The sequence below is a fragment of the Prosthecomicrobium pneumaticum genome, from assembly GCF_014199915.1.
Lineage (GTDB): Bacteria > Pseudomonadota > Alphaproteobacteria > Rhizobiales > Kaistiaceae > Prosthecomicrobium > Prosthecomicrobium pneumaticum.
In genome coordinates, this window is record NZ_JACHOO010000007.1 from 1 (window position 1) to 57218 (window position 57218).

The following is a 57218-nucleotide window of genomic DNA, read 5'->3' on the forward strand; positions in this document are numbered from 1 at the left end:
GAGGGTGCGCCTCTCTTCATCGATGAAGCGAAGAGCCCTCACCCTACCCTCTCCCGCGCGGCGGGAGAGGGGAACCCCGGCGGCCGCGTTCGTCGGCCCCGGCCATCCTCGGGCGAAGGTCGGCACCGTCGGTTCCGCCCCCTCTCCCGCTCGCGGGAGAGGGCTTCGCATTGGCGAGCGAAGCGAGCCTGGATGCGAAGGGTGAGGGTGCACTTCTCTTCCTCGATGAAGGGAAGAGCCCTCACCCTACCCTCTCCCGCGGGGCGGGAGAGGGGAACCCCGGCGGCCGCGTTCGTCGCCCCGGCCATCCTCGGGCGAAGGTCGGTACAGTCGGCTCCGCCCCCTTCCGTCATCCGCCCCCGCGACGGCTGGCGTCGGCCGCGTCCTGCGCTATAAGCCGGGCGGGTGCCGGGTTCGGGAGGAGACGGAGCGGACATGGCGGATCAGGGGGAGACGCGCGCCTGCCGCGTCGTTGTGATGGGTGTGTCGGGCTCCGGCAAGTCGACCGTCGGCGAGGCGCTCGGCGCCGCGGCGGGCGTCGCCTTCGTCGATGGCGACGGGCTGCATCCCGACGCCAATGTCGCCAAGATGTCGGCCGGCATCCCGCTCACCGACGCGGATCGCTGGCCCTGGCTCGACATCGTCGCCGCGACGCTCGCCGATCATCCGCAGGGCGCCGTCGTCGCCTGCTCGGCGCTGCGCAAGGTCTACCGCGACCGCATCCGGGCCGGCGCGCCGGGCGTCCGCTTCGTCTTCCTCGACGGCGGGCAGGACGTGATCGGCGGCCGGCAGGCGAGCCGCAAGGGCCATTTCATGCCGCCGAGCCTCCTCGCCAGCCAGTTCGCGACGCTCGAGCGGCCCGGTGCCGACGAGCCGGACGTCGTGCGCGTCTCCGTCGACCAGCCGGTCGAGGCGGTCGTCGCCGCCGCGGTCGAAGGGCTCGGCCTTGCCGCGCTCACTCGTCCCTGAGGCCGGCAGCGAGCAGATCCTCCGGATCGAGCGGATCCTCGTCATCGGCGAGCTGATCGGGCGCGCGCGGCTCGGGCAGGGTGAAGCCCGGCGGGATCCGCCCGTCGAGCAGGCCGGCGCCCTTCAGCTCGTCGAGTCCCGGCAGGTCGCCGATCGAATCGAGCCCGAAATGGACGAGGAAGGCCTCGGTCGTGCCATAGGTCACGGGCCGGCCCGGCGCGCGGCGCCGGCCGCGCATCCGGACCCAGCCGGTCTCGAGCAGCACATCGAGTGTGCCCTTCGAGGTCGAGACGCCGCGCACCTCCTCGATCTCCGCCCGCGTCGCCGGCTGGTGATAGGCGACGATGGCGAGCGTCTCGAGAGCGGCGCGCGACAGCCGCTTCTGGTCGGCGGCGTCGCGCCGCAGCAGGAAGGCGAGATCGGGCGCCGTGCGGAACATCCATTTGCCGGCGACCCGCACGAGATTGACCCCGCGCGTCCGATAGACGGCGCGCAGCTCCGCGAGCAGCGCCGCGACGTCGGCGCCCGAGGGCAGCCGGGCCGCGATCTCGGCCGCGGCGAGCGGCTCGGCGGCGGCGAACAGCATCGCCTCGACCATGCGGAGCGCCAGCCCCTGCTCCTCCGGCGCGAGCGGCGCGGCGACGCCGTCGTCGTCCTCCTCCTCAGCCATCGCCGCCCTCCCCCGCCGCCGGCACCGGCCGGATCCGGTCGCGCAGCTCGAGCGGCGCGAAGGCCTCCTCCTGACGCAATTCGAGCTTGCCCTCGCGCACCAGTTCGAGGCTGGCGCTGAAGGCGCTGGCGAGCACGGTGGTGCGGATCTCGTCGCGGGCGAGATAGGGCGACAGGAACACCTCCATCGGCGTCCACTCCGCCATCCGGCCGATCATCCGGGTGAGGATCTCGCGCGCCTCGGCGAGCGACCAGACCTGCCGGCGCCGGACATGGACGACGGAGACCATCTGGCGCTGGCGCTGTGCCGCATAGGCGGTCAGGAGATCATAGAGGGTCGCGGCATAGGCGCTCCGCCGGACGAGCTCGACCGGCTCCGGCGCGCCGCGTGAAAACACCTCGCGACCGAGCCGGTCGCGGTTGACGAGCCGCGCCGCGGCGTCGCGCATCGCCTCGAGCCGGCGCAGCCGGAAGGCGAGCGCCGCCGCCATCTCCTCGCCCGAGGGCTCCTCGCCCTTCTCGGGCTCCGGCAGCAGCAGGCGCGATTTGAGATAGGCGAGCCATGCCGCCATGACGAGATAGTCGGCCGCGAGCTCGAGCCGCAGCCGCCGCAATTCCTCGATGAAGACGAGATATTGCTCGGCGAGCGCGAGGATCGAGATGCGCGCGAGATCGACCTTCTGGGTGCGGGCGAGCGCGAGCAGAAGGTCGAGCGGACCTTCGAAGCCGTCGACATCGACGATCAGCGCCCGCTCAGCGGGCGTTGCATCGGCGCGCGCCGGCGTCTCCCAGAGATCGGTCTGGCCCCGCTCGTCCGCCATCGCAGCGCCCCTCAGACCGCGCGGATGAAGCCGCCGCGCTCCGCCAGCACCGCATACTCCGCCTCGTCGGCCTGCCTGTCGAGCGGCTGCGCCGGCCCGCGCGCCGCGCGCGCGTCGGCGGCCCGCTCCGCCGAACGGCCGGCGAGCTCCGGCACGGCGGCGGCGACGGCGCGCATCTCCTCCATCACGCCGTTGCAGTGGAGCACGAGGTCGCAGCCGGCGGCGAGCACGGCCGCCGCACGGCTCTCATAATCGCCGCCGAGCGCCTTCATCGACAGATCGTCGCTCATCAGCAGGCCGTCAAAGCCGATCGCGCCGCGAATCACCTCCTCGATCACCACCGCCGATGTGGTCGCCGGGCGCTCCGGGTCGATCGCCCGGAAGACGATGTGCGCGGTCATCGCCATCGGCAGGTCGGCGAGCTCGCGGAAGGGCACGAAATCGGCCACCGCGAGCACATCGCGCGGCGCCGCGACGACCGGCAGGTCGAGATGGCTGTCGACGGTGGCGCGGCCATGACCCGGCATGTGCTTGACGACCGGCAGCACGCCGCCGGCCGCGAGCCCCTCGGCGACCGCGCGGCCGAGAAAGGCGACAGCGGCCGCATCCTCCGAGAACGCCCGGTCGCCGATCGCCCGGTGGGTTTCGGGCGTCGCGACGTCGAGCACCGGCAGGCAGTCGACCGTGATGCCGAGATCGTGCAGATCGGCGGCGATCAGCCGGCCGTGCAGCCAGGCGAAACGCCGCGCCGCGGCGGGGTCCTCGGCATGCAGCCGTCCGATCGCCCGGGCGGCGGGCCGGTTCGGCCAGAGGGGCGGGCCGAGCCGCTGGACGCGGCCGCCCTCCTGGTCGATCAGCACCGGCGCGTCGGGATCGTCGACCGCCTCGCGGAACCGCGCGACGAGTTCGCAGACCTCCTCCGCCGTGCCGATGTTGCGCTTGAAGAGGATCAGCCCCCAGGGCCGCTCGGCGGCGAAGAACGCCGCCTCGGCCTCGCTGAGCGCCGTGCCGGCGCAGCCGGAGATGAACGCCTTGGCCAAGGCGGTCAGTTCCGCGGGATCAGGCAGTCGCCGCCGGCCGAGCGCAGCGTCTCGCAGAAAGCGGCCGCCTCGTCGCGCGTCGCCCAGGGGCCGACCCGGGCGCGGTAATAGACGCCGCGGTCGCCGAGATCGACGCGGCTGATGTCGACCGGCCGGTTGCCCATCACATTCGGATAGCGGCGCTGCACGTTGCGATAGGCGGCGCGGGCCTGTTCCTCGGTGCGCTGCGAGCTGATCTGGACGAAGAAGCCGCCCGACAGGGCCGCCGGTGCCGGTTCGGCAGCCGGCGCGCGGGAGGGCTCCGGCGCGCGCGCCGTCGAAGCCGCGGGCTGCGGCGGCGGGGCGAGCGGCACGGGTGCCTCGTCGGCGGCAGCGGGCGGCGGCGCCAGCGGCGTCGCCTGCGCGGTCTGTGCGGGCGCCGTCGCCGCTTCGGCCACGGTGTCCTCGACCGGCGCCGAGCCGTCGGCCGGCCGGGCGTCGCTCGAAATGATCGTGCCGTCCGGCTTGACGATCACCGTGCGGACCTTGCGCGGGCCGAGCGCGGCGGGCTCGGCCGGATCCTGGCGCGGCGCCGCGGTCGAGGGCGCGACCGAATCGTCGCCCGGCGCGCCGGGCAGGATGATGCGGGAAATCTCGCGGCTCGCCTCGGACTCGCCCTCGGCCGCCGCCGTGCCCCCCTCGTCGACGCCCTCGTCGGGCGGCACGACCAGCCGCTCGCTCGACGGTTCGTCGGCCGAGACGCGATCGTAGATCAGCTTGTTCTGCGGGTCCTCGGTGGTGGCGACCGCGGCCGGCCGCTCCTTGGTCGGGGTCTCGTCCGCGGCGATGATCGGCGGGCCGCTCGTCGAGCTTCCGCCAGCGCCGCCGCTGAGGGCATAGGCGACCACCCCGCCGACGATCACCACCGTGGCGACGACACCGCCGATGACCATGGCGCGGCGGCCGCGACGGGGAGGCTGGTAGTCCTCCTCGTCATAGCCGTAATCGTCCTCATATTCGGGCGCCGCGGCGTCGGCCTCGTAGCCCTCGCCATAGCCCACCTCGTCATAGGCCTCGGCGGCCGGCGCCTCGGCGCGGCGTCCGGCGGCGGCCCCGCGCGCCGCGCCGAACCCTTGCGCGGCTGCGGCGGGCGCGGCCGGCTGGTCCCAGTCTCTCGGATCCGACGCCTGCGGCTGCGGCTCACCGCCGCGCAGGCGCAGATTGGGAAGATTTTCCACCCGCGGCGGCTGCGGCTGGGGCGGCGCGACGCGCGCCTGGACCGGCGGCGGCGGCACGTCATAGCCGCCGGAGATCTCGTTCAGCAGCTCCGATTCGAGGTCGAGCGACACGTCGCGCGGCCGCGGCTGCGCCACGGGCGGCTGCTGCGGGGCCGGACGCCCCGAAACGATGTCGTCGAAGTTCGACTGGCTCGACACGATCCGCGCCAGTTCGACCAGCGGATCGTCCTCGACGGACGGACGGCCCGCCGGGCGGCGCTGCGGCGGCGCGACCGGACGTTCGGCCGCGCGCCGGCCGAAGCCGTCGTCGTCTCGCTCAGCCATGGTGTTCTACTCCCGAGCCCGCCGGACGAGCCGGCCGGCGCCGCATCCACGAAAGCCGGTCCACCTTAGCGCATCTCGTCCGGTGCGTTGACCCCCAGAAGTCCCAATCCGGATGACAGCACGCATTTTGTGGCATGAACAAGGGCGAGCCGCGCCGAAGTGGCGGCGGGATCGTCGGCGATCACGAATCTGAGCCGGGACAGTTCCTTGCCGCGGTTCCAGTGGACGTGAAATTCGGAGGCGAGATCGTAGAGGTAGAAGGCGATTCGGTGCGGCTCGTGGCTCTCCGCCGCCGCCTCGACGAGCCGGGGATATTCCGCGATCCGCCGCATCAGGGCGATCTCGCCCTCGTCGGCGAGGAGCGTCAGGTCGGCGGCGGCGAGCGCCTGCGGCGACCGGTCGACCGCCGGCGCCTCGGCCTCCGCCTGGCGGAAGATCGAGGCGGTGCGGGCGTGCGCGTACTGCACGTAGAAGACCGGATTGTCCTTCGACTGCTCGGTCACCTTCTGGAAGTCGAAATCGAGCGGTGCGTCCGACTTGCGGAACAGCATCATGAAGCGCACCGCGTCGCGGCCGACCTCCTCGACGACGTCGCGCAGCGTGACGAAATCGCCGGAGCGCTTCGACATGCGCACCGGCTCGCCGGCGCGGAAGAGCTTGACCAGCTGGCAGAGCAGCACGTCGACCGAAGCGGTGCCGCCGGAGATCGCCCGGCCGACCGCCTGCAGGCGCTTCACATAGCCGCCGTGATCGGCGCCGAGCACGAAGATCATCTGCTTGAAGCCGCGCTCGAACTTGTCGCGGAAATAGGCGACGTCTCCGGCGAAATAGGTGTAGCTGCCATCCGATTTCTGCAGCGGCCGGTCGATGTCGTCGCCCGCCTCGGTCGCCCGGAAGAGCAGCTGCTCGCGGTCCTCCCAGTCGTCGGGCAGCTGGCCCTTCGGCGGCGGGATCTTGCCGTGATAGACGAAGCCCTTCGCCTCGAGATCGGCGATCGTCGCGGCGATCTTGCCGCCGTCGGCGCCCCCGAGCGTGCGCTCCGAGAAGAACACGTCGTGATGGACGTTGAGGAGGGCTAGGTCGTCGCGGATCATCGCCATCATCGCGTCGATCGCCGCGTCGCGGACGATCGGCAGCCATTCGCTTTCCGGCCGGTCGCGCAGCGTCGCGCCGTGCAGCGCGGCGAGCCCCTCGCCGACCGGCTTCAGATAGTCGCCCGGATAAAGCCCCTCGGGGATCGCGCCGATCTCTTCGCCGAGCGCCTCGCGGTAGCGCAGGAAGGCCGAGCGGGCGAGCACGTCGACCTGCGCTCCGGCATCGTTGATGTAATACTCCCGCGTCACGTCATAGCCCGCGGCGGCGAGCACGCCGGCGAGCGCGTCGCCCACCACCGCGCCGCGGCAATGGCCGACATGCATCGGCCCGGTCGGGTTGGCCGAGACATATTCGACGTTCACCTTGACGCCCGCGCCCTTGCCGCTGCGGCCATAACCGGCGCCGTCGGCGACCACCGCGGCGAGGAAGCGCGCCCGGTAGGCGGAGGACAGCGTGATGTTGATGAAGCCCGGCCCGGCGACCTCGACGGCCGCGACGTCGGCGTCGGCGCGCAGCCGCTCGGCGATCGCCTCGGCGAGATCGCGCGGCCTGGCGCCGAGCGGCTTTGCGAGCACCATCGCCGCATTGGTGGCGAGATCGCCATGCGCCGCATCGCGCGGCGGCTCGACGAGGATGCGCGACAGGTCGGCCGCGCTCTCCCGCTCGGCGAGAAGCGCCGCGACGGCGCGAAGAACCCGGTCGGTGAAGTCGGCGAAGATGTTCATCGGCAGCACTCGGCGTCGGACGCGCGGTGATCGGCCGGATGACCGGACACCGGAAGGGTGGCCGCTAGCCCAATTCGGGCACCACGTCAAACAGGCGCTGATATTCGCGCAGCGCATAGCGGTCCGTCATGCCGGCGAGGAAGTCGGCGATGCGGCGCGCCCGGCGCTCCTCGTCGGCGCCTTCGAGACCGCGGCGCCATTCCTCCGGCAGCGCGGCGGCGTCGTGCCAGTAGCGGCCGTGCAACCGGCGCACCACGTCCTCGGCACGGTGCATCACCTCCATCACCCGGGGGTGGCGATAGACGTGCACCTTGAGATGCGCCTTGATCGCCCGGTCGGCCTCGGCGATCGCCGGCGAGAAGGCGAAGAGCGGCCGGTCGGCGGCCCGGATCGCCTCGGCCGAGGATGCGCCGAGCGCATCGAGCCGGTGCACCGCCTCGCCGATCACGTCCTCGATCATCGCGGTGATGACGTGGCGGACGATCTCGTTGATGAAGCGCGGCCGCTCGAGCCCCGGCCAGCGCGCCTCGACCCGCTCGATCAGCGCGGCGAGGAAGGGCACGTCCCGCAGGCCCTCGACGGTGAGCAGACCGGCCCTGAGGCCGTCGTCGATGTCGTGCGCGTCATAGGCGATGTCGTCGGCGAGCGCGGCGGCCTGCGCCTCCGGCCCGGCGAATGTCGCAAGCTCGAGGTCGTGCTCGGCGGCATAGGCGCGGACGGCATAGGGAAGCGGCCGGTCCGGCGCCACGAGCGGCCGGCCGGCGGCGTCGACGAGCGGACCGTTGTGCTTGACGAGGCCCTCGAGCGTCTCCCAGGAAAGGTTCAGCCCGTCGAACTCCGGATAGCGCCGCTCGAGCCGGGTGACGACGCGCAGGCTCTGCGCGTTGTGGTCGAAGCCGCCATGGCCGGCCATCGCCGCGGCGAGCGCCCGTTCCCCCGCGTGACCGAAGGGCGTGTGGCCGAGATCGTGCGCGAGCGCGATCGCCTCGGCGAGATCGTCGTCGAGGGCGAGCGCGCGGGCGATGGCGCGGGCGATCTGAGCCACCTCGATCGTATGGGTGAGCCGGGTGCGGTAGTGGTCGCCCTCGTCGAAGAGGAAGACCTGCGTCTTGTCCTTCAGGCGCCGGAAGGCGGTCGAATGGATGATGCGGTCGCGGTCGCGCTGGAAGGCGGTGCGGGTCGGGCTGTCCGGCTCGGGATTGAGCCGGCCGCGGCTCGCCGCCGGGTCGGTCGCGAAGGGCGCGCGCGGGCCGTAACCGAAACCGATCGTGAAGCCTGCCACCGCGCCTCCCTGCTGCCCCTCGCCCCGCCGGATCGGCCGGCGGTCGGCCGGGCTCGGTTGACTCCCCGCCAACCGTTCTTAACTATCGTGTCTCAGCCGACGCAAGCCGGCAGGCTATCAGGGCCGGACGACCATCCCATGACCGACATCGCCACTCTGCCGCCCGTGACGCTTTCCGAGCGCGCCGCCCGCCGCGTCGCGCGCATTCTGTCGAAGGAACCGGCCGGCGCGGCGCTCCGCGTCAGCGTCGCCGGCGGCGGCTGTTCCGGCTTCCAATACGTGTTCGACATCGACCGCGACCGTGCCGAGGACGATTTCGTCATCGAGGCGCCGGGCGCCACCGTGCTGATCGATTCGGTCTCGCTCCCCTATATGGAGGGCTCCGAGATCGACTTCGTCGACGATCTGATCGGCCAGTCCTTCCAGATCAGGAACCCGCTCGCCACCGCCTCCTGCGGCTGCGGCACGAGCTTCGCGCTTTAGTCCGATGGTTCCCAGGGATTGATCACGGCGACGCCCATCGGTTGGAAGTCGCGGACATTGCGCGTCGCGATCTTCATGCCGTGAACGAGGGCGGTCGCCGCAATGAAGGCGTCTCGTTCGGCTCGCCTTGTCGGAACATGCAGTTCCGCGCACCGCATCGCGACCGCCCGGTCGATGCTCAGCACCCGTCCGCCGAAATGCGGCAGAACGACCCGGTCGATCCAGTCGCGCAAGATCGAGCCGAACGCCTTGTCTTCTCGGGCCACCGTCAACGCGCCCTGCTCAAGCTCCAGAATGGTGATCGCGGACACGAAGAAGCATTCGACGGGCAACGATTCGGCCCAGGAAAGCACCGCCCGATCGGACCGTTCCGGACGACGAAGCTCCGAGATTACGTTGGTGTCGAGAACGAACATCACTCGAAATCAACGGCGTGGAAGAGCTTTCTCTCGAGCCTCGGGGGATCGAAATCGATATCGGCGCTTTCCGGATGGGCAAGGGCTTCCGCCAGGCTCATCGGCCGTTCCGTAATCCGCCGGTATTCCTCGATTGTCATCAGAACATGGGAAGGTCTGCCGCGATCCGTAATGATCACGGGTCCATCCTTTGCGGCCTTCCGCGCCTGACTGACATTCTGATTGAAGGCCCGGCTCGACATCGTCACGCTCATTGGCCCCTCCTATGTAGCATCATATCTACATAGATCGGCGCCACGACGGCGTCCAGCCGGTCGGCCCCTCCCCTATCGCCCCACCGCCCGCCGCAGGAAACGGCCCGCCCTGTCCAGGCGCCGTCGGGCCGAGCGCAGCAGCGGCCGTCCCGGCACCAAGGTGGCGTCCCGCAGCGGGTTGCGCAGGCTGGGAGTCGAGAGGAGCTCTTCGACCCGATCGGCGAAGAACTCCGGCCGGAACTGATAGGGGATGCCGTCCGGAAAGAGCGGCGCCTCGACGAGACGGCGCTGCGCTTCCTCGTCGTCGTCGAGCGCCAGAATGTGCGCGACGAGCGCGTCGACATCGCCGAAGGCGCGGGCGTCGACGAACGCCTCGGGATTGAAGTCGCTCGCCGCCTCGTCGCCGCCCCAATAGATCGGGATCGAGCCGGCGAGCAGCGGTTCGAGCAGTTTCTCCGTGACGTAGCCCGGCGAATAGGCATTCTCGAAGGCGAGCGTGAACCGATAGTCGCCAAGCGCCTTCATCTTGTCGCGCACCCGCACTCCCGCATTGTTCAGCACGCTGCCCAGCCGGTCGACCGGACGCCGACGGTCGAGACGGTGGCAGACTTCGGCCCGGAAGGTGGTGGGGTTCGAATAGACGAAATTGCAGAAGTGCGGCCGCGGCCGGAATTGACGGGGCGCCAGCGCGCGGTCGACCGAATGGGCGGCGGAGCCGTCCCACCAGTCGAGATAGACCGCCCAGAGCGGCAGGCGGAACGAGCGGCCGGGCAACATCGGATTGGCCCAGAAGCCGAACTCCATGTCGCAGGCGACGTGCCGCGCCATGCCGACCTCGCCGGAAAACCAGATGCGGGCGGCCGGGCTTTCGAGAACCCGCGCCGGCACCCTTCGGCCGAAATAGCTGAAGAACTGGAGATCCCGGCCGACCGGCTCCACCCGAACGTCGAAGCGGGATTCGAGCGCCCGCACGAAATAGGAGCTCTTCGGCTCGAAGCCGCCCCAGAACAGGTGAAAGCTGACCGAAAGGGGCGGCTTCGGCCCCTGCGACGCCGGGCCGCTCACTGGAACGCCGGCTCCGAGAAGCTGCGGAGCTTGCGCGAATGCAGCCGGGCCGGCGGCATGGCGCGCAGCTTCTCCATCGCCCGGATGCCGATCTCGAGATGCTGGCCGACCTGCTTGCGGTAGAACTCGGACGCCATGCCCGGCAGCTTCAGTTCGCCGTGCAGCGGCTTGTCGGAGACGCAGAGCAGCGTGCCGTAGGGTACGCGGAAGCGGAAGCCGTTCGCCGCGACCGTCGCCGATTCCATGTCGAGCGCGATGGCGCGCGATTGCGAGAAGCGCTGCACCGGCTCGCGATGGTCGCGCAGCTCCCAGTTCCGGTTGTCGATCGTCGCGACCGTACCGGTCCGCATGATCCGCTTCAGGTCATAGCCCTCGAGCCCGGTCACCTCGGCGACCGCCTCCTCGAGCGCCACCTGCACCTCGGCGAGCGGCGGGATCGGCACCCAGGTCGGCAGGTCGGCGTCGAGCACATGGTCCTCGCGGACATAGCCGTGCGCGAGCACATAATCGCCGAGCGCCTGCGTGTTCCTGAGCCCCGCGCAATGGCCGAGCATCAGCCAGGCGTGCGGCCGAAGCACCGCGATATGGTCGGTGATCGTCTTCGCGTTCGACGGTCCGACGCCGATGTTCACCATGGTGAGGCCGGCATGGCCGGCGAATTTCAGGTGATAGGCCGGCATCTGCGGCAGGCGCGGCACGGGCCGGCCGGTGACCGGCTCGGCGTGGCCGGCAGGCGTCACGAGATTGCCGGGCTCGACGAAGGCCTCGTAGCCGCCGCCGCCCTCCGCCATCAGCCGGCGGGCACGGGCGCAGAACTCGTCGATGTAGAAGGCGTAATTGGTGAAGAGCACGAAGTTCTGGAAATGCTCGGGATGCGTCGCGGTGTAGTGCGCCAGCCGGTGCAGCGAATAGTCGACACGCGGCGCGGTGAAGGAGGCGAGCGGCCGCGGCATGCCCGCCGCCGCCTCATAGGTGCCGTTGACGATCGCATCGTCGGTGACGGCGAGATCGGGCACGTCGAACACGTCGCGCAGCGGCCGGTCGAGCCGCTCGGCGAGCTCCGCCTCGACATGGATGCCGTCCGGAAAGGCGAAATGCAGCGGGATCGGAGAATCCGACGGGCCGATCGTCACCGGCACGCCGTGATTGCGGATCAGCAGCTCGATCTGCTCGATGAGATAGCGCCGGAACAGCGTCGGCCGGGTGATCGTCGCGGCATAGACGCCGGGGCCGGCGACATGGCCATAGGCGAGGCGGGAATCGATCTGCGCATAGCTCGTCGTGGCGAGCCGCACTTCCGGATAGGTCGCGCGGAAGCGTTCCCCGCGGCCGCCGCCGCGCAGCACCTGGTCGAAGGCGGCGCGCAGATGGCCGGTCGCGGCCTCATAGAGCGCGATCAGGCGATCGACCGCCGCCTCGGCGTCGGTGAACTCCTCGGCCGATGCCGGCGGCGGCATGCGGAACGGGCGGGGATCGGCGGTCATGGCGGCTCCGTGCTCGGGCCGCGACTTTCGATCCGCCCGCAGCGCGGGTCAAGCGCCCGGTGCGCCGCTCAGACGAGCTTGGCGTTGAGCGTGATCGGCACCGCCTTCAGCGCCTTCGAGACCGGACAGCCCTCCTTGGTCGCCTCGGCGATCTTCTGGAAGGCGCCGTCCTCGAGGCCCGGAACAGCCGCTTCGGTGACGAGGGTGATGCCGGTGATCTCGAAACCGCCGGGGATCGCGTCGATCTTCACCTTGGCGATCGTCTTGACGCTGTCCGGCTTGTGGCCGGCGCCCGACAGCCCCGCGGCGAGGGCCATCGAGAAACAGGCGGCGTGCGCCGCCGCGATCATCTCTTCGGGATTGGTGCCCGTGCCGTCCTCGAAGCGGGACGAGAAATTGTACTGGCCTTCGAAGGCGCCGCTCTCGAACTTGACGCGGCCGCTGCCGCTCTTCAGATCGCCGTTCCACTCGGCCTGAGATTTCCTGACGGGCATTCGATCCTCCTTCGCGTGTCGGCTGGCGCGTCTCGGCCGCCCGGGGAGGAGATTAGGTCACCGCGGCCGGATCGCAATGGCGGCCGGCATCGTGCCGCCTTCCTTCCGCCGCCGGATCGGCTACTCTCCGGCCCTATGAAGATCGCGACCTGGAACATCAACGGCGTCCGCGCCCGGATCGACACCGCCCTCGCCTGGGCGAAGGAGGCGACGCCCGACGTCGTCTGCCTGCAGGAGATCAAGACCGTCGACGAGGGCTTTCCCGCCGAAGCCTTCGAGGCGCTCGGCTACAATGTCGCCACGCACGGCCAGAAGGGCTTCAACGGCGTCGCCATCCTGTCGAAGCGGCGGCCGGACGAGATCCACCGCCGCCTGCCCGGCGACGAGACGGACGAGCAGTCGCGCTTCATCGAGGCGGTCATCTCGACCGACCGCGGCGCGGTGCGCATCGTCTCCCTCTATCTGCCGAACGGCAATCCGGTGGGCACGGAGAAATTCGCCTACAAGCTCGCCTGGATGCGGCGCCTGACGCGCTGGACGGAGGATCGCCTCGCGCTCGAGGAGCCGCTCGTGCTCGCCGGCGATTTCAACGTGATCCCGGAGCCCCGCGACGCGAAGGACCCCTCCGCCTGGGTCGACGATGCGCTCTATCAGCCGGAGAGCCGCCAGGCCTGGCGCGGGCTCGCCCATCTCGGCCTGACGGATGCCGTGCGGGCGAGTTCCGACGCGCCCAACTACACCTTCTGGGACTATCAGGCCGGCGCCTATCAGCGCGATCACGGCATCCGCATCGACCATCTGATGCTGTCGCCGCAGGCTGCCGACCGGCTCGTCGCGACCGGCGTCGACCGCCACGTCCGCGGCTGGGAGAAGCCGTCCGACCATGTGCCGGTCTGGGCGGAGCTCGACCTTTGAGCGCTTTCCCCATCACCGGCGGCTGCCTCTGCGGGCGCATCCATTACCGGATCGAGCGGGCGCCGCGCCTCGTCTGCCACTGCCATTGCCGGCTCTGTCAGCTCGCCGGCGGCGCGCTGTTCCTGACCTGGGCCACCTTCGATGCCGCCGCCTTCACGCTCACCGCCGGCGCCACCGCCGTGCACGAGAGCTCGCCGACCGGCCGGCGCCATTTCTGCGCCGATTGCGGCACGCCGCTCTTCATGGTGATGACCGACGATCCGGATCGCGTCGACGTGACCCTCGCCTCGCTCGACGAGCCGGACGCCTTCCCCGCCGAGCACAATATCTGGGTCGGCAGCCGGCGCCGGGCCGCGAAGGGCTTCGATCCCGATCTGCCCGATCACCTCGACGAGCCGGACGCCTGACGGGCGCCTTGCGAGCCGCCGCCCCCTCGCGCCGGCTACTGGGTCGGGAACTCGAAGATCTTGCGGAACATGCCGGGCGTGATCGCCGACAGCGGATTGATCATCATGCGCGGCTGTTCCATCGGCCCCTCGACCTTGAAGGTGACGCCGAAGAGGCCGCCCTCCGGCCCGCCACCGAGGGCGAGGCCGAGGATCGGCACGCGGCCGAACAGGTTGTTGACGCCATAAGCCGGCAGATAGGTGCCCGACAGCGAGACCCGCTGCCGTGCGAGGTCGAGCGTGCCGGACATCGTCGCGCCGACCGCCGGCCCTTTGAGGATCGCGTCGTCGATGACGATGGTCGAGCCGCGCTTCGTATAATCGAGCCGCATGCGCGAGAACGGCACATTGGCCGCGTTGAGGCCCGTCTTCACCGCCCCTTGCGGACTGTTCACCGTCGCCTCGACGAGCCGGTCCATCGCTTTCTCGTCGATGATCGAGAAGTTCGACACATCGAACGTGCCGACGAAGGGCGCATCGGCGGCGCGGCGGCGGCCCGAAATGGTGAGCCGGCCGCCGGAGAGGCGCGGATAGAGGTCGACGAAACGCAACAGACTGCCCGCGTCGCCGACCTGCACGTCGACGCCCGCCGCCTCCCCACCATCCTCATAGATCGCCGAAATGCCGCCGCGCGGCAGCTGGCCCTCGACCGAGAGCTTGCGGACGACGCCCTCGCGCGCTGTCAGCGTCACGGCCGCGTCGTCGAGCGCGGTGTCGCTGAAGCCGGTGATCCGGCCGATCTTCGCATCGAGAGAAAGGTCGGGCGCCGCGCCCTCGGCGCCGCCGCCGGTCTGCTTATAGCGCGCGACGAGGCCGCGCGCGTCGAAACTGTCGCCACGCGCAACGATCGAATAGCCGCTCGACTTGCGGCTCAACTTGATCGAGATGTCGTCGCCCTTGCGCAAGGACAGATGATCGAGATCGGCGCCGACGAGGCCGAAGCGCTGGTCGAGCACCGCCGAGCCCGAAAGCCCGAAGCCGTCGCCCTCGAGCTTCATGTTGTCGAGCCGGTGCCCGCCATCGGCCGGCAGCAGGTCGAAAGCGAGCGTCGCCGGGACGCCGACGCCCTTCGACCAGCCGAGCGCGGCGATCGACACCCGCGCCTGCTTGAGATCGACGTCGTAATGCTGCCCCTTGCCGTCCTGGCGGTCGGAGACGAGCACGCCCACCGTGCCGCCGAGTATGTCGTCGAGGCCGATGCCCAGGCGCTTCCTCGCCTTCTCGTCGAGGCTGACGCGGACCGAGCGGCGCCCCCCTTCGAGGGTGCCGTCGCCGTCGAGATCGGCGAGCGGCTTCACCATGTCGAGCGCTGCGACGACGCCGTCGATCGTCGCCTTGCCCCGCACGGCGAGTTCCGCCGGGGTCGCGACGAGGTTGATCGTGCCGTCGGCGACCTTGCGGCCCTCGAGCGGCACGCTGCTCGCGAAATCGGTCGCGTCGACCGCCACGCGCCAGTCGATGTCGGCCGGCGTCAGTTCGGGACGCAGCGGCAGCTTGACCGAGACGGTCGCCTTGCCCTTGCCGGAGAAGGAATCGGGCGAAAGCTTCTGCTTCGACAACGCGTTGAGCGGCGCAGCGTCGGCGATCTCGGCGAGCGCGTCGACGTCGCCTTCGAGCTGCAACTCGATCTGGCCGTCCGGAAAGCGCGGCGCGGTGTTCGAGACGGCGAAGGCGCCGGCGGTCAGCTGCACCACCTTGCCGGAGGGGGCGACGATCTTGCCCTTCTCCACGTCGAGCCCGAAGGTCGAGCCGACGAGCACGGCATTGCCGCTCGCCTCGGTGACGCGCGGCAGGTCGCCGATCGTCGTGAAGGCGACATTCTCGAGCCGCATGTCGAGACGCATCGCGTCCTCGGGCACCTGCGGCCGGTCCTCGTTGAACAGATAGCCGGCGGGAACGGCCGCCTCGAACCGGCCCGCAGCCAGAAAGCCGTCCTCGACGTGCTCGACCACCCAGCGCCGCGCCCCGCCCGCGACGAAGGGCGGCCACATCTGTTTCAGCGCGTTGAGCGGCATCGGCGAGAAGGAGGCGGCCATGGCGAGCGAGGGCGTCGGCCCGTCGAAGCCGACCGAGCCCGCCGCGGCGATGCTGCCGGCTACGGTCGTGATCACCGCATTCTGGAACTCGAGCGAGCGCGCGGCGAGATCGAGGGAGCCCGACACGGCGATCCGGTCGGCGACGAGCGGCGGCGCGGTCGAATCGCGCGGCGCGAGGACCGTGCCGAGGCTCTCGAAATCGAAGGCGTAGACCCCCGCCGGCGTCCGGCTGATCCGGCCCGAGACCGAGCCGCGCGTGTCGCCGAAGAAGAAGGTCGACGGCTCGAGGATCATCGCCTTCGAGGCCGGATCCCAGTGCAGCCGGATCGTCGCCTCGTCGAGCAGGGCGACATCCTTGCCGGTCGGCCCGAAGATCAGATTGCCGGCGCCGAGATCGAAGCGCAGATTGGCGTCCTCGATCGCGCCGCCGGCGCCGATGCGCAGGCTCGCCCGGCCGAACAGCGGCACGTCGGAGCGGAACGGGCTCGTCGCCCGCCCGAGATCGGGGTCGAGATCGGCAACGGTGAGTTGGGAGAACAGCGTCGAATAGGTCCGCGCGCCGGTCTTCGGATCCTTGATCCGGTCGCCCGTCACCGTCCAGCGGCCGGAATAGCCAGACGTCGTGAAGGCGACGTGCAGGCCGGCCGATTCCGGATCGACGGTGATGGCGAGGTCGGAATGGGCGAAGGTGCGCTGCTGCAGCGCCTTCGCATCCCATACATTGATCGTCGCGCCGGAGAGCGCCAGCCGCTCGAAGCCCATCCGCGTCGCGGCCTCGATGCCGGGCTGCAGCCCGCTGTCGACGATGCCGAGCGCCTCGACGAGGTCGGGGAAGCGGCCCGGCTCGGCCGGCTCGGCGCGCACGGAACCGGGCGGCTCGGGCGTATCGGCCGTGCCGAGGAACACCTGGCCGGAGCGGCCGCGCACGAGCGAGATCTCCGGCTTGTCGATCTCCACCGTGCGGACATCGAGCCGGGCGAGGAAGAGCGAAAGCGGATTGATCGCCACCCGGATCGCCGGCACGCTGCCGACCACGTCGTCGTCCTCGTCGCGTACCGACAGTTCGTCGATCGCCACGACGAGCCCGAGCACCGGGTCGACGTCCACCGTCGCGCGGCCGACCGTCACGTCGTATTGCGGGCCGACCGTCTGCGAGACGAGCGCGACGATGCGGTTGCGCACCGCGCCGAGCTCGATCGGCCCGGACAGAATAAAGGCGATCGAGACACCGAGCGAGACGACCATGGCGAGGAAGAGCACCGCGACCAGACGCAGAAGGATCCGCGCCGCCCCGCGACCGCGCGCTCGCTCCCGCACGAGCGGGCGCCGCACGCGGGCCGACGGATAGAGGTCGAGATTGGTGCTCAGCGTCCGGCGTCCCTTACAAGGCCTCTCGGCCGGCCGTGGCTCGATTCGCGCGCGACGCCGCGGCGCCCGCGAGGCGAAGCGGATCGTTCCGCCCCTGGAGAGAATGCCCGATCCGGTAGCGGATGATCAGCGTAAATACGACGCATCCGCCCTTTGAAGCCAAAGAAAGACGACGAAAGGAAGGCGCCATGGCTGTCCTCGCTCCCGGCACCCCCGCCCCCGACTTCGAACTGCCTGCCGATGACGGCGGCACGACCCGCCTCGCCGATTTTCGCGGCAGGAAGCTCGTCCTCTATTTCTATCCGAAGGACAACACGGAGGGCTGCACGCTCGAGGCGATCGACTTTTCGCGCCGGCACGACGAATTCGCCGCCGCCGGGGCGGCCGTGCTCGGGGTTTCCCCGGATCCGGTCAAGTCGCACGCCAGGTTCCGCGCCAAGCACGATCTCACCATCCCGCTCGCCTCCGACGAGGAGAAAGCGATGCTGGAAGCCTATGGCGTCTGGGCGGAAAAGTCGATGTACGGACGCAAGTTCATGGGCGTCCTGCGGACCACCTACCTGATCGACGAGGCGGGTCGGATCGCCCGGGTATGGGAGAACGTCAAGGTCGCCGGCCACGCCGACGCGGTGCTCGAGGCCGTCCGCGGCGGTTGAGTCGGTTCCGTCAACGCTCGGTTAACCTTGACCCGCTCTGATCGGGCCGGGCGCCGCCCCGTTGCGAGGGGCGGCCGATGGCGATTGGAGGTCAGGTCGAGCATGCCGAGGCACCGCCGGGAACCCGCTGCGAAGGTCGGAGCACACCGCCGATCCGGCATGGCCTCCGCCGGCCGGCGGATCGCGCCGCACCGTCTCGTCCTCGGCCAGGGCGGCGCGATTCGTGGATTCAGCGTCCGCTCCTGGGTGCCCGTCGCGCTCGCCGGCGCCGGTCTCGCCATCGCCGTCCTCTATCTCGGCGCCACCTCCTATCTCGTCTTCCACGGCGATCTCGCGGCGACGCGGGTGACGGAGGAAAGCCGGCTGCGCTCCGCCTATGAGCGCAAGCTCGCGGCGATGAAGACCGAGATCGACCATACGAAGAACCGGGCGGCGACCAGCCAGGCGGCGCTCGACGAGAAGATGGACCGGCTGCTCGGCCGGCAGGACGCGCTCGGCGAGCGCCAGCGGCTGCTCTCCTCGCTCACCGGCGCGGCGAAGAAGGCCGGCATCGAGATTCCGCCCACCCCGACGCCGCGCCCTGTCGCGAAGGGCGACCGAATGAGCAAGACGCTCGACGCCGAGGCGCTCCGCATCCGCACCGCGAGCGCGGCGGGCGACGATGCCGAGGGCGCGATGGCCGCCCGGCTCGAGGCGCTCGACGGCGATCTCGACCGGATGGAGGGCGAGCAGCTCGCCCTCGTCGAGGCGCTCACCAAGCGCGTCGCCGGCCGTGCCACCCGCATCGCCAGCGCGCTGTCCGGCCTCGGCGTCAAACTGCCGCGCGAAGAAGGCGTCGGCGGCCCGTTCGTGCCGCTCGACGAGAACGCCCTGCCCTTTCATGAGAGTGTCGACATCCTCTCCGACCAGTTGGAGCGTTTCGCGGCGCTGCGCCGGCTGGCGCTCGCCCTGCCGCTCCGCCGTCCGCTCGGTAATGCCGAGATGACGAGTCGCTTCGGCGCCCGGCTCGACCCGTTCCTCGGCCGCCCGGCCTTCCATGCCGGGGTCGATTTCCGTGCTCCGTCGGGCACGCCCGTTCGGGCGGTCGCGGCCGGCAAAGTGGTGAAGGCGGAGTGGGAAGGCGGCTATGGCCGCATGGTCGAGATCGACCACGGCCGCGGCATCAGCACCCGCTACGGCCATATGAGCAGCATCTCCGTCTCGGTCGGAGACCGTGTCGAAGCCGGTGCCGCCGTCGGCGCGGTGGGCTCCACCGGCCGCTCGACCGGCCCCCACCTCCATTATGAAGTGCGCGTCGGCGGCGAGGCGGTCGACCCGGTGCGCTATCTCGATGCCGCGCAGAAGGTCGCCGGCCTGCTCTGAGGCGCACCGAGCCGACGGCCGCCGGTGGGCGGCCGCCGTCCTTCGGTCGGATCAGTCGATGTCGGCGATATCGCCCTTCGGCCCGCCGCCGAGCCGCTGCGCCAGCGCCGCTTCCATATAGGGGTCGAGCTCGCCGTTCAGCACATCCTGCGGGCTCGTCGATTCGACACCGGTGCGCAGGTCCTTCACCAGCTGATAGGGCTGCAGCACATAGGAGCGGATCTGGTGGCCCCAGCCGATGTCGGTCTTCGACGCGGCCTGGGCGTTCGCCGCCGCCTCCCGCTTCTCGAGCTCGAGTTCGTAGAGCCGCGCCTTCAGCATCGACCAGGCGGTCGCCCGGTTCTTGTGCTGCGAACGCTCGCTCTGGCACTGCACGACGATGCCGGTCGGGTTGTGCGTGATGCGCACCGCCGAATCGGTCGTGTTGATGTGCTGGCCGCCGGCGCCCTGGGCGCGATAGGTGTCGATGCGGCAGTCGCTCTCGTTGATCTGGATGTCGATCGACTCGTCGACCACCGGATAGACCCAGACGCTCGCAAAGCTCGTGTGCCGGCGTGCCTGGCTGTCATAGGGCGAGATCCGCACGAGGCGGTGGACGCCCGATTCGGTCTTCAGCCAGCCATAACTCTTCTCGCCCTTGACGAGCATGGTGGCGGACTTGATGCCCGCCTCTTCGCCGTCGTGCACTTCGAGCAGCTCGACCTTGCGGCCGCTCTTCTCGGCCCAGCGGGTGTACATGCGCAGCAGCATGTTCGCCCAGTCCTGGCTCTCTGTGCCGCCGGCGCCGGCATGCACTTCGACATAGGTGTCGTTGTCGTCCGCCTCGCCGGACAGCATCGAGGCGATCTGCCGCTTGCGGACATCCTCGGCGAGCACGCGCAGCGCGGCTTCGGCGTCGGCGACGATGCCGTCGTCGCCCTCGGCTTCACCCATCTCGATCAGTTCGATGTTGTCGGCGAGTTCGCGCTCGCTCGCGCGCACCGCGGCGATGCTCTCGTCGAGCGTCTGGCGCTCGCGCATCAGCTTCTGGGCACGCTGCGGATCGTCCCAGAGGGTCGGCGTTTCGGAAAGGGCGTTCAGTTCGTCGAGACGGCGGAGGGCACGATCCCAGTCAAAGATGCCTCCTCAGCAGGGTGATGCCCTGCTTGATTTCGTCGACGACGCTTTCGGTCTCTGTGCGCATGCTCGCTGTCCGGAAAAGGGGGCCGGCCGGGCCGGGCCGCGAAGGCGCGCACCATAGGGAGGACGGGCGGCACTGTAAACCGGATCGGGCCGACGGCGCGGCGGCCGGTTATATGGTCGAAAGGACGAGCGCAACGTCTGAGCCCCCTCTCCCGCGCCGCGGGAGAGGGCCGGGGTGAGGGTCTTCGCTTGGTCGGTTCTCGGCCGATGAAGAAGAGCCCACCCTCACCCTTCCGGCCTACGCGTCTCGGTCGCTCGCGCTCCCTGCGACGCCAAGGCCGGAAGCCCTCTCCCGCGAGCGGGAGAGGGAGGCGGTGCCGGCGGTGCGACACTGCGACCGCAATGGGCTCGAAGGCACGAGCGCAACGGCCGAGCCCCCCTCTCCCGCGGAGCGGGAGAGGGCCGGGGTGAGGGTCTTCTCTTGGCCGATGAAGGCCTACGCGTCTCGGTCGCTGACGCTCCCTGCGACGCCGAGGCCGGAAGCCCTCTCCCGCGAGCGGGAGAGGGACACGCGGTCAGTAGAGACCGCCGGTGCCCGACATCACCGCGCGGTCGGCCTCGGGCGAGACGGTGAGCGGCTGGCCGTTCTGGTCGGTGTAGCCGATGATCGAATAGCTGTCCGGCGGGCCGGTGCCGGGCTTGAAGGCCTCGAGGATGACGCCGTCCTTGCCGGCCTCGGCGCGCAGGCCCGTGCGGCGGTCGATCGGGATCAGCTGGATGCCGGGCGGCACGCGGAACTCGACCGGCGGCTTGTCGGAGAGCGCCATCTTCATGAACTCGGTGAAGATCGGCGCCGAGACCTCGCCGCCCGTCATGCCGCGCCCCATCGGCTTCGGCTGGTCGTAGCCGATGAAGACGCCGACGACGAGATCCGGCGAATAGCCGACGAACCAGGCGTCCTTCTCGTCGTTCGAGGTGCCGGTCTTGCCGGCGATCGGCTTGCCGACGGCCTTGACCGCCGTGCCCGTGCCGCGCTGGACGACGCCTTCGAGCATCGAGGTGATCTGGTATGCCGTCATCGGGTCGAGCACCTGCTCGCGATGATCGGCGATCTCCGGCTCGTCCTGGTTCTCCCAGCGATCCGCGTTGCACGCCTCGCAGATCCGCTCCTCGTGCTTGAAGATCGTCTTGCCGAACCGGTCCTGGATGCGGTCGATCAGCGTCGGGCGGACCTGGCGACCCTCATTCGCGAACACCGAATACGCCGAGACGAGGCGCAGCACCGTCGTCTCCTGCGCGCCGAGCGCGTTCGGCAGATAGGGGCCGAGATTGTCGTAGATGCCGAAGCGCCGGGCATATTCCGCGACGAGCGGCATGCCCATGTCCTGCGCCAGCCGGACGGTCATGACGTTTCGCGACAGTTCGATGCCGGTCCGCAGCGTCGAGGGGCCATAGAATTTCTGCGAATAGTTCTCCGGCCGCCAGATCGGCTGGCCGAAGCCGGGATCGTATTCGAACGGCGCGTCCATCACCACCGAGGACGGGGTGTAGCCGTTGTCGAGCGCCGCAGCGTAGACGAAGGGCTTGAAGGAGGAGCCGGGCTGCCGCATCGCCTGGGTGGCGCGGTTGAACTGGCTCTCCGAGAAGGAGAAGCCGCCGACCAGCGCCAGCACGCGGCCGGTATGCGGGTCCATCGCGACGAGGGCGCCCTCGATGTCCGGCACCTGACGCAGACGCCATGCGCCCGGCTTGCCGTCGGCCGCCTCGACATAGACGACGTCGCCGACATTGAGCCCGGCGTCCTTGCCCTTCTTCGCCGCCCACTTCATCTCGCCATAGGGGATGATGCCGGTCTCGCGGTCGGCGGCGACCGCGCCGCTGCCGTCGCGCGAGGGCTGCAGACCGATCTGCAAGCCGTCCTCGGTCTTGCCGGTCACCACGGCGAGCCGCCATTCGAGCACGTCGGAGAGCGCCGAGACCTTGGCGAGCGCCGGCCCCCAGTCGTCGCCGGTCTCGACCTTCGTCACCGGGCCGCGCCAGCCGCGCTCCTGGTCGAACGCGACGAGACCGTTCATCAGCGCCTGCCGCGCCATCACCTGATAGGCCGGATCGAGCGAGGTGCGCACCGAAAGGCCGCCGTCATAGAGCTTTTCCTCGCCATACATGGCGAGCAGCTGGCGACGGACCTCCTCGACGTAATAATCGGCGGCGAAGAGCCGCGGCGTCGTCGAGCGCAGCTTGACGCCGAGCGGCGAGGCCTTCGCCGCAGCGCCCTCGTCCGGCGTCGCGAAGCCGTTCTCGACCATCCGGTCGATCACCCAGTTGCGCCGCTCGATCGCCCGGTCGGGATAGCGGAACGGATTGTAGTTGTTCGGGCCCTTCGGCAGCGCGGCGAGATAGGCCGCCTCCTGCAGCGTCAGCTCGTGCACCGACTTGTCGAAATAGGTGAGCGAGGCGGCGGCGACGCCATAGGCGCCGAGGCCGAGGAAGATCTCGTTCAGGTAGAGCTCGAGGATCTTGTCCTTCGAATAGGCCTGCTCGATGCGGAGCGACAGGATCGCTTCCTTGATCTTGCGGTCGATCGTCCGCTCGTTGGTCAGCAGGAAGTTCTTGGCGACCTGCTGGGTGATCGTCGAGGCGCCGATCATGCGGCCACCCTCGAGGAGCGCCTGCACGTTCTGCAGCGAGGCGCGGGCGAGGCCGTAATAGTCGAGGCCCGAATGGCTGTAGAAATTCTTGTCTTCGGCGGAAATGAAGGCCGCCTTGACCCGGTCGGGGATCGCCTGGATCGGCAGGTAGAGCCGGCGCTCGCGGGCGAACTCGGCGACGAGCTGGCCGTCGGCCGCGTGGATGCGCGTCATCACCGGCGGCTCGTATTTGGCGAGCACCTCATAGTCGGGCAATCCGCCGGTCAGGCCGGAGATGTACCAGGAGATGCCCGCGGCGAGGACGAGAAAGAACACGGCGGCGATCCCGAACAGGTAACCGAAGAATCGAAGAACCATATCGCTTGCATTCCCCGGGGTCGGTCCGGGGCGTCAGTTACGCCCCTCGACAGGGCCGGACCTCCACCTGCCGCCTCGTCCCCAGCCGAAGGCGGACAGTTGAGCGATCGGCTCGCCCGTCTGCGTCCCGCGGGATGCGATGGCATGGCGGCTCGACTGGACCCGACACCCGCGTTCTTCCGGTTGCTTTGTGGAGAAACTTGGGCGCGGCCGCCCCTCGCCGGACGCGACCCGCCGCCCGTGTCCCGCAGGCCACAACGACGCAAAGGCCGCTTCGGCTGCCGCGCCGCAGGTCCGCCGAACCCCGATGGCGGGCTTCACGGCGCGATTCCGGTCGCGACCCGCGTGGTGAAATAGCGGTCGACGGAGCGGGCGATGGCCGAGGCCGTCTTCTCCCGCCACTCCTCCGAGAGGAGCAGCTTCTCGTCCTCCGGGTTCGACAGATAGCCGAGCTCGACGAGGGCCGAGGGCACATCGGGCGCCTTCAGGACAACAAAACCCGCCTGCTGGTAGGGGCGCTTGAAGAGATTGACGTCGGGCTTGAGCTCCTCGACGAGATTGCGGGCGAAGACGACGGAAAAGCTCTTCGTCTCGCGCCGCGCGAGGTCGATCAGGATGTCGGCGACGTCGTCCTGCGTCGGCTCGATCTCGAGACCGGCGAGCACGTCGGACTTGTTCTCCGATTCGGCGATCGAGGCGGCCATCTGGTCGGACGCCTTCTCCGACAGGGTGTAAACGGTCGCGCCACGGATCTCCGTGCCGCGGAAGGAATCGGCATGGATCGACAGAAAGAGGTCGGCGTGGTGCCGGCGCGCGAACTCGACGCGCTCGCCGAGCCGCAGGAAGGTGTCGTCCTGCCGCGTCATCGTCACCTCGTACTGGCCGCTCGCCTCGAGCTTCTCCTTGAGGAGCTTCGCGAAGCCGAGCACGACATCCTTCTCGAGCGTGCCGGCGGTGCCGATGGCGCCCGAATCGATGCCGCCATGGCCGGGATCGATCACCACCCGCCGCCGACCGTCGTCGGGCCGCACGGAAGGCGCGGAGGGCGCCGCCGGTGCGGTCGCCGCCTCGCCGATCCGCTCGCGCCAGCGGCGGACCGATTCGAGATAGGCCGCGCGCTCGATCGGCACCAGATCGACGACGAGCCGCGCCGGCGTGTCGCCTTCGGCCGGCGCCACATAGGCCTTGTCGACCGAGACCGGCTCCGAGACGTCGAGCACGATGCGCGAGCGGCCCGGCGAGATCAGGCCGTAGCGATAGGCCGAGATCAGTCCCCTGCCCGCCTTGCCCGCATCGGTGCCGAGCGCGAAGCGCGTCTCCGGCATGTCGATGACGACCCGATAGGGATCGGCGAGCGGGAACACGGCGATCGAGGTCTGTTCGGAAAGGTCGACGGAGAAATGCGTGCGGGACGCATCGCCGCTGATCGCGGCCGCCGCGGCGGTCAGCGGGTCGGCCGCAGCCGCGGGCCGGCCCGCACAGCCGAGGGCGAGCACGAACAGAAGAACGAACAGGAGAAGGCCGGGCGACGCCCCCGTCGGCCGGGCCGCGGTCATGATCTCGTCGCGCATCGGCTCCGCTTCTGGTGCCCCCGCCCGCCCCCGTCGCGGCCCTGTCTTAAACGAATAGGCGGGATTGGTTAATCCCTCCTTGCCGGACGGTCCGTCGCAGCCGATCGCCGTCCGGCACGATCGTCGGGTCGACTGAGGCCATGCCGAGGCCGTGCCGCGGCCGTTCCGAGAATCCTTGCCAAGAATCGCGCGCTTCCATAAAAGGGAAGCCACGGATTTCATCCTCCGCCCGGCTCGCTGCGCGAGCAGCGCCGGCAAAAGCGGTGGAGCGTCAGGAGCACAGGCGCCTTCGCCATGCTCCGCGTGCGTTCTGCGGTAGCCCCGGTGGCACGGTCAGAGGATGGGTCGACCTCCTCGCCCGGCGTGCTCGCAGATCTTTCGAGCCTCTTCCGCCTCGCGAGGACGAGACGATCCGACGGGCGGCGCGCCGCATGCGAGCGCGCGTCCCGGACCACATCTCTCGCGGACGGCCTGCCGTCCGTTCCGAAGCGTTCAGACGAGGCCACGAGCGCAGCCTTATGATCCGGTCCATTCCGCTCCCCCAGGGACAGCGCTGCCCGGCGATCGCCGGTGCGGCGCGTCTCGCGGTGTCGGCCGGGCGCTCCCCCACCATCCACCACCCATCGCTATTCGGCGCGACGGCGCCGCACCCTGCCGAGGCGCCGCGCGCCGGCCGGGGAGCGGCGCGGCCGCGCCCAGGAGACATGCCGATATGGCCAACAAGATGCTCATCGACGCCTCCCATCCGGAGGAGACCCGCGTCGTCGTCGTGCGCGGCAGCCGGGTCGAGGATTTCGACTTCGAATCCGCTTCGCGCCGCCCGCTGCGCGGCAATATCTATCTCGCCAAGGTAACCCGGGTCGAACCCTCGCTGCAGGCCGCCTTCATCGAATACGGCGGCAACCGGCACGGCTTCCTCGCCTTCTCCGAAATCCATCCCGACTATTACCAGATCCCCGTCGCCGACCGGCAGGCCCTGATCGAGGCCGAGGAGCGCGAGGCGGCCGAGGCCGAAGAGAGCGAGCGCCGGGCCGAGAAGTCGCGCCGCCGCCGCGGCGGGGCGAAGGCCGCCGAGGCGAAGGATGACGCGGTGTCGGGCGACGCCTCCGGCGCCGAGGGCGACGGCGATCCCGCCGCGGAAGCCGGCGCCGAGGGCGAGACGGCCGCGGAAGGCGAGACGGATGGTGCCGCCGAGGCGGGCGAGACCGCCGGCGACGAGGAGAGCGGCAGCGACGGCACCGAAACGAACGACGGCGAAGCGAATGGCGAGACCGTCACGGCGACCGCCGAGGACGAGGCCCCGGCCCGCCCGAACCCGCCGCGCCGCCGGCGTTCCGACGACGACGGCGAAGGCGGCGGCGTCGAGGAGGTGAACGAGGCGGCCGAGGAAGTCGTCGAATCGGTCGGCGCCGAGGATGCGCTCGAGGAACTGCCGGAGCGCCGCCGTCCGCGCGCCCGCCAGTACAAGATTCAGGAAGTCATCAAGCGCCGCCAGATCCTGCTCGTCCAGGTCGTCAAGGAAGAGCGCGGCAACAAGGGCGCGGCGCTCACCACCTATCTGTCGCTCGCCGGCCGCTATTCCGTGCTGATGCCGAATACGGCGCGGGGCGGCGGCATCTCGCGCAAGATCACCAATGCGGTCGACCGCAAGCGGCTGAAGGAGGTCGCGGCCGAGCTCGAGGTGCCGGAAGGCATGGGCGTCATCCTGCGCACCGCCGGTGCCTCGCGCACCAAGGCCGAGGTGAAGCGCGACTTCGAGTATCTGCTGCGCCTTTGGGAGAACGTCCGCGAGCTGACCTTGAAGTCGACCGCGCCGACGCTCGTCTATGAGGAGGGGTCGCTCGTCAAGCGCTCGATCCGCGACCTCTACAACAAGGACATCGAGGAGATCCTCGTCGCCGGCGAGGACGGCTACCGCGAGGCGAAGGACTTCATGCGCATGCTCATGCCGAGCCATGCCAAGAACGTCCAGCCCTACCGGGACAGCCAGCCGCTCTTCGCGCGGTTCGGCGTCGAATCGCAGCTCGACGCGATGTTCTCGCCGCAGGTGACGCTGAAGTCCGGCGGCTACATCGTCATCAACCCGACCGAGGCGCTCGTTTCGATCGACGTCAATTCGGGCCGCTCGACGCGCGAGCACAATATCGAGGACACCGCCCTCGCCACCAATCTCGAGGCGGCGGACGAGGTGGCGCGGCAGTTGCGCCTGCGCGATCTCGCCGGCCTGATCGTCATCGACTTCATCGACATGGAGGAGAAGCGCAACAACCGGTCGGTCGAGAACCGCCTGAAGACGGCGCTGAAAAACGATCGCGCCCGCATCCAGGTCGGCCGGATCTCGCATTTCGGCCTGATGGAGATGTCGCGCCAGCGCATCCGCACCGGCGTCGTCGAAAGCTCGATGGAGGTCTGCCCGCACTGCCAGGGCACCGGCCATGTCCGCACCCCGGCTTCGGTGGCGCTGCACGTGCTGCGCTCGATCGAGGACCAGCTGATGAAGGGCGCGACGCACAATCTGGCGATCCGCACCCGCACCAATGTCGCCCTCTACATCCTCAACCAGAAGCGCAGCCATCTGCTCGAGCTCGAGGAGCGCTTCGGCATCTCGATCGCGGTGCTCGCCGACGAGACCGTGACCGCCGCCGCGCATTATGTGCTCGAGCGTGGCGAGCCGGTGGTGCCGCGCGCCCTGCCGCCGCCGAGCGTGCGGGTCGACACGATCGAGCCGGTCGACGAGCCCGCCGAGCCGGTGGAGGCCGTCGAGCCGGAGGTCGCCGAGGAGGTCGAGGAAGACGAGGAGAAGGACGATCGGAGCGCCGCGCCCGAGGGCGGCGAGCGCGGCGAGAACGGCCGGCGTCGGCGTCGGCGGCGGCGTCGGCGGCGCGGCAATGGCGATGCGCTCGCCGCGGGCTCGGGGTCCGAAGCCGGCGAGGCGGGCGACGAGGCCGATGACGAGGAGGACGGCGAGGAAGCCGGCTCCGAATCGGCGGAGGCGCGGGTCGAGGCCGCCGGGGCGCCCGAAGCCGCGGCCACTGAAAGCGAGGCGGGCGATGCCGCGGCGGGCGACGCCCCTGTGGCCGAGCCGGTCGCCGCGGTCACCGAGGCGGGTCCGGCCGAGGCCGAGGCCGGATCGGCGGACGACGTCGATGGTGATGAGGATGCCGAAGACCGGCGCCGCCGCCGGCGCGGCCGGCGCGGTGGACGTCGTGGCCGCCGTGGCGAGGGCGAGACGGAGGCGGTCGTCGCCGCGCCGATGAGCGAGGAGGAGGCCGCGGCCGATGCCCCCCCGGCGGCGGTGTCGACCGTCGTCGACGAGGAGGCCGGCGACGAGATCCCGCTCGGCGTGGATCTTCCGGTCGCCGACGTCGCGGAGGCGGCGCCGCCGCTCGTCGATGCGGTGCCGGAGGATCGCCCGCTCGACATGCCGCAGGACGACGATCTCGCCGATGGCGAGGCCTCGGCCGAGGTCGAGCCGGACGCCGGGTCGAATGGCGCTGCCGAAGCCGTGGACGCCGCGGCCGATGTCGCGCCGGACACGACGCGCACCGTCGTCGTGCCGGCCGAAGAGCCCGAGGATCCCGACCGGCCGAAGCGCAGCGGCTGGTGGCAGCGGCGCACGTTCTTCTGAACGGGCCTCGGTGCGGCGACGTGACGGTCACGTCGCCGCTTTACGCCGCGCCGATCGGACGCGATAACACCCAGCAACAGCCGGAACCGTCCGGCCCGCCCGAGGAGGCCGCCATGCCCCGTTGGTTGATCGAGCTCTTCACCTGGTGGAACGGCCAGACCATGGGCACGCGCTTCTTCACCTGGCGGAAGGGCGAGCGGGTCGGCGAGGACCAGTTCGGCAATGTCTATTACCGCTCCCCGGACCCTGCCCGGACCGCGGGCGGTTTTCCGGAGCGGCGCTGGGTCATCTACAAGGGCTATGCCGAGTCGACGAGCATTCCGCCCGGCTGGCACGCCTGGATGCACCACCGCGCCGCCAATCCGCCGACGGCGAGCGGCTACACCCCGCGCGAGTGGGAACAGCCGCATCGGGCCAACCCGACCGGCAGCCCGGCCGCCTACCGCCCGAAGGGCTCGATCGTCGGCGCCGCCAATCGTCCCAAGGTGACCGGCGACTACGAGGCCTGGACGCCCTAGGCGCCCGCCCTCCCCGTTCGACCCCTCGCCCCGGCCTCGTGCCGGGGTCGTTTTTTGACCTCTCCGAAGACCCGCTCCTCACAGAACACCCGTCACCCCGGCCTCCGTGCCGGGGTCCATGATCGTGCCGCCGGGCGAACACGCGCCCCACCGCCCCCTCGCACGGCCGTCATCCCGGGCGAGGCGCAGCCGAGACCCGGGACCCATCACGCCGAACTCGGGCCGGGTCCCGAGTGCCGCGACGATCGCACGGCTTTCGCCGGGATGACGGATGGGCAGCGTCCACCGAGAGCCCCGCACGTCACGATTATGGATGCCGGCACGGAGGCCGGCATGACGGGTGGTGGGGGCTGTTCGCAAAGCCGGGGGGCGAGGAGCGGGAGAACGGCCGGAGCGGCAAGGCCCCTTCACGGACGCAGGGCACCGTCACCCCCCAGACCCCCCGTCACCCCGGCCTCCGTGCCGGGGTCCATAATCGGGACGTCGGGCGAACACGCGCACCGCCGCCCCCGCGCACCCGTCATCCCGGGCGAGGCGCAGCCGAGACCCGGGACCCATCACGCCGAACTCGGGCCGGGTCCCGAGTGGCGCGCCGATCGCACGGCTTTCGCCGGGATGACGGATGGGCAGCGTCCACCGAGAGCCCCGCACGTCACGATTATGGATGCCGGCCCGGAGGCCGGCATGACGGGTGGTGGGGGCTGTTCGCAAAGCCGGAGGGGCGAGGAGCGGGAGAACGCCCGGAGCGGCAAGGCCCCTTCAAGGACGCAGGGCACCGTCACCCCCAGAACCCCCGTCACCCCGGCCTCCGTGCCGGGGTCCATAATCGTGCCGCCGGGCGAACACGCGCCCCGCCGCCATCCCGCGCACCCGTCATCCCGGGCGAGGCGCAGCCGAGACCCGGGACCCATCACGCCGAACTCGGGCCGGGTCCCGAGTGGCGGTACGATCGCACGGCTTTCGCCGGGATGACGGATGGAGGGGTTCGTCCAGAACACCCATCCTCACGATTATGGATGCCGGCACGGAGGCCGGCATGACGGGTGGAGGGTGCTGTTCGCAAGGCGGGAGGGGCGAGGAGCGGAAGAGCGGCCGGAGCGGCAGGCCCCTTCGAGGACGCAGGGCACCGTCACCCCCAGAACCCCCGTCACCCCGGCCTCCGTGCCGGGGTCCATAATCGGGACGTCGGGCGAACACGCGCCCCACCGCCATCCCGCGCACGGCCGTCATCCCGGGCGAGGCGCAGCCGAGACCCGGGACCAATCACGTCGAACTCGGGCCGGGTCCCGAGTGCCGCGACGATCGCACGACTTTCGCCGGGATGACGGTTGGGCAGCCTCCACCGAGAGCCCCACACGTCACGATTATGGATGCCGGCACGGAGGCCGGCATGACGGGTCGAGGGGGTTGTTCGCAAGGCGGGAGGGGCGAGGAGCGGAAGAGCGGCCGGAGCGGCAGGCCCCCTCAAGGACGCAGGGCACCGTCCCCCCCGGAACACCCGTCACCCCGGCCTCCGTGCCGGGGTCCATAATCGGGACGCCGGGCGAACACGCGCACCGCCTCCGGCGAGACGGGCCGGCATCCGATTCGCCCGCCCTGCCCGCCCCGCCGGCGCCTGCGCCGCCCTCGGTCGCGCGCCCCCGGCCGCGCAGACGGGTTGCCCTGCCTGTGGACAGCGAGGAAAGTCGCGGGCTTGGTTCGGGTCCTTCATCAGCGCTTCACGATCCGGCGGATCGGACACCCCCCGTTAAGTCCTTCATCTCGCTGCGGTAGCGCCGACAGCGCGGCGAAGCCCCCGTTTTCCACAGGCCGACCACATCATTTAGTCGGGTTCGGTTCGCGACCCCCAACTTCTTGACGCTCCCGAAGGACTCGGACTAGCTTCGGGACGTTCGGTCGGAATGCGGCCCGGGCGGTTCGGTCCCGGATTTTCCACAGACAGGCGGGGGTTGCGGATGCGGCGCGGGGGTCTTGCCCCGATCGGCCGCCGGGCTACCCTCGTTCGTGTCGAGGCGGCGTGCCGCACTGGAGACCGAACGCAGTAACCCTATATTTAGGGATATGAGTAACGCTCCCTACTAAATGATGTGGGATCAACCCCCATCATGGAGCGTTGGTCGAAACTGGGGCCGGGGCACTTCCACCGGCGGCCGCGCCGTGAGGCGTCGGTCGGCACAGGCAAAGGGCATTGAGCGATGCGGATCGAGCGGCGTTACACGGAAGCGGGCCAGTCCCCCTATGCCGGGATCGAATTCCGGACGACGCGGAGCGAGATCCGCAATCCCGACGGCTCGGTCGTCTTCAAGCTCGACGACATCGCCGTGCCCGCCTCCTGGAGCCAGGTCGCGGCCGACATCATCGCCCAGAAATATTTCCGCAAGGCCGGCGTGCCGAAGCGCCTGAAGCGCGTCGAGGAGCACGACGTGCCGTCCTTCCTGTGGCGCTCGGTCGCCGACGAGAAGGCGCTCGCCGCACTCCCCGAGGCCGAACGCCAGGGCGGCGAGACCGATTCCCGCCAGGTGTTCGACCGGCTCGCCGGCACCTGGACCTATTGGGGCTGGAAGGGCGGCTATTTCGACAGCGAGGCCGACGCCGCCGCCTTCTGTGACGAGCTGCGCTACATGCTCGCCACCCAGAAGGTGGCACCGAACTCGCCGCAATGGTTCAACACCGGCCTGCACTGGGCCTATGGCATAGACGGGCCGAGCCAGGGCCACTATTACGTCGACTACAAGACCGGCAAGCTGGTGAAGTCGAAGACGGCCTACGAGCATCCGCAGCCGCACGCCTGCTTCATCCAGTCGGTCGAGGACGATCTCGTCAACGAGGGCGGCATCATGGACCTGTGGGTCCGCGAGGCGCGCCTGTTCAAATACGGCTCCGGCACCGGCTCCAACTTCTCGAAGCTGCGCGGCGAGGGCGAGCGGCTGTCGGGCGGCGGCAAGTCGTCCGGCCTGATGAGCTTCCTGAAGATCGGCGACCGCGCCGCCGGCGCGATCAAGTCGGGCGGCACCACGCGGCGCGCCGCCAAGATGGTGGTGGTCAATGCCGACCATCCCGACATCGAGGCCTATGTCGACTGGAAGGTCCGCGAGGAGCAGAAGGTCGCGGCGCTCGTCACCGGCTCGAAGACGGTGGCGCAGCACCTGAAGGCGATCATGAAGGCCTGCGTCAATTGCGACGGGCCGGAAGGCGATTGCTTCGACCCGGCGAAGAACCCGGCCCTGAAGCGCGAGATCCGCGCCGCCAAGAAGGCGCTGGTGCCGCAGAACTACATCCTGCGGGTGATCCAGTTCGCGAAGCAGGGCTACACCGAGATCGAATTCCCGATCTTCGACACCGACTGGGATTCCGAGGCCTATCTCACCGTCTCGGGCCAGAACTCGAACAATTCCGTCTCGATCACCAACGACTTCCTGAAGGCGGTCGAGCTCGACGGCGACTGGGCGCTCGTCCGCCGCACCGACGGCAAGGTGGCGAAGACGATCAAGGCGCGCGACCTGTGGGAGCGCATCGGCTATGCCGCCTGGGCGTCGGCCGATCCGGGCCTGCACTTCAATTCGACGATGAACGAGTGGCACACGGCGCCGGCCTCGGGGCGGATCAACGCCTCCAATCCGTGCTCGGAATACATGTTCCTCGACGACACGGCCTGCAATCTCGCCTCGCTCAACCTCCTGCAGTTCCGCGACGCCGAGAAGCGCTTCGACACCGAGAAGTTCGAGCACGCCTGCCGGCTGTGGACGGTGGTGCTCGAGGTCTCCGTCCTGATGGCGCAGTTCCCCTCGAAGGCGATCGCCGAGCTCTCCTACGAGTTCCGCACTCTCGGCCTCGGCTATGCGAATATCGGCGGCCTGCTGATGTCGGCCGGAATCCCTTACGATTCCGCCGAGGGCCGCGCGATCTGCGGCGCCATCACCGCGATCATGACGGGCACCGCCTATGCGACCTCCGCCGAGATGGCGAAGGAGCTCGGCGCCTTCCCCGGCCATGCGAAGAATGCCGATCACATGCTGCGCGTCATGCGCAACCACCGCCGCGCCGCTCATGGCGAGGCGACCGGCTATGAGGGGCTGACCGCCCTCCCCGTCCCGCTCGACCATGCCTCGATCGCCGACGGCCGGCTGTCGCAGCGCGCGCGGGCGGTGTGGGACGCCGCGGTCTCGCTCGGCGAGGCGCACGGCTATCGCAACGCGCAGGCGACCGTGATCGCGCCGACCGGCACGATCGGCCTCGTGATGGATTGCGACACCACCGGCATCGAGCCTGATTTCGCGCTCGTGAAGTTCAAGAAGCTCGCCGGCGGCGGCTATTTCAAGATCATCAACCGCGCCGTGCCGGAGGCGCTGCGCGCGCTCGGCTATGCCGAGCACCAGATCGCCGAGATCGAGGCCTATGCGGTCGGCCACGGGTCGCTGCGCCAGGCGCCGGGCATCAACCACGGCACGCTGAGGGCGAAGGGCTTTACCGAGGCCGTGCTCGACAAGCTCGAGGGCTCGCTCGCCTCGGCCTTCGACATCAAGTTCGTCTTCAACCGCTGGAATCTCGGCGAGGCCTTCGTCAGGGAGACGCTCGGCTTCACCGAGGCCGAGCTCGCCGATCCGTCCTTCGACATGCTCGCCGCGCTCGGCTTCTCGAAGAAGGAGATCGAGGCCGCCAACATCCATGTCTGCGGCGCGATGACGCTCGAGGGCGCGCCCTTCCTGAAGACCGAGCACTATGCGGTGTTCGACTGCGCCAATCCGTGCGGCAAGCTCGGCAAGCGCTATCTGTCGGTCGAGAGCCACATCCGCATGATGGCGGCGGCGCAGCCCTTCATTTCGGGCGCGATCTCGAAGACCATCAACATGCCGAACGACGCCACCGTCGAGGACGCCAAGAACGCCTACATGCTGTCCTGGAAGCTGGGGCTGAAGGCGAACGCGCTCTATCGCGACGGCTCGAAGCTGTCCCAGCCGCTCAACGCCCAGATCCTCGCCGATGACGAGGACGAGGCGGAGGAGGCGGTCGAGGCACTGGTCGCGAAGCCCGCGGCGCAGCGCGCCGAGGTGATCGCCGAGCGCATCGTCGAGAAGATCATCGAGCGCGAGGTCCGCAAGCGCGAGAAGATGCCGGACCGCCGCACGGGCTACACCCAGAAGGCGATCGTCGGCGGCCACAAGGTCTATCTCCACACCGGCGAGTATCGCGACGGCCGGCTCGGCGAGATCTTCATCGACATGCACAAGGAAGGCGCCGCCTTCCGCGCGATGATGAACAATTTCGCGATCGCCATCTCGCTCGGCCTGCAATATGGCGTGCCGCTTGAGGAATATGTCGAGGCCTTCGTGTTCACCCGGTTCGAGCCCGCCGGAATGGTCCAGGGCAATGAGACGATCAAGAACGCGACGTCGATCCTCGACTACATCTTCCGCGAGCTCGCCGTTTCCTATCTCGCCCGCTACGACCTCGCCCATGTCAATCCGGACGACATCGCCGCGACGACGATCGGCGGCGGCGAGAGCCAGGCGAAGCCGGCCGAGGTGAGCCACGGCATCGTGCGCGGCAAGACGGAGCGCTTCCGCCTGATCGACAGGGCCGGCGAATCGAAGGGCGCGGCGACCGCCCCGGCGCCGACCGCCTCGACGGTGACGGCGCTCCGCCCGACCGCGATCGCCGGCGGCGCCGCACTCGCCTACAAGCGCGACCTGACGCCGGAGCCCGCGCCGGCCTCGGTCGGCCGTGCCGAACCGGAGGCGTCCGCGCCGTCCGCCGCCCCGCGGCAGTCGACGGCCGAGAAGGCGGCGATCGCCCGCATGAAGGGCTATGAGGGCGAGAGCTGCACGGAATGCGGCAATTTCACCATGGTGCGCAACGGCACCTGCCTGAAATGCGACACCTGCGGCTCGACGAGCGGCTGCAGCTGAGGAAGCGAGCCGCAAGACCGTCGGTGTACGCAGAGCGCTTGCTCCACCCAAAACACCCGTCACCCCGGCCTCCGTGCCGGGGTCCATAATCGGGACGCCGGGCGGCCCGAGCGCCGCCGCCACCCCGCGCACCCGTCATCCTCGCGAAGGCGAGGATCCATCACGTCGGTCCGTCCGCCGTTGCCTGGATTCCCGCCTGCGCGGGAATGACGGGGGGGAAAACGCCCGCCGAATACGCCGCAGGTCACGATTATGGATGCCGGCCCGGAGGCCGGCATGACGGGTGGCGGGGGCGGTTCGAAGGCCTCGCACCGCGGTGCGCGGAGCGGCCGGCCGGACCGTCTGAGCCCGAGAGCACCGTCACCACCAAAGCACCCGTCACCCCGGCCTCCGTGCCGGGGTCCATAATCGGGACGCCGGGCGAATACGCGCGGCGCCGCCATCCCGCACACCCGTCATCCTCGCGAAGGCTAGGATCCATCACGCCGAGCCGTCCGCCGTTGCATGGATTCCCGCGGGAATGACGGGGGAAAACGCCCGCCGAAAACGCCGCACGTCACGATTATGGATGCCGGCACGGAGGCCGGCATGACGGGTGGCGGGGGTTGCTCGAAGGCCTCGCACCGCGCGGAGCGGCCGGCCGGACGGTCTGAGCCCGAGAGCACCGTCGCCACCAGAGCACCCGTCACCCCGGCCTCCGTGCCGGGGTCCATAATCGGGACGCCGGGCGAACACGCGCGCCGCCGCCATCCCGCACACCCGTCATCCTCGCGAAGGCGAGGATCCATCACGCCGAGCCGTCCGCCGTTGCATGGATTCGGCCTCCACGGGAATGACGGGGGGAAAACGCCCGCCGAATACGCCGCACGTCACGATTATGGATGCCGGCCCGGAGGCCGGCATGACGGGTGGTGGGGGCTGTTCGAAGGCCTCGCACCGCGGTGCGCGGAGCGGCCGGCCGGTCGGCTCCCGAGAGCACCGTCACCACCAAAGCACCCGTCACCCCGGCCTCCGTGCCGGGGTCCATAATCGTGACGCCGGGCGAACACGCGCGGCGCCCGCTCAGAGCGCGACGAGGCTCGCCGAAAGGTCCTGCCAGTCGGGGTTTTCCTGCTCGATCACATTCGCCTTCCATTCGCGCTTCCAGTTCTTCAACTGCTTCTCGCGCGCGATGGCGGCCTCCATCGTGGCGTGCATCTCGTACCAGACCAGCCGGTGGACACCGTAGCGCTTGGTGAAGCCCTCGGCCGTTCCTTCCCGGTGCTGCCAGCAGCGCCGCGGCAGATCGCTCGTCACGCCGACATAAAGCGTTCCGTGTTTGCCGCTCGCCATCATGTAGACGCTGGGTTGCTTCATGTCGCAGACGCTACCTTGGCCGTCGACCAAGGGCCAGAGCCGACCGCGCGGGAACGCCGCCATGAGGCACCGTCCCGCCCCTCTTTCGACGGGCACGATTATGGATGCCGGCCCGGAGGCCGGCACGACGGGTGGCGGGGGTGATCGAAGACATTACGCGGGTAGTGTGCGGAGCGGCCGGCCGGTCGGCTCCCGAGAGCACCGTCGCCACCAGAGCACCCGTCACCCCGGCCTCCGTGCCGGGGTCCATAATCGGGACGCCGGGCGAATACGCGCGGCGCCGCCATCCCGCACACCCGTCATCCTCGCGAAGGCGAGGATCCATCACGCCGAGCCGTCCGCCGTTGCATGGATTCCCGCGGGAATGACGGGGGGAAAACGCCCGCCGAATACGCCGCACGTCACGATTATGGATGCCGGCACGGAGGCCGGCATGACGGGTGGCGGGGGCTGTTCGAAGGCCTGGCGGGGAGCGCACAGGGAGAGGGGCCGCCGGACCGCTTGAGCCCGAGAGCGCCATCGCCACCCAAAACACCCGTCACCCCGGCCTCCGTGCCGGGGTCCATAATCGGGACGCCGGGCGGTCTCGCCCGCGCACCGGCAGCCCTCGCGCAAGCTCTCAATGCTGTCCTGCGGCCCTACGTCCGGAGAGGCCCCTTGCGCGCCCTGCACGCCGTCCCGTCGTCCCGCACCCGCGCCGCCATCCCGGCGGCCCGGCGCGCATGCAAAAAGCCCGGCCTTTCGACCGGGCTCCGTCCGTCGCGTCGGGATGAGGCGGCGCGGTTACTTCGCCGCCGGAACCTTGCCGAACAGCGCCTCATAGGGCTTGTAGGCGCTCTTCGTCAGCTCGGTGAACATCTCGCCCATCTTCGTCATCTCGGCGACATAGCCCTCATAGGAGGAGCGCACATAGTCGCTCTGCAGCTCGACGACCTTGTCGATGCTCTTCGCCGCCAGCAGCTTCTCGAGCGCCGCGGTGCCGGTCTCGAAGCTCTTCTTCGAGTAGTCGGCCGCCTCGACGGCGATCGCCTGCATGCCCTTCGAGAAGGCCGAGAGGCTCTTCATCGCGTTGTCCATGCTGTCCTTGCCAACCTTCTGCATGTCATCGAAGCCGGCCGCCATGACGCGCCTCCCTTCATACCGATCCCGAACGGCGCATGTGCCTTCGGTTCCACGCCCTTAATTTATGCATTGCAGCATCGGCGTCAAGGATGAATTTGTGCACTGCACAATGGGCGGCGGTCCGGATCGGGACTCGATCGAATCGTCGGCTTTTACCGATTCGTAACGGCGTCGGCCCTAGCCTCTGCGGCGAGCGCATTGGACCGGGTCGCCATCGCGCCGATCAAGGGGCGGTCCGGATCGAGCCTTCGGTTTCGTCGAAAGCCGCCTCTTGCCGGCCGATTTGGAAGACGGGACTTGCGCAGCGCCGCAGGACCGCCGCAAATTCGACCCGGTGTCGAGGCAATCTTTGAAACTACCCGCCGCGTGGGGGCCACGGGCGGGGCGAGACGGAGAGTGGACTTCATGCTGCAGGGCACCAAACCCTTCGGCCGCCTGGGCTTGCGTGCGGTGCGCAATGCCCTTGCGGGCCTCATGGTTGTGGCGGCCGTTTCGGGGGCGACCACGGTCGTCGCCCATGCCGCGAAGTATGCCGCGATCGTCGTCGATGCGAATACCGGCAAGGTGCTGCACGCCAAGAACGCGGATTCGCCGCGCTATCCGGCCTCGCTCACCAAGATGATGACGCTCTATCTGCTGTTCGGGGCACTCGACAGCGGCAAGCTGACGATGGACACCCGGCTGAAGGTTTCCGCCTTCGCCGCGGCGCAGTCCCCCACCAAGCTCGGCCTCAAGGTCGGCTCGACGATCAGCGTGCGCGAGGCGATGCTCGGCCTGATCACCAAGTCGGCGAACGACGCCGCTGTGGTGATCGCCGAGAACCTCGCCGGCTCCGAATCGGCCTTTGCGAAGCGGATGACCTCGACCGCCCGCCGCATCGGCATGACCAACACCACCTTCCGCAACGCCTCGGGCCTGCCCAATCCCGGCCAGGTGTCGACGGCCCGCGACATGGCCACCCTCGGCCGCGCGCTCGCCGAGCACTACCCCGAATATTACAAGTATTTCTCGACCCGCAGCTTCGTGTTCCGCGGCCGGACGATCAACGGCCACAACAATCTGCTCGGCCGGGTCGACGGCGTCGACGGCATCAAGACCGGCTATATCCGCGCCTCCGGCTTCAACCTCGTCTCCTCGATGCGCCGCAACGGCCGCCATCTGGTCGCCACCGTGATCGGCGGCACGTCGGGCCGCGCCCGCGACGCGCAGATGCAGGCGCTCCTCGAGCAGTATATCGGCAAGGCCTCGCGCCGTTCGGGCGGCGCGCTGATCGCCCGTGCCGGCCAGGAGGACGCCGCGCCTGCGCTTCTCGCCCTCGCCCCCTCGCCGCGGCCGCGCCCGGAACTCGTCGCGGCGGCCGAGGAGGTCGGCAGCATCGTCGCCGACGAACCCGAGACGGTCGACGTCTATGACGCGGTCGTGGCCGCCGAGGACAAGCCGGTCGCCGACCCGAAGGTCGTCACCGCCTCCGTCGTGCCGGTCGCCAACCCGCTCGCCCGCAACGACGACGAGGAGATCGCGCAGGGCGACATCGACGACGGCGGTGCCGCCGACGCCGCGGCGATCATGACCGCCTCGGCCGATTCGGGCTGGAAGATCCAGATCGCCGCGTCGCCGACCGCCGCGGGCGCCGATTCGATGCTCGACAAGGCCCGGGCGGCGGCGCCGCAGCTGCTCGCCCAGGCGGTGCCGCAGGTCGAGACCGTGAAGAAGGGCAAGTCGACGCTCTATCGCGCCCGCTTCGCCGGCTTCTCGGACAAGGACGCCGCATGGGCGGCCTGCGGCAAGCTCGAGAAGCACGATTTCTCCTGCCTCGCCATCCGCCGGTGAGCCCGGACCGCCGCCCCTTTCCCCATCGTCTCCTCTGTCTCGCGTCGGGAGCTAGCGATGTTTGCCGAGAAGCCTGTCCTTAGCCTCGTTGAGCTTGGCGGCCAGGAAGGTCGATCCGCCCTGGTCAGGATGGACCCCCTTCATCAGGCGGCGCCAGGCCTCTCGGATCTCCTGCTCGCCGGCGCCGGGCGGAAGGCCAAGGATCTGGTAGGCCTCCTCCTCTGTCATGGTGCCCGGGCGCGTCGCGCCGCCCGCCCGCCCTGCCGAATCGCCATCGACGTGTTCACGCCAGCCGGGCGCCCTGCGGTCGAGATAGTGTTCGAGCATTGAGCGGTCGCCCGGGCTGCGGGCGACCTCCCGCCACAGCTCGAGCAGCTCCGTCCGGCCGAGCTTGTCGAGCGGCTTGCCGGCGTGCCGCCCCTTCGCCACCGTGAGCCGGCCGCGGCCGTCCTTGACGATCCGCCCGCCGCCTCGCCGGCCGAACAGGGCCGGCAGATCCCCCTTCAGCGCCGCGAAGCCGAAGCCGGCGATCGCGATGCCGAGCGGCAGCCGCCCCGTCAGCATGAGCAGTGTGCCGAGCGCGACGAGCCCGCCGGCGAGGCCGCGGCTCAGGATCTTCTCAGCCCCCGCTTTGGGGCCGAAGACCAGAAAGGCGAGCCCGACCGACAGGGCGAGCAGGGCGAGAGCGGGGGCGATCAGGCCCATGGCGGCGGCGGCTCCGGATGCGACCCGCCCTCTATGGGGTGCGAGGCTCCGCCTGGCAATCGCGGATCGGGACGCGCCGGCCCCGATCTGCTAGATGCGGTGGTCCGCCGCCGGAGAGTGCCGCCATGTTGTTCCACCCGCCCGTCTTTCGCAGCATCGACGCGCTCCGCGCGCTGGTCGGCACATGGCGGGCCGCTGGGTTCACCGTCGGCATGGTGCCGACCATGGGGGCGCTCCATGCCGGTCACGTCTCGCTCGTCCGGGCCGCCAAGGCGCGGCAGGACCGGGTGATCGCGACGATCTTCGTCAACCCGACCCAGTTCGCCCCGAACGAGGATTTCGCCGCCTATCCGCGCACCGAGGACAGCGATCTCGACCAGCTCGCCGCGGTCGGCACCGACGCCGTCTTCGCTCCCCTCCCCGACGAAATGTATCCGGCCGGCCATGTCACCGCGGTCTCGGTCGAGGGCGGCCCGGCGCTCGGCCTCGAGAGCGATTTCCGGCCTCATTTCTTCCGCGGCGTGGCGACCGTCGTGTCGAAGCTTCTGCTCGCCGGCATGCCGGACGCCGCCTTCTTCGGCGAGAAGGATTATCAGCAGCTCCTCGTCATCCGCCGCATGGTCGCCGATCTCCGCCTGCCGACCGACATCGTCGGCCTGCCGACGGTGCGCGAGGGCGACGGCCTCGCCCTCTCCTCGCGCAACGCCTATCTCTCGGCCGAGGAGCGGGCGATCGCGCCGAAGCTGCACGCCGCGCTCGCCGAGGCCGCGGAGGAGATCGAGGTCGGCCTCGAAGTCGCGGAGGTGCTCGCCGCCGCCCGCCAGACGCTCGAGAAGGCCGGCTTCCGGCCGGACTATGTGGCGCTCAGGAACGCCGAGACGCTCGCCGAGGTCGCGGATGCCGCCGCCGAGCCGCTCCGGCTGCTCGCCGCCGCCTGGCTCGGCCGCACCCGGCTGATCGACAACGTCGCCGTTCCCTCCCCCGGCACGGCCGGTGCCGCGGCCGCCGCCGCGGAGCCGGAGATCGCGCCGGCGGAGGCGGAGGCGGCCCCGTTCGACACCCCGCCTGCCGACCCCACCGAACCCGCGGCCGCGGAGGCCGGCGGGTCAGAACAGGCCGATGGCGGCGAGCTCGGCGCGTAGGGCGTCCGGCAGGTCGTCCGCGCCGGCGGTGCGGGCACCGAGATCGGCCGGCGCATCCTTCGGCTCCAGATAGCGCCAGCCCTGGAAGGGCTGGCGGGGCTGCGGCACGGTCCTCACGAGCACCGGCTCGAGCACCAGCTTGCAGCGGCCGATGCCGTCGGCGCCGGTCACCGCCTCGAGCGCCAGCAGCCGCTGGCGCACCAGCACCTGGCCGCGGATCACCCAATAGAGCGAGCCGCCGTCGAGCAGCGCCTCGGTCCGCTTCGGCGTCATCCGTGTCGTGTGGCTGTCCTCCGGCACGAGGCCGGCGCCGCGCTGCCGGGCGAGGTCCTCCTCGATCCAAGCGGCGAGTTCCTCGACGCTGTCGACGCCGACGCAGAGCTTGATCAGATGGAGCGTCATGGGCTCAAGCTCCGCCGCTGCGACGTCGCGGTCAAATGCTCCCGCCGATTTTCCACAGCCGGCCGCTTGAACGCCGCCGCGGCCTCGCCTAGAGCCTTGAGGAGAGGTGGCGATGCCGAGCGAACCCCGTTCCCCGACGACCAAGGCCGAGCTCGACCGTCTGGCGAGCCGGATCGCGACGATCGGCATCATCGCCGGCCTCGCCTGCACGTCGCTCGGCATGCTCGCCCGCTCGCCGGTGTTCGGCGGCGCCGGCCTCCTCGTCGTGCTCATCGCGGTCGTGCTGCGCCGGCCCCTGGCGCGGCTCGTCGCCGGCCGGGGTTGAGGCAAGGGATCGTTGGGGACGGCCGTGCTCGATCTTTCCCCCCTCGATCTCGTCGCGCTCGCCTGGTTCGGCATCGCCTGGGTCGGCTACAGCCTCGTCGTGCGCGAGGCGACGCGCCGCGGCCGCTGCCTGTCCGCGGCGATGGACGAACAGCGCCGCCGCTGGATGCGCACCATGCTGCGGCGCGACCTCAGGATGATCGACACGGCGATCATGGCCGGCCTGCAGAACGGCACGGCCTTCTTCGCCTCGACCGCGCTGCTCGCCATCGGCGGCGGCTTCGCGCTGCTCGGCTCGACCGATCAGGTCTATGGCGTGTTCCGCGATCTCGCCCTCGAGGAGGAGATCCCGCGCGGCGTGTTCGAGTTCAAGGCGCTCGGCCTCACCGCGATGTTCATCTACGGCTTCTTCAAGTTCGCCTGGTCCTACCGGCTCTTCAACTACGCGACGATCTTCCTCGGCGCCGTGCCCGGTGCGGCGCACGCGCACGACCCCGAGACCATCGCCGCCGCCGACCGGGCGGGCGAGTTCACCGTCGCGGCCGGCCGCCATTTCAATCACGGCCTGCGCTCCTTCTTCTTCGCGCTCGGCTATCTCGGCTGGTTCGTCAACGCCTGGTTCTTCATCGCCGCGACCGCGCTGGTCTTCGCCGTACTGGTGCACCGGCAGTTCTTCTCGATCTCCGCCCGCATCGCCCTCGCCGCGCTCAATGCGCCGCCGGTGCCCCCCGCACCGCCGCAGCAGCCGCGTGCGACATGACGGCGAGGCCCGCCGAGGCGGACATCCGCGAAACGATGCTGCGTCTCGTCGCGGAAGCCGGGCCGGAGGGCACGGCGTCGCCCGAGGCGGTCGCCCGGGCGCTCGCCGGCAGCGATCCGAAGGCCTGGAGCAAGCTGATGCCGGCCGTTCGCCGAGCCGCCGTCTCGCTCGCGCTCGCCGGCGCGCTCTCGATCCGGCGGAAGGGCCGCCCGGTCGACCCGAAGGAGTTCAAGGGCGTCTACAGGCTCGGTCCGCCCGCCGCCTGATCGGGCGCGGGAAAGAGCGCGTCCGTCCGCCCGGTCAGCCGGTAAGCGACGAGGCCGAGCCATTCGCGCACCGCCTGGTCGAGCCGGCCGAGCCCGCCCGGCAGGCTGGTGCCGATCCGCCAGACATCGTCCGGCCCGGCGAACTGATAGTCGACCGGCCAGGGCACGACCGGGAATCCGGCGACGCGGAAACAGCCGATCGCGCGCGGCATGTGGAAGGCCGAGGTGACGAGCAGCCAGCGCCCGCCCGGGCCGGGCGCGATCAGCGCGCGGGTGAAGGCCGCGTTCTCCGCCGTGTTGCGGCTCTTGTCCTCGACGATGATCCGCTCCGCCGGCACACCCATCGCCTCGAAGAAGCGGAGCGCCGCCTGCGCCTCGGTCAGCCCGTCGGGAAACAGCGCCGCCGAGCCGCCGGTGAAGACGATCTGCGCCTCCGGATGACGGCGCGACAGCGTGACGGCTTCGGTCATCCGTTCGGCGCTCTCGGACAGCGATACGGCACCCCGCGCCGCGCCGACGCGCGGATCGACCGCGCCGCCGAGCACGATGATGCCGGCGACCGGCGCGTCGAGCGCCGGCCTCGGAAAGCGTTCCTCGAGCGGCGAGAAGAGCAGCGCGCCGACCGGGCCATAGCCGGCGACCATCAGGCAGAGCGTCGCCGCCGCGACGACACGGGTGCCCGCCCGGCGCCGGCCGGCGAGGAGCAGGACCAGGCCGACGAGAAGCAGCAGAAGGAGGAGCGTGCTCGGCTGCGCGGCGATCCAGACGAGCTTCGAGGCATAGAAGAACATCGCCGCGTCGCGCCCCGCCTCTCAGCCGGCGAGCGCCTGCACGCCGCGCACCCGGTCGCGCCCGTCGCGCTTCGCCTCGTAGAGCGCCCGGTCGGCGCAGGCGGAAAGCGCGCCCAGATCGGCGCTCGCCGCCGTCGCCGCCGCCACGCCGACGCTGACCGTCGTCGCGACACGGGCGCCTCCGTAATCGACGGCGACCCGCGCGAAGCGCTGCCGCACCCGCTCGGCGACCACCGTGCCGCGCGCCGCGTCGGCGCCGGGCAGCAGCGCCATGAATTCCTCGCCGCCGGTGCGACCGACCGGATCGGTATCGCGCAGCGTCGCCTTGAGCACCTCGGCGAAGGCGCGCAGCACCGCGTCGCCGGCGGCATGGCCGAACGAATCGTTGATCTGCTTGAAGCGGTCGAGATCGAAGGCGAGCATGGCGACCGAGACGCCTTCGCGGGCCGCCCGCGCGGCCGCCGCCTGCGCCTCGTCGGAGAAGCCGCGCCGGTTATAGAGCCCTGTCAGCGGGTCGCGCTGCGCCTCGCGCCGCAGTTCGGCCGCGTCCCGCTCGCGCACCATGGCGTGGCCGGCGAGCACGGCGGAGAACAGGGCGAGCACCTGTTCGATGAGGCTGATCGAGACGAGCGGGTTCGAGGCGAACAGGTCGCCGGGCATCTCGACGACGCCGGCATAGGCCGTTCGGGCGACACAGAACCCGGCATGGAAGAGCAGAATGCCGAACAGCAGGCTGCGCGGCGCGAAGCGACTCGTGCCGTCGCGCCAGATCGCCTCCGCCCCGCCCAACGAGGCTATCGCCGCGAGCGCTGAGAACAGCGCGACGCGGACGCCGAGATCGTCGAAAAAGGGCGGATAGAGACAGGCGACGAGCCAGACGCCGGGCACCGCGGTCGCCGGCAGCCAGGGCAGTTTGCGCTCCTCGAAGGCTCTGAGGCCGAGCCAGACGAGGGCGAGGCTGGCGAGCGTCATCGCATTGCCGATGATGATCGCGACCGGCATGCCGACGATGGCGCGGGAGACCGAGAGCAGCGCGCCGATCCCGCCGATCACGCCGGCGAGCGTCCACAGGAGAAGATGAAACCGCTCCGGCCGTCGCCCCCAGGACAGCAACAGCCCGCCCGCCGCGACGAGCGACAGGATGGCGAGAACGGTGATCAGCGTCCGGATATCGAGCACGCCACAGCCCCAAAACCGGCGGTAGTCCGCCGACCGCCTTGCCCCCTTTTTTCTCTATGGCATAAACGCCGAAGGCCGTCAGGCGTTTTCGACGGCCGAAAGGACGCTCGCGATCACCCGCTCGACCTCGTCGTCGAAGAGATCGGGGTTCATCGGCAGGCTGATCACGGCGGCGGCGACATCTTCGGAGGCGGGCAGCGGCCGCACCGGGGCATCGGCAAACGCCGGGTGGCGGTGCAGCGGCACGCGGTAGAAGAAGGCGTTGCCGATCCCCTCGGCGTCGAGCCGCGCCTTGAGGGCATCGCGGTCGGCGACCTTCACGGTGTAGAGGGCGTGCGCGCTGCGATAGCCCTCGGGCCGGCTCTGCAGGCCGAGCACGCCGGCAAACGCCGCATCGTAGCGCTTCGCGATCGCCTCGCGCCGGTCGAGCTCGTCGTCGAACACGGTCAGCTTGGCGTTCAGGATCGCCGCCTGGATGGTGTCGAGCCGGCCGGTGACGCCGTGCCGCACGGCGACGTCGCCGGTGCCCTGCCGCCCGTGCGAGCGGATGGTGCGCACCGCCTCGGCGAGGCCGTCGTCCTCGGTCAGGATCGCGCCGCCGTCGCCATAGCAGCCGAGCGGCTTGGTCGGGTAGAAGCTCGTCGCGGTGATCGGCGCGAGCGCCCCGACCTTGCGGTTGCCGAGCGCGCCGCCATAGCTCTGCGCGGAATCGGCGAACACCGTCATGCCGTGCGCCGCGGCGATCGCGCCGATCGCCGGATAGTCGGCCGGCAGGCCGTAGAGATCGACCGGCATGACGACGCGGGGCTCGAGCACGCCCGCCGCCTCGACCTCGGCGACGGCCCGCGCCAGATCGGCGGGATCCATGTTGAAGGTGTCGGGATCGACATCGACGAAGATCGGCGTCGCCGAGACCGAACACACCGCGCCCGCGGTGGCGGCGAAGGTGAAGGCGGGCACGAAGACCGCGTCGCCCGGGCCGACGCCGAGCGCCATCAGGCCGATCATCAGCGCGTCGCGGCCGGAGGACACGGCGATCGCCTGCTTCGCGCCCGAGCGGGCGGCGAGCGCCTTCTCGAGCTCGTCGACCTCCGGCCCGAGCACGAACTGCCCGTGCGCCAGCACGGCGTCGATCCGCTGCCGGACGTCGTCGGCGAGCCGGCGCTGCTGCCGCTGCAGGTCGAAGAAGGCGACGCGGCCCGGCTGCACGGAGACGGGGCGAACGGCGGTGACCATGGATGACCTCAGGACACGAGCCCGGCCGAAGACCGGGCGGGAGAATTCTGGATCGCGTGGCGGATCCGCTCGGCGAGGTCGAGCGCGGCATTGCCCGCCCGGCCGTCGACCGGCACGGGTCCACGCCCCGCCGCCGCGTCGAGGAAGCCGTCGATCTCGGCTGCGAGATTGTCGCTCGCCGCGAACTCGGTCGCCGCGCCCGCCGCATCGGAGAGCCGCCGCGCCGCGAAATCGGCGATGAACGTGCCCCCGGCCGTGGCGACGGTCATCCGCCGCTCGCTCAGCGGGGCGATCCGGCTCGCCTCGATGACGGCGACGAGGCCGGTCGAGAAGCCGACCTCCGCCCGCGCCCAGTCATTGGTGGCCCCGCGCACCGCCGCGCCGGTCGCCTCGACCGTGGTGACGGCGGCGTCCGGCCCGGCGAGCGCCAGCACGAGGTCGATGTCGTGGATCATCAGGTCGAGCACGACGTCGACGTCGACCGCCCTGCCCTTCCACGGCGCGATCCGCACCGCCTCGATATGGCGCGGCGCGGCGGCCCGTTCGGCGAGCGCCCGGAACACCGGCGAGAAGCGTTCGATATGGCCGACCTGCAGGACGGCGCCCGACGCATCGGCGCGGGCGACGAGATCGCGCCCCTCCTCGAGCGTCGCGGCGATCGGCTTCTCGACCAGCACGTGGATGCCGGCATCGAGGAGATCGGCCGCGACCGCATGATGCAGCGAGGTCGGCACCGTCACGGAGACCGCGTCGACCCGCCCGATCAGGTCGCGATGACCGGCGAGCGCCGCCGCGCCGTATTCCGCCGCGACGAGGTTGCGCCGCGCCGGATCCGCATCGACGACGGCGACCAGCGTCGCCTTGGGGTTGGCGGCGTGATGGCGGGCGTGGAAGGAGCCGAAATAGCCGAGGCCGACGACGGCGGTCCTGATCGGGGCAACGGACAGAGCGCCTCTCCTCGCGCGGATTTCGTTGCGTTTTGTCTAGCAATTCCGGGCGGGATGTCGACTGGCCGAAGTGTCACGAATTGTCCGGCCGCTAAACACGGCGCGACACGCCTCAGCGCAGCGCGAACCACCAGGTGGCGAGGCCGAGAAAGGCGAGATAGCCGACCGAGTCGGTGGTCATCGTCACGAACACCGAGGAAGCGACCGCCGGGTCGACCTTCAGCTTGTCGAGCGTCATCGGCACGAGCACGCCGACGGTACCGGCGACGATGAGGTTGAGCACCAGCGCGATGCCGATGACGACGCCGAGATGCGGGTCGCCGAACCAGAAACCGGCGAGCGAGCCGACGAAGCAGGCGAGCACCGCGCCGTTGAGGAAGCCGACGGAGAGCTCGCGCGCCAGCACGCGCCGCGCCGTGCGGCCGCGCAGCTCGCGCGTCGCGATCGCCCGCACGGTGACGGCCATCGCCTGCGTGCCGGCATTGCCGCCCATCGAGGCGACGATCGGCATCAGCACGGCGAGCGCCACCATGCCGGCGATCGCGCTCTCGAAGGCGCCGATCACCGAGGCCGAGACGAAAGCGGTGAACATGTTGGCGAACAGCCAGGGGAAGCGGCTGCGCGCCGTCCACAGCACCGTATCGGAGATCTCCTCCTCGGCATTGACGCCGGCGAGCGCCTTCAGGTCCTCGTCCGCCTCCTCCTGGATGACGTCGACGATGTCGTCGATCGTCAGCACGCCGACGAGCCGCCCGTCCTCGTCGACGACCGCGGCCGAGACGAGATTGTAGCGCTCGAACATCCGCGCCACCTCCTCCTGATCCTCGGTGGCGGGCACAAGATGGTGCGCCTCGTCGACCAGTTCGGAGATCGGCGTCGGCCGCTTCGAGCGCAGCACGTGCGACAGCGCCACCGTGCCGAGGAGATGGAAGGCCGGATCGACGACGAAGATCTCGTAGAAGGACTCCGGCAGGTCCTCCTCTTCGCGCATGTAGTCGATCGTCTGGCCGACGGTCCAGAAGGGCGGCACCGCGACGAACTCCGTCTGCATGCGCCGGCCGGCCGATTCCTCCGGATAGTCGAGGCTGCGCTTCAGCGCCTGCCGCTCGATCGAGGGGATCTGGGCGAGGATCTCCGCCTGCTCGGCGGCGTCGAGGTCTTCGAGGATGTAGACGGCGTCGTCCGAATCGAGCTCGCGCACACCCTCCGCGACGGCGGCCGCGGGCAGTTCCTCGAGGATCTGCACGCGAACCGATTCGTCGAGCTCGGTCAGCGCGGTGAAATCGAAGGCCGTGCCGAGCAACTGGATCAGCCCGGTCCGCTCCTCGGGTTCGAGCGCCTCGAGAATCGCGCCGAGATCGGCCTCGTGCAGGTCCTCGGTCAGCAGGCGGGCGGTGTCGCGGTCGCCGGTCGCGAGCGTCTCCCGCAGCGCCTCGAGAAAGCCGGCCGAGATCGCGTCGTCCTCGTCGCGCAGCGGCGGCGGCGCGAAGGCGGCGGGCGCATCGTCGGGAAGGCTCGTCTCGTCCGCCATGGGCCCTCCGTGACGCGTGCCGGCTGCGGGTGAGAAGACGGCGCCCATACCCTTTCGGCATCCTGCGCCGTTCCGGGGTCGAAGCCCGTTCCGGGGGTCTTAGCCCCGCTGCCGCGGTGCGGCAAAGAAAAAGCGCCGGGCGCCGCCGGCGCGGGGATCACCGTCCCCGAAAAAGCCTCGGCCCCCGCCGCGTCTGCGGTCGGGGGCCGAAAGAATTTGGTGCGGTTGAGAAGACTCGAACTTCCACGGGTTGCCCCACAGCGACCTCAACGCTGCGCGTCTACCAATTCCGCCACAACCGCGAACACCGCCGGCGAACCGGCGCGGCGACCGTGTAGCAAATCGAATCCGGCGACACAAGCGGCCGGTCACCGGTTTGCAACAATGTCCTCCGCCCGCACTGCGTCCGCCATCTCCCGCTTCATATAGGCGAGCGCATGGGCGGCGAGATCGTCGCTGTCCTGCCAGAGGTCGCGCCACACCGCGACCATGCCGGAGAGCACCGGATTGGTCACCGCGGTCGAGAACGCCTCGAAGGCGATGGTGCGCTCGAAGCCGATCCGGGCGAGCGCCCGGAACATCGGCGTGAACAGGATGTTGCCGGTGCCGAGATAGCCGCGATGGCTCTCATTGACGTGGAAATAGCCGAGCCGGTCGCCGCAGAGCGCGATCGCTCCGGCATTGTCCCCCTCCTCGATGTTCATGTGATAGCTGTCGAGATGGACGTAGACATTGTCCTCGCCGACCGCGTCGATGAAGCGGAGCGCCTGGCCGCCGGTGTTGATGAGGTTCGATTCGTAGCGGTTGACCGCCTCGAGCCCGATGTCGATGCCGTGCCCGCGCGCCGCCCGCGCGATCTCGCGAATCACCGCGACGGAATTCTCCCGGCCCTTCGGGTCGACCGCCTGGCGGTATTTGTGGAGCGCGCAGAAGATCACCCCGCCGAGATAGTCGCCGCCGATCGCCGCGGTGAGGTCGAGCACCTTCCTCAGATGCGCCGCGCCGCGCTCGACCACCGCCGTGTCGGCGCTCGAAATGTCCTGGTCCGTGGAGAGGCCGAGGCTCACCCCCGCCTTCAGACGGTGTTCGGCGAGCAGCGCCTTCGTGTGCGGGGCGTCGAAACGGTCCGGATCGAAAACCGGGATCTCGACCCGGTCATAGCCGAGCCGCGCCGCGCTGCCGATCGTCTTCTCCGCGTCCTCCCGGGTCCAGCCGCCGACCCACACCGTGCCGTGAATGCCGAATTCCACCATGGCCGCTCCTCCCAAAGCGTCGCGCCCGTCCTGCCGGGCGCCGTCCGCAAAGGTTAGTGACATCCGCCGCGAGGGAACACCCCCGACCGCTCCGGAGCGAACCGCCCGGCCGAGCCCCCCTCTCCCGCTCGCGGGGGAGGGCTTCGCGTCTTGGCGAGCGAAGCGAGCCTGGACGCGAAGGGGGAGGGTCTTCCCCCCTTCCCCCGAGACCGCGGCGGGCTTATCTGCGGGGGGCGCCGCCCGTCCGCAGGGCCCGAGCGCCCCGACGGACACCGCCCATGCTCGACACGCTGACGCCGATCCCGCAGCCCGCCTTGCCCCCGCGGGAAGCCTTCCGCGCGGCGGAGGGGGCGCCGCCGGTCGCCTGGGCGATCGAGGAGGGGCTCGTCCCCTATGACGAGGCCGTCGCCTTCATGGAGGCGCGCGCCGCGGCGATCGCCGCCGGCACGGCCGACGAGCTGGTCTGGCTGGTCGAGCATCCGCCGCTCTACACCGCCGGCACCAGCGCCGATCCGAAGGACCTGCTCGCGCCCGACCGCTTCCCGGTCTTCCGCAGCGGCCGCGGCGGGCAATACACCTATCACGGCCCCGGCCAGCGGGTCGCCTATGTGATGCTCGACCTCACCCGCCGGCGGCGGGATGTGCGCCGCTTCGTCGGCGCGCTCGAAGCCTGGCTGATCGGCACGCTCGACGCCTTCGCCATCCGCGGCGAGCGGCGCGAGGATCGGGTCGGCGTCTGGGTGCGGCGGCCGGACAAGGGGCCGGGCGCCGAGGACAAGATCGCGGCGATCGGCATCCGCGTCCGCCACTGGGTGACCTTCCACGGCGTCGCGCTCAATGTCGAGCCGGAGCTCTCCCATTTCGAGGGCATCGTGCCGTGCGGCGTCGCCGCCCATGGCGTGACGAGCCTCGCCGATCTCGGCCACATCGTTACGATGCCCGAAGTCGATTCGGTGCTGAGGGGCCAGTTCGAGGCCGTGTTCGGGCCGACCGTCGCCGCCGCCCGCCGGGAGGGCTCCGAGGCGGGCTGAGGCGGCCCGAGGCCGCCCCGCGCCGGCGCCCGGGTCAGGCCGGCTCGGCCGCCACCACGAGACAGGCGTTCTGGCCGCCGAAGCCGAACGAGTTCGACAGCACCATCGACACGTTCGCGGCCCGCGCGACGTTCGGCACCACGTCGAGCTGGATCGAGGGATCCGGCACATTGTGGTTGATCGTCGGCGGGATCAGGCCGTTGCGGATCGTCTCGAGCGAGAACACCGCCTCGACGGCGCCGGCCGCGGTCAGCGTATGGCCGATCATCGACTTGTTGGAGCTGATCGGCACCGAGGCGATCGCCGGGCCGAACACCGCCTCGAGCGACATCGCCTCCATCTTGTCGTTCTCCGGCGTCGAGGTGCCGTGCGCGTTGATGTAGGAGATCGCCTCCGGGCCGACGCCGGCATCGTCGAGCGCCTGGCGGATCGCCGCGATCACCGGCGAGCCGTCCGGCTTCGAGCGGGTGCGGTGGAAGTCGTCCGCCTTCTCCGCGACGCCGCGGATGACGCCGAGAATCGTCGCGCCGCGCGCCTTCGCCCGCTCATAGTCCTCGAGCACCAGCGCGCCGGCGCCCTCGGCGATGATGAACCCGTCGCGATTCTTCGAAAACGGCTTCGAGGCGGCGGCCGGATCGTCATTGGCCGTCGACAGCGCCGAAAGAAGCGAGAAGCGGATCACCGCCTCGACCTGCACCGAGCCGTCCGTGCCGATGACGAGCGCCCGGTCCGTCTCGCCGCGGCGGATCGCCTCGACGCCGAGCTGGATCGCCGTCGCGCCCGAGGCACAGGCGGTCGACAGCGAGATCGGCGCGCCGCGCGTGCCGAAGCGGTCGGCCATCCGGTCGGCGACATTGCCGTAGAGCGTCAGCTCGTAGAGCGCCCTGTCATTGTGGCGGAGCGCCGCCTCGATCATCCGCGGATAGGCATCGCCCGTGTCGCCGGCCTGCCGGTAGATCGCGCGCCGCGCCGGCCATTCGAGTTCGACCGGCGGCACCGCCATGAACAGCATGCCGGGAAAGGACCGGCCGGGCTCGAAGCCCGCCATGGCGATCGCCTCTTCGGCCGCCGTCTGCGCCAGCCGCTCGGTGCGCACCGGCGAGGGCGTCTCGGGGTCGCAGAGGAAATCCACAGTGCCGGCGATCGTCGTGCGCAGATGGTCGGTCGGGAAGCGCGTGATGCGGTGGATGCCGGAGCGCCCGGAAGTGAGCGCCGCCCAGTTGTCTGCGACGCCCTGGCCGAGCGAGGTCACGACGCCATAGCCGGTGACGGCGACCACCGGCCGTCCGCTGTGATCCTTGAGCGGCTCCGCCATCCGCCGTCTCCTTCAGTCTGCCGCGGCGAGCAGCGCCATGCCCTCGCCCCGCCAATGTCCCCAGCAATTGACGAGGATACGCTCGGGCGCATCCCCCGTCTCGCCTTCGAAAGCGGTCGGATCGTCGCTGCCGTAAAAGGCCCCGCGCGACAGGGCGAGGGCCGCGAGCGCGACGAGCACCGGGAAGGTCGCGTCATAACCGGCGCCGACGAGGCTCGTCAGCGCGCGGACCGGGCCGACGAGGCCCTCTTCGCGCAGGCCCGCGAGGAAGTCGCGCTCCTCGCCGGTGATCGGCGCGGCACCGGTGGCGCCGGAGACGACCGCGACCGGCCGGTCGCCGAGGAGCGGCTTCAGCGTCTCGATGGCGCGGCGGCCGTTCTCCGTCGCCTCGCCCGGCGCGCGCCGGCAGCGGTCGGAGAGCACCGAGAGCAGCCGCGCATAGGGCTTCGCCCCGCGCGCCTTCGCGTGGTCCGGCGATTCGAGCACCAGGAAGCCGCTCATCGAGCCGGTGACGAGCCCGCCGCCCTCCCCTTCGCGGGTCCAGACGGGGACGTGCGCGCCCTTCCAGAGGTGGCCGCCGAGCGCGAGGTTGAGGAGCACGTCGATCCGCTCGGCATTATAGGCCGCGCCGACCAGGAACACCTCGCCCTGCCCGCTCGCGATCCGCCGCGTCGCGATCTCGATCGCCGAGACGCCGGCGAGCTCCTCGCCCATGAAGGTGCGCGACGACCCGGTCACCTTGTGGACGATCGAGATGTTGCCGGCGAGAAGGTTGGAGAGCTGGGCGAGGAAGAGCGTCGGGCGGAGGTCGTTGGAGAGCCGCTCGTTGAGAAAGGAATCGGGATCGGCCGCGGTCTCGAGCCCGGCGAGGATCTGGCTGTCGACCTCGACGTCGCGCTCGCCGCCGCCGGCCGCGACGATCATGTCCATCCGCGACAGCAGTTCGGCATTGCCGGTGATGCCGGCATCGGCGAGCGCGAGGCCGGCCGCATAGGTGCCGAGCCGCTGCCAGGGCTCCATCTGGCGCTGGTCGGCCTTGCGCGGGATCTGCTTGTCGAGTTCGAGCCGGACGACCGGATGCACCGGATAGGGCGCGAAGCGCGCCTCTTCGACGACCGGCTGCGGCGCGGTCGCCGAAAGCGCCTCGAAATGCGCGTCGAGCCCCTCGCCGAGCGAGGAGACGAGGCCGATGCCGGTGATCCAGACCTCGGTCATGGCGCGAGCTCCGCCTCGATCCCGGCGCCGAGACCGATGGTGCGGGCGCGCGCGAGCATCGCCTGACGCAGGTCCTCGGCCGGGAAATCCATGATCCGCAGCATCACCTCGGCATCGGCGACACGGCCGTCCTGGTCGATGCGCGTCTCGAACACGGCATAGCCCGAGCCGTCGTGGACGAGCTTGGCGCGGATGTCCATCACCGTGTCCGGCACGACGAAGCGGCGGAATTTCGCCTTCGACGAACCGGCGAAGAACGGCATCTGCACGAGGCCGTTGCGGGCGAGCGCGAGATAGCCGGCGGCCTGTGCCATGGTCTCGAGCAGCAGCACGCCCGGCATGATCGGATGGCCGGGGAAATGCCCCTCGAAGATCGGGCTCACCGCCGGAACGTCCGCCTGGGCGTGGATCGTCCCCGCGTCGCGGTCGAGCGCCACGACACGGTCGATCATCTCGAAATATTCGAGCCGCATGGGATCCCCGTCGCCCCGCCGTCAGGCGCCGGCGTTCTTCTTGGCGACGAGTTCGTCGATTCGGGCGCAGAGGTTCTTCAGGACGAAATAATCGTCGACGGAGGCCTTGCCCTCGTTGACCTCCTGCGTCCAGCGCTCGAACGGGATCTTGATCCCGAACTTCTTGTCGAGCGCGAAGACGATGTCGAGAAAGTCGAGGCTGTCGATGCCCAGATCGTCGATCGAATGGGATTCCGGCGTGATCTTCTCACGCGGAATCTCGCTCGTCTCGGCGATCACATTGGCAACGATCTCGAAGGTCGATTGCGCGGTCATGACGTCTCTGTCGGTCCCTTCCTGCCGCGGCTCTGCCTCGGCAAACCGCGAATTCTTCCCCGTTCGTGCGGCTCTGATAGCGCGTGTCTGCGCAAATCTCCAGTCCGCCCGGTTACCCGGCGCAAAGCTCTACTTGCGGATCGGCACCACGTCCACTGCCACGTCGAGCGAATGGCCGCCCGCCGTGACGATGACACCGTCCGCCGGCGCCGCGTCGGCATAGTCCCGTCCGATCGCGAGCACCAGATGGTCCTCGCCCGCCGCGACGCCATTGGTCGGATCGAGGCCGATCCAGCCGGCTTCGCGGCCGCACCACAGCGCCACCCAGGCATGGGTGGCGTCCGCGCCCTCGAGCCGCGGCCGGCCCGGCGGCGGCTCGGTGCGCAGGAAGCCGCTGACATAGATCGCCGGCAGGCCGAGCGCCCGCAAGCCCGAAATCATGACGTGCGCGAAATCCTGGCAGACGCCGGCCCGCTGCTCGAAGGACACGATCGGCCGCGTCGTCACGTCGGTGGCGGCCGGATCATAGGTGAAGTCGCGCTTGATCCGCTTGGTCAGATCGAGCCCGGCCTCGAGCACCGGCCGGCCGGGCGTGAAGCTCTCCGCGACATAATCGGCGATCGCCGGTTCGAGCGGCACGGCCCGGCTCGCCCAGAGGTAATGCGCCGGCGAGCGTGGGCCGAGCGAGGTCTCGGCGACCGCGGCGCGGCGGATCACCTCCCAGGCCGGCGTCAGCCCCGGCACGGGGGGCGGCCGCGGCTCGACCGCGATGCGCGCCCGCATTTCGAGCGTCAGCCGGTCGTGCGGGAAGGCGATGGCGATCGCCGTGATCCGGTTGCCGAAGAAATCGGCCTCGTCGCGCCGTTCGGTCGGCTGCGGCTCGATCGTCAGCTCGGCGGCGATCACCCGCTGGCCGGGCCGGTCGACGGGCAGCTGGTGCAGCACCTGGCGGGCGAACAGCACACCCCCCTCATAGCGATAGCGGCTGACGAGGCGCACATCGTAGAGCATCGGCATCCGTCGGCGGGCTCACACCGTCTCGTCGCCGAGCGGCGGCGCGGGGCGGCGATGGGTGAAATAGACGAGCGCGATCTCGTCGGAGATCTGCATCAGCCGGCGTTCATAGGAGAGCATCGCGGCGGCGTCGAGGCGGGCCGCGTCGGCGGTCGCGAGTTCGGCCGAGAGCAGCGTCGCGATCCGGTCGGCGCCGGCCGGCATGCCGTTCGGCGCGTGCCCCGGCAGGTTCTCGAGCGAGGCGCGGATCCGCTCGGCCTGAAAGGCGAGCGAGCGCGGATTGCCCGGATCGAGGAGCACGAGATCGGTCACCGGCACGGCGGCCGGGGCGATCTCGTAGCGGATGCGGTAGACGATCTGGCTGTCGGCGAGCTCGAGCAGCGCCTCGAGCCGCCCGCCGCGCGCCTCCGGCCCGCCGAGGAAGCGGGTCGCGGTGGCGACCGCGATGCCGCGCTCGATCCGCCGTCCGAGATCGAGGAAGCGCCAGCCATTGTGGCGCACCATGTTCTCCTGCACGAGGCCGGAGAAGGCGGCGACGAGGCGCAGCGAATTCTCGATCCGCTCGATGATCTCGACCTCGGTCGTGGCGCGCAGCGGCCGCGCCGCCTGCGCCTCGAGATCGGCGATCACCCGCCAGGCATCCGGCGACAGCCGGTCGCGGATCACCGAGGCCGCCCGCCGCGCCCAGGTGGCGAGCGCCGGCACGCCGCCGAAATCGCCGCCCCGCGACAGGATGGCGCGGACCGCCCTGTCCGGCGCCGCACGGATCGCCTCCCGTTCGGGATCGTCCTCGCGCGCCGGCCAGAGCATGTCCATCAGCGGCCGGATCGCCCGGCGCTCGTTCTCCTCGTCGGCGATCCGCGCCGCGATCGCGCGGGCGAGCCTGAGCGTCGTCTCGGTCCGCTCGACATAGCGGCCGAGCCAGAAGAGGTTCTCCGCCGCCCGGCTCGGCAGATTGGCCGTCAGCCGGCGCAGGGCCACCTCGTCCGGGGAGGGAATGAGCGTCGTCTCGGCGACCGGCTTGTCCGACAGCACCCAGACATCGGCCGACGCGCCGCCCTGCTGCAGCGTCACGGCGCGCGCGTCCTCCCGCTCGGAGATGCGGCAGAAGCCGCCCGGCATCACCTTCCAGCCGCTCTCGGTGCGGGCGACATAGAGCCGCAGGATGCAGGGCCGCGGCACCAGCCGGCCGTCGTGCCAGACCGGCGTCGTCGACAGCCGCACCACCTCCTGGCCGACGAAATCGGTGCCGCGCGTGCCGATCGCCGCGACGAGCTTCGCCCGCGCCGCCTCGCCGAGATCGGCGCCGAGCACCGGCCCGCGGTCGAGCACGCCCGCCACCCGCGCACCGAGCGCCGGGGCGATCACCATGCGGTCGAGATTCTCGATCACATGGTCGCGTTCGAGCGTCTGGCCGCACCACCAGGTGGCGACGTTCGGCAGGATCAGGTCGCGCCCGAGAATGCGGCGGGCGAGCGCCGGCAGGAAGCCGAGCAGCGCCTTCGACTCGACGAGGCCGGAACCGAGCGCATTGGCGATCGCCACCTGGCGGTTCCGCACCGCACGGGCGAGTCCCGGCACGCCGAGCTTCGAGGAAGGGTTCAGTTCGAGCGGGTCGGCGAAATCCGAATCGAGCCGGCGCAGGATGACGTCGATCGGCCGGAGCCCCGAAATGGTGCGCAGATAGACCGCGTCGTCGCGCACCGTCAGATCGTCGCCCTCGACGAGCACGAAGCCGAGATAGCGGGCGAGATAGGCGTGCTCGAAATAGGTCTCGTTGAGCGGTCCGGGGGTGAGCAGCGCGACGCGCGTGTCGTGCCGGTTGAGCGCGTTGAGGCCGCCGCGGAAGGCCTGGAAGAAGCCCGCCAGCCGCTCGACATGGAAGCCGCGATAGATTTCGGGGAGCGCGCGCGACAGGGCCAGCCGGTTCTCGAGCGCATAGCCCGCGCCCGACGGCGCCTGCGCGCGGTCGGAGATCACCCACCAGCGGCCGTCCGGCCCGCGGCCGACATCGGCGGCATAGATGCGCAGATGGTGGCCGCCGATCGGCTTCGCGCCGACGAGCGGCCGCAGATATTCCTCCGACCCGGCGATCACCGCGGCGGGCAGCGCACCCGTCGCCGGCAGCTTCCCCTCGCCA

At 70.3% G+C, this 57218-nt stretch carries 46 protein-coding genes and 1 tRNA gene (1 of these 47 running past the window's edge); 15 read left to right on the forward strand and 32 right to left on the reverse strand.

Annotated elements, in window-relative coordinates; genetic code table 11:
* Positions 1 to 435 precede the first annotated feature (435 nt).
* Complete coding sequence (locus GGQ63_RS15920) at positions 436 to 969, forward strand: gluconokinase (protein WP_183857605.1); 534 nt, start codon at positions 436 to 438, stop codon at positions 967 to 969.
* Here GGQ63_RS15920 and scpB read toward each other — a convergent pair.
* The 6 genes from scpB to GGQ63_RS15950 form a co-directional block, all read right to left on the reverse strand.
* A complete protein-coding gene (gene scpB, locus GGQ63_RS15925; RefSeq protein WP_183857606.1) occupies positions 956 to 1639 on the reverse strand; it encodes an SMC-Scp complex subunit ScpB in 684 nt (227 codons plus the stop codon). The two genes, GGQ63_RS15920 and scpB, sit on opposite strands and share 14 nt — an antisense overlap.
* Complete coding sequence (locus GGQ63_RS15930) at positions 1632 to 2459, reverse strand: segregation and condensation protein A (protein ID WP_183857607.1); 828 nt, start codon at positions 2457 to 2459, stop codon at positions 1632 to 1634. The genes scpB and GGQ63_RS15930 overlap by 8 nt, the downstream gene beginning before the upstream one ends.
* 11 nt (positions 2460 to 2470) lie before the next feature.
* The gene (nagZ, locus tag GGQ63_RS15935; RefSeq protein ID WP_183857608.1) at positions 2471 to 3499 is read right to left on the reverse strand and encodes a beta-N-acetylhexosaminidase; all 1029 of its coding nucleotides are present in this window, start codon (positions 3497 to 3499) and stop codon (positions 2471 to 2473) included.
* A gap of 5 nt (positions 3500 to 3504) precedes the next feature.
* Entirely contained in the window at positions 3505 to 5040 is a 1536-nt protein-coding gene (locus tag GGQ63_RS15940; protein WP_183857609.1) for an SPOR domain-containing protein, read from the reverse strand.
* A 65-nt stretch (positions 5041 to 5105) separates the two neighbouring features.
* Complete coding sequence (argS, locus tag GGQ63_RS15945; RefSeq protein ID WP_183857610.1) at positions 5106 to 6860, reverse strand: arginine--tRNA ligase; 1755 nt, start codon at positions 6858 to 6860, stop codon at positions 5106 to 5108.
* 64 nt (positions 6861 to 6924) lie between these two features.
* On the reverse strand, positions 6925 to 8142 hold the full coding sequence (locus tag GGQ63_RS15950) for a deoxyguanosinetriphosphate triphosphohydrolase (protein WP_183857611.1): 1218 nt from the start codon (positions 8140 to 8142) through the stop codon (positions 6925 to 6927).
* 138 nt (positions 8143 to 8280) lie between these two features.
* On the opposite strand from GGQ63_RS15950, the gene GGQ63_RS15955 reads away from it, so the two are divergent.
* Positions 8281 to 8625 carry a HesB/IscA family protein gene (locus tag GGQ63_RS15955; protein WP_183857612.1) on the forward strand — a complete coding sequence of 115 codons (345 nt, stop codon included), beginning with the start codon at positions 8281 to 8283 and terminating at the stop codon, positions 8623 to 8625.
* On the opposite strand, the gene GGQ63_RS15960 is transcribed toward GGQ63_RS15955, so the two are convergent.
* The 5 genes from GGQ63_RS15960 to GGQ63_RS15980 form a co-directional block, all read right to left on the reverse strand.
* Complete coding sequence (locus tag GGQ63_RS15960; protein WP_183857613.1) at positions 8622 to 9041, reverse strand: type II toxin-antitoxin system VapC family toxin; 420 nt, start codon at positions 9039 to 9041, stop codon at positions 8622 to 8624. The genes GGQ63_RS15955 and GGQ63_RS15960 overlap by 4 nt on opposite strands.
* Positions 9041 to 9295, reverse strand: coding sequence for a type II toxin-antitoxin system Phd/YefM family antitoxin (locus GGQ63_RS15965; protein ID WP_183857614.1), 255 nt, complete (start codon positions 9293 to 9295; stop codon positions 9041 to 9043). Before GGQ63_RS15965 ends, GGQ63_RS15960 begins: the two co-directional genes overlap by 1 nt.
* A 72-nt stretch (positions 9296 to 9367) precedes the next feature.
* Positions 9368 to 10360: a glycosyltransferase family 10 domain-containing protein gene (locus GGQ63_RS15970; protein WP_183857615.1), complete on the reverse strand. Its 993-nt coding sequence runs from the start codon at positions 10358 to 10360 to the stop codon at positions 9368 to 9370.
* Positions 10357 to 11844, reverse strand: a complete 1488-nt coding sequence (locus GGQ63_RS15975) for an AMP nucleosidase (RefSeq protein ID WP_183857616.1) — start codon at positions 11842 to 11844, stop codon at positions 10357 to 10359. The genes GGQ63_RS15970 and GGQ63_RS15975 overlap by 4 nt, the downstream gene beginning before the upstream one ends.
* Positions 11845 to 11912: 68 nt before the next feature.
* A complete protein-coding gene (locus GGQ63_RS15980; protein ID WP_183857617.1) occupies positions 11913 to 12338 on the reverse strand; it encodes an OsmC family protein in 426 nt (141 codons plus the stop codon).
* 135 nt (positions 12339 to 12473) lie between these two features.
* Here GGQ63_RS15980 and xth point away from each other — a divergent pair, with 135 nt between their 5' ends.
* Both xth and GGQ63_RS15990 read left to right on the forward strand, forming a co-directional pair.
* On the forward strand, positions 12474 to 13253 hold the full coding sequence (gene xth / locus GGQ63_RS15985; protein WP_183857618.1) for an exodeoxyribonuclease III: 780 nt from the start codon (positions 12474 to 12476) through the stop codon (positions 13251 to 13253).
* On the forward strand, positions 13250 to 13660 hold the full coding sequence (locus GGQ63_RS15990; RefSeq protein WP_183857619.1) for a GFA family protein: 411 nt from the start codon (positions 13250 to 13252) through the stop codon (positions 13658 to 13660). The genes xth and GGQ63_RS15990 overlap by 4 nt, the downstream gene beginning before the upstream one ends.
* Positions 13661 to 13695: 35 nt before the next feature.
* Here the strand turns inward: GGQ63_RS15990 and GGQ63_RS22365 are convergent, their stop codons facing one another.
* Entirely contained in the window at positions 13696 to 17052 is a 3357-nt protein-coding gene (locus GGQ63_RS22365; RefSeq protein ID WP_183857620.1) for a YhdP family protein, read from the reverse strand.
* Between the two features lie 239 nt (positions 17053 to 17291).
* Here GGQ63_RS22365 and GGQ63_RS16000 point away from each other — a divergent pair, with 239 nt between their 5' ends.
* On the forward strand, positions 17292 to 17759 hold the full coding sequence (locus tag GGQ63_RS16000) for a peroxiredoxin (RefSeq protein WP_183857621.1): 468 nt from the start codon (positions 17292 to 17294) through the stop codon (positions 17757 to 17759).
* 159 nt (positions 17760 to 17918) lie between these two features.
* Positions 17919 to 19121 (forward strand): M23 family metallopeptidase, encoded by a 1203-nt coding sequence (locus tag GGQ63_RS16005; RefSeq protein ID WP_246429830.1) that lies wholly within the window; start codon positions 17919 to 17921, stop codon positions 19119 to 19121.
* Positions 19122 to 19172: 51 nt separating this feature from the next.
* Here the strand turns inward: GGQ63_RS16005 and prfB are convergent.
* The 3 genes from prfB to GGQ63_RS16020 form a co-directional block, all read right to left on the reverse strand.
* Positions 19173 to 20304 (reverse strand): peptide chain release factor 2 gene (gene prfB, locus GGQ63_RS16010; protein ID WP_183857622.1). Its coding sequence is split into 2 segments (ribosomal slippage): positions 19173 to 20234 and positions 20236 to 20304, totalling 1131 coding nucleotides; the frame shifts between segments, so codons are not numbered across the junction.
* A 514-nt stretch (positions 20305 to 20818) separates the two neighbouring features.
* Positions 20819 to 23248, reverse strand: coding sequence for a penicillin-binding protein 1A (locus tag GGQ63_RS16015; protein ID WP_183857623.1), 2430 nt, complete (start codon positions 23246 to 23248; stop codon positions 20819 to 20821).
* A gap of 317 nt (positions 23249 to 23565) precedes the next feature.
* Positions 23566 to 24819 carry an N-acetylmuramoyl-L-alanine amidase gene (locus GGQ63_RS16020; protein WP_246429831.1) on the reverse strand — a complete coding sequence of 418 codons (1254 nt, stop codon included), beginning with the start codon at positions 24817 to 24819 and terminating at the stop codon, positions 23566 to 23568.
* Positions 24820 to 25531: 712 nt separating this feature from the next.
* Between GGQ63_RS16020 and GGQ63_RS16025 the strand changes: the two genes are divergently transcribed.
* From GGQ63_RS16025 to GGQ63_RS16035, 3 genes are all read left to right on the forward strand, one after another.
* The gene (locus GGQ63_RS16025) at positions 25532 to 28447 is read left to right on the forward strand and encodes a ribonuclease E/G (protein ID WP_183857624.1); all 2916 of its coding nucleotides are present in this window, start codon (positions 25532 to 25534) and stop codon (positions 28445 to 28447) included.
* A gap of 113 nt (positions 28448 to 28560) precedes the next feature.
* Entirely contained in the window at positions 28561 to 28965 is a 405-nt protein-coding gene (locus GGQ63_RS16030; protein ID WP_183857625.1) for an NADH:ubiquinone oxidoreductase subunit NDUFA12, read from the forward strand.
* A gap of 2195 nt (positions 28966 to 31160) precedes the next feature.
* Positions 31161 to 34871, forward strand: a complete 3711-nt coding sequence (locus GGQ63_RS16035; protein ID WP_183857626.1) for a vitamin B12-dependent ribonucleotide reductase — start codon at positions 31161 to 31163, stop codon at positions 34869 to 34871.
* 1062 nt (positions 34872 to 35933) lie between these two features.
* Here GGQ63_RS16035 and GGQ63_RS16040 read toward each other — a convergent pair.
* Both GGQ63_RS16040 and GGQ63_RS16045 read right to left on the reverse strand, forming a co-directional pair.
* Positions 35934 to 36227, reverse strand: coding sequence for a GIY-YIG nuclease family protein (locus GGQ63_RS16040; RefSeq protein ID WP_183857627.1), 294 nt, complete (start codon positions 36225 to 36227; stop codon positions 35934 to 35936).
* Positions 36228 to 37010: 783 nt separating this feature from the next.
* The gene (locus GGQ63_RS16045; RefSeq protein WP_183857628.1) at positions 37011 to 37349 is read right to left on the reverse strand and encodes a phasin family protein; all 339 of its coding nucleotides are present in this window, start codon (positions 37347 to 37349) and stop codon (positions 37011 to 37013) included.
* Positions 37350 to 37754: 405 nt separating this feature from the next.
* On the opposite strand from GGQ63_RS16045, the gene GGQ63_RS16050 reads away from it, so the two are divergent.
* Positions 37755 to 39179, forward strand: coding sequence for an SPOR domain-containing protein (locus GGQ63_RS16050; protein ID WP_246429835.1), 1425 nt, complete (start codon positions 37755 to 37757; stop codon positions 39177 to 39179).
* Positions 39180 to 39230: 51 nt separating this feature from the next.
* On the opposite strand, the gene GGQ63_RS16055 is transcribed toward GGQ63_RS16050, so the two are convergent.
* Positions 39231 to 39884, reverse strand: a complete 654-nt coding sequence (locus tag GGQ63_RS16055; protein WP_210308545.1) for a DnaJ domain-containing protein — start codon at positions 39882 to 39884, stop codon at positions 39231 to 39233.
* Between the two features lie 125 nt (positions 39885 to 40009).
* Here GGQ63_RS16055 and panC point away from each other — a divergent pair, with 125 nt between their 5' ends.
* Positions 40010 to 41026: a pantoate--beta-alanine ligase gene (gene panC, locus GGQ63_RS16060; RefSeq protein ID WP_183857629.1), complete on the forward strand. Its 1017-nt coding sequence runs from the start codon at positions 40010 to 40012 to the stop codon at positions 41024 to 41026.
* On the opposite strand, the gene GGQ63_RS16065 is transcribed toward panC, so the two are convergent.
* Positions 40991 to 41428, reverse strand: coding sequence for a DUF1489 family protein (locus GGQ63_RS16065; RefSeq protein WP_183857630.1), 438 nt, complete (start codon positions 41426 to 41428; stop codon positions 40991 to 40993). The two genes, panC and GGQ63_RS16065, sit on opposite strands and share 36 nt — an antisense overlap.
* A 112-nt stretch (positions 41429 to 41540) precedes the next feature.
* On the opposite strand from GGQ63_RS16065, the gene GGQ63_RS16070 reads away from it, so the two are divergent.
* The 3 genes from GGQ63_RS16070 to GGQ63_RS16080 are packed head-to-tail and all read left to right on the forward strand — an operon-like array spanning position 41541 to position 42778.
* Positions 41541 to 41753 (forward strand): hypothetical protein, encoded by a 213-nt coding sequence (locus GGQ63_RS16070; RefSeq protein WP_183857631.1) that lies wholly within the window; start codon positions 41541 to 41543, stop codon positions 41751 to 41753.
* A 24-nt stretch (positions 41754 to 41777) separates the two neighbouring features.
* Positions 41778 to 42512, forward strand: coding sequence for a DUF599 family protein (locus GGQ63_RS16075; protein WP_183857632.1), 735 nt, complete (start codon positions 41778 to 41780; stop codon positions 42510 to 42512).
* Entirely contained in the window at positions 42509 to 42778 is a 270-nt protein-coding gene (locus GGQ63_RS16080) for a DUF3253 domain-containing protein (protein WP_183857633.1), read from the forward strand. Before GGQ63_RS16075 ends, GGQ63_RS16080 begins: the two co-directional genes overlap by 4 nt.
* Here GGQ63_RS16080 and GGQ63_RS16085 read toward each other — a convergent pair.
* From GGQ63_RS16085 to GGQ63_RS16115, 7 genes are all read right to left on the reverse strand, one after another.
* Positions 42751 to 43569 (reverse strand): YdcF family protein, encoded by an 819-nt coding sequence (locus GGQ63_RS16085; protein WP_183857634.1) that lies wholly within the window; start codon positions 43567 to 43569, stop codon positions 42751 to 42753. The two genes, GGQ63_RS16080 and GGQ63_RS16085, sit on opposite strands and share 28 nt — an antisense overlap.
* Before the next feature lie 21 nt (positions 43570 to 43590).
* Positions 43591 to 44748, reverse strand: coding sequence for a diguanylate cyclase (locus GGQ63_RS22370; protein ID WP_183857635.1), 1158 nt, complete (start codon positions 44746 to 44748; stop codon positions 43591 to 43593).
* A 78-nt stretch (positions 44749 to 44826) separates the two neighbouring features.
* Positions 44827 to 45984 (reverse strand): DegT/DnrJ/EryC1/StrS family aminotransferase, encoded by a 1158-nt coding sequence (locus GGQ63_RS16095; RefSeq protein ID WP_183857636.1) that lies wholly within the window; start codon positions 45982 to 45984, stop codon positions 44827 to 44829.
* An 8-nt stretch (positions 45985 to 45992) separates the two neighbouring features.
* Positions 45993 to 46952 carry a Gfo/Idh/MocA family oxidoreductase gene (locus GGQ63_RS16100; protein WP_183857789.1) on the reverse strand — a complete coding sequence of 320 codons (960 nt, stop codon included), beginning with the start codon at positions 46950 to 46952 and terminating at the stop codon, positions 45993 to 45995.
* Positions 46953 to 47043: 91 nt separating this feature from the next.
* The gene (gene mgtE, locus GGQ63_RS16105) at positions 47044 to 48462 is read right to left on the reverse strand and encodes a magnesium transporter (protein WP_183857637.1); all 1419 of its coding nucleotides are present in this window, start codon (positions 48460 to 48462) and stop codon (positions 47044 to 47046) included.
* Positions 48463 to 48679: 217 nt separating this feature from the next.
* A tRNA-Leu gene (locus GGQ63_RS16110) sits at positions 48680 to 48764 on the reverse strand.
* Between the two features lie 66 nt (positions 48765 to 48830).
* Positions 48831 to 49715, reverse strand: coding sequence for a sugar phosphate isomerase/epimerase family protein (locus GGQ63_RS16115; protein WP_183857638.1), 885 nt, complete (start codon positions 49713 to 49715; stop codon positions 48831 to 48833).
* A 278-nt stretch (positions 49716 to 49993) separates the two neighbouring features.
* Between GGQ63_RS16115 and lipB the strand changes: the two genes are divergently transcribed.
* Complete coding sequence (gene lipB / locus GGQ63_RS16120) at positions 49994 to 50746, forward strand: lipoyl(octanoyl) transferase LipB (protein ID WP_183857639.1); 753 nt, start codon at positions 49994 to 49996, stop codon at positions 50744 to 50746.
* Positions 50747 to 50780: 34 nt separating this feature from the next.
* On the opposite strand, the gene GGQ63_RS16125 is transcribed toward lipB, so the two are convergent.
* From GGQ63_RS16125 to GGQ63_RS16150, 6 genes are all read right to left on the reverse strand, one after another.
* Complete coding sequence (locus GGQ63_RS16125; protein WP_183857640.1) at positions 50781 to 52061, reverse strand: beta-ketoacyl-ACP synthase; 1281 nt, start codon at positions 52059 to 52061, stop codon at positions 50781 to 50783.
* 12 nt (positions 52062 to 52073) lie between these two features.
* Positions 52074 to 53276, reverse strand: coding sequence for a beta-ketoacyl-ACP synthase (locus tag GGQ63_RS16130; protein ID WP_183857641.1), 1203 nt, complete (start codon positions 53274 to 53276; stop codon positions 52074 to 52076).
* Positions 53273 to 53749: a 3-hydroxyacyl-ACP dehydratase FabZ family protein gene (locus GGQ63_RS16135; protein ID WP_183857642.1), complete on the reverse strand. Its 477-nt coding sequence runs from the start codon at positions 53747 to 53749 to the stop codon at positions 53273 to 53275. The genes GGQ63_RS16130 and GGQ63_RS16135 overlap by 4 nt, the downstream gene beginning before the upstream one ends.
* 21 nt (positions 53750 to 53770) lie before the next feature.
* Positions 53771 to 54064 carry an acyl carrier protein gene (locus GGQ63_RS16140; protein ID WP_183857643.1) on the reverse strand — a complete coding sequence of 98 codons (294 nt, stop codon included), beginning with the start codon at positions 54062 to 54064 and terminating at the stop codon, positions 53771 to 53773.
* A 129-nt stretch (positions 54065 to 54193) separates the two neighbouring features.
* Positions 54194 to 55075, reverse strand: a complete 882-nt coding sequence (locus GGQ63_RS16145; protein WP_183857644.1) for a transglutaminase family protein — start codon at positions 55073 to 55075, stop codon at positions 54194 to 54196.
* A gap of 18 nt (positions 55076 to 55093) precedes the next feature.
* Positions 55094 to 57218 carry the 3' portion of a circularly permuted type 2 ATP-grasp protein gene (locus GGQ63_RS16150; protein ID WP_183857645.1) on the reverse strand. 380 nt of this gene lie beyond the right edge of the window, so the window shows 2125 of its 2505 coding nt (coding positions 381-2505); its start codon lies beyond the right edge, outside the window; it ends in the stop codon at positions 55094 to 55096.

Excerpts from the sequence above, each read along its gene's own strand:
- GGQ63_RS15920 (WP_183857605.1), top strand. The coding sequence starts at position 436 with ATGGCGGATCAGGGGGAGACGCGCGCCTGCCGCGTCGTTGTGATGGGT.
- scpB (WP_183857606.1), bottom strand. The coding sequence starts at position 1,639 with ATGGCTGAGGAGGAGGACGACGACGGCGTCGCCGCGCCGCTCGCGCCG.
- GGQ63_RS15930 (WP_183857607.1), bottom strand. The coding sequence starts at position 2,459 with ATGGCGGACGAGCGGGGCCAGACCGATCTCTGGGAGACGCCGGCGCGC.
- GGQ63_RS15940 (WP_183857609.1), bottom strand. The coding sequence starts at position 5,040 with ATGGCTGAGCGAGACGACGACGGCTTCGGCCGGCGCGCGGCCGAACGT.
- argS (WP_183857610.1), bottom strand. The coding sequence starts at position 6,860 with ATGAACATCTTCGCCGACTTCACCGACCGGGTTCTTCGCGCCGTCGCG.
- GGQ63_RS15955 (WP_183857612.1), top strand. The coding sequence starts at position 8,281 with ATGACCGACATCGCCACTCTGCCGCCCGTGACGCTTTCCGAGCGCGCC.
- GGQ63_RS15960 (WP_183857613.1), bottom strand. The coding sequence starts at position 9,041 with ATGTTCGTTCTCGACACCAACGTAATCTCGGAGCTTCGTCGTCCGGAA.
- GGQ63_RS15965 (WP_183857614.1), bottom strand. The coding sequence starts at position 9,295 with ATGAGCGTGACGATGTCGAGCCGGGCCTTCAATCAGAATGTCAGTCAG.
- GGQ63_RS15975 (WP_183857616.1), bottom strand. The coding sequence starts at position 11,844 with ATGACCGCCGATCCCCGCCCGTTCCGCATGCCGCCGCCGGCATCGGCC.
- GGQ63_RS15980 (WP_183857617.1), bottom strand. The coding sequence starts at position 12,338 with ATGCCCGTCAGGAAATCTCAGGCCGAGTGGAACGGCGATCTGAAGAGC.
- xth (WP_183857618.1), top strand. The coding sequence starts at position 12,474 with ATGAAGATCGCGACCTGGAACATCAACGGCGTCCGCGCCCGGATCGAC.
- GGQ63_RS16000 (WP_183857621.1), top strand. The coding sequence starts at position 17,292 with ATGGCTGTCCTCGCTCCCGGCACCCCCGCCCCCGACTTCGAACTGCCT.
- GGQ63_RS16005 (WP_246429830.1), top strand. The coding sequence starts at position 17,919 with ATGGCCTCCGCCGGCCGGCGGATCGCGCCGCACCGTCTCGTCCTCGGC.
- GGQ63_RS16015 (WP_183857623.1), bottom strand. The coding sequence starts at position 23,248 with ATGGTTCTTCGATTCTTCGGTTACCTGTTCGGGATCGCCGCCGTGTTC.
- GGQ63_RS16020 (WP_246429831.1), bottom strand. The coding sequence starts at position 24,819 with ATGCGCGACGAGATCATGACCGCGGCCCGGCCGACGGGGGCGTCGCCC.
- GGQ63_RS16025 (WP_183857624.1), top strand. The coding sequence starts at position 25,532 with ATGGCCAACAAGATGCTCATCGACGCCTCCCATCCGGAGGAGACCCGC.
- GGQ63_RS16030 (WP_183857625.1), top strand. The coding sequence starts at position 28,561 with ATGCCCCGTTGGTTGATCGAGCTCTTCACCTGGTGGAACGGCCAGACC.
- GGQ63_RS16035 (WP_183857626.1), top strand. The coding sequence starts at position 31,161 with ATGCGGATCGAGCGGCGTTACACGGAAGCGGGCCAGTCCCCCTATGCC.
- GGQ63_RS16040 (WP_183857627.1), bottom strand. The coding sequence starts at position 36,227 with ATGAAGCAACCCAGCGTCTACATGATGGCGAGCGGCAAACACGGAACG.
- GGQ63_RS16045 (WP_183857628.1), bottom strand. The coding sequence starts at position 37,349 with ATGGCGGCCGGCTTCGATGACATGCAGAAGGTTGGCAAGGACAGCATG.
- GGQ63_RS16050 (WP_246429835.1), top strand. The coding sequence starts at position 37,755 with ATGCTGCAGGGCACCAAACCCTTCGGCCGCCTGGGCTTGCGTGCGGTG.
- GGQ63_RS16055 (WP_210308545.1), bottom strand. The coding sequence starts at position 39,884 with ATGGGCCTGATCGCCCCCGCTCTCGCCCTGCTCGCCCTGTCGGTCGGG.
- panC (WP_183857629.1), top strand. The coding sequence starts at position 40,010 with ATGTTGTTCCACCCGCCCGTCTTTCGCAGCATCGACGCGCTCCGCGCG.
- GGQ63_RS16065 (WP_183857630.1), bottom strand. The coding sequence starts at position 41,428 with ATGACGCTCCATCTGATCAAGCTCTGCGTCGGCGTCGACAGCGTCGAG.
- GGQ63_RS16070 (WP_183857631.1), top strand. The coding sequence starts at position 41,541 with ATGCCGAGCGAACCCCGTTCCCCGACGACCAAGGCCGAGCTCGACCGT.
- GGQ63_RS16080 (WP_183857633.1), top strand. The coding sequence starts at position 42,509 with ATGACGGCGAGGCCCGCCGAGGCGGACATCCGCGAAACGATGCTGCGT.
- GGQ63_RS16085 (WP_183857634.1), bottom strand. The coding sequence starts at position 43,569 with ATGTTCTTCTATGCCTCGAAGCTCGTCTGGATCGCCGCGCAGCCGAGC.
- GGQ63_RS16095 (WP_183857636.1), bottom strand. The coding sequence starts at position 45,984 with ATGGTCACCGCCGTTCGCCCCGTCTCCGTGCAGCCGGGCCGCGTCGCC.
- mgtE (WP_183857637.1), bottom strand. The coding sequence starts at position 48,462 with ATGGCGGACGAGACGAGCCTTCCCGACGATGCGCCCGCCGCCTTCGCG.
- GGQ63_RS16115 (WP_183857638.1), bottom strand. The coding sequence starts at position 49,715 with ATGGTGGAATTCGGCATTCACGGCACGGTGTGGGTCGGCGGCTGGACC.
- lipB (WP_183857639.1), top strand. The coding sequence starts at position 49,994 with ATGCTCGACACGCTGACGCCGATCCCGCAGCCCGCCTTGCCCCCGCGG.
- GGQ63_RS16125 (WP_183857640.1), bottom strand. The coding sequence starts at position 52,061 with ATGGCGGAGCCGCTCAAGGATCACAGCGGACGGCCGGTGGTCGCCGTC.
- GGQ63_RS16130 (WP_183857641.1), bottom strand. The coding sequence starts at position 53,276 with ATGACCGAGGTCTGGATCACCGGCATCGGCCTCGTCTCCTCGCTCGGC.
- GGQ63_RS16135 (WP_183857642.1), bottom strand. The coding sequence starts at position 53,749 with ATGCGGCTCGAATATTTCGAGATGATCGACCGTGTCGTGGCGCTCGAC.
- GGQ63_RS16140 (WP_183857643.1), bottom strand. The coding sequence starts at position 54,064 with ATGACCGCGCAATCGACCTTCGAGATCGTTGCCAATGTGATCGCCGAG.
- GGQ63_RS16145 (WP_183857644.1), bottom strand. The coding sequence starts at position 55,075 with ATGCTCTACGATGTGCGCCTCGTCAGCCGCTATCGCTATGAGGGGGGT.